Source organism: Capnocytophaga sp. ARDL2 (assembly GCF_041530365.1).
Taxonomy (GTDB): Bacteria; Bacteroidota; Bacteroidia; order Flavobacteriales; family Flavobacteriaceae; genus Flavobacterium.
Window position 1 is genome coordinate 2,300,640 of sequence record NZ_CP168034.1, and the last position, 57,671, is coordinate 2,358,310.

The window sequence follows — 57,671 nt, forward strand, 5'->3', positions numbered from 1 at the left end:
TCTGTATCTTCTAATTTTGCTTTTCTGCTATCAGAAGATTGAAGTAAGTAACCAGAGAAGAAAAGTCCGCCGATAGAAATGATTCCGATTAAAAGAGCTATTGCGGTGTACTTTGCACTTTCTTCACGCATTTTGTACGCACCGTAGAGCTTGTTTCTTCCTTCGAAAACAATGTCTGTCCAGTCTTTACCTAATATATTATAATTTGCCATATCGAAATTTATTTTTTATGCTTATTGCATAATTTTTATTTCCTCGTCTGTTATTTCTTGAATTGCATAAATTCCTACTCCAGTAATTGCCATTTCGTCCAAGATGTCTATCATATCTCTATAGGTAGCATCTTCTGTTGCTTTGATGAGTACTACTACTCCATCTTCAGGTTTTGTAGCACCTTGAGCTTTCAAATTAGCAATCTTTTGTAGAATTACCTGACGGATACCATCTTTACCATAAGTTGTATCTGTAGGCCCAACTCCCATATAAGGATTACTCAACATACCATAATAGTACTTCAATTTTCTATCTTTACCAATTAGGATGTTTAGGGTTTTAGATTCTTTGGCTTCTTGTTTATCAGTATCAAGAGTTTTGTCTTTCTGTTTGTCAGGCATTGTCAATTCCATAGACTGAGGTTTTGACAAGGTAGTTGTAAGCATGAAAAAGGTAATCAATAAGAAAGCTAAATCCACCATTGCGGTCAAATCTACTGCAGGATTCATCTTTTTACTTCTTACTTTTTTACCACCTTTGCTTTCGCCACCGGTATTTAATTCTGCCATTTTGTGTTTTTTAAAAGATTAAAAATCATCATTTCTCAACCCAGTAACCAAATAAAAACGATTTTGACGCTGTTGTTGTAAGATATCAATGATTTCTTTTACATTACCAAATTGTTCGTTTTGATCTCCTTTGATAGCAACTTTTGTAAAACTCTCTTTACGAGTCCATGAAGACTCACGAGCATTTTTTACCCAAGATGCCAATTGGTTATTGGTAGAATCTTTATAAGGAATTCCTTTGTGAAATTCTGGTTTCATTCGTTCATTTGCTGGTTTAGCCAAAAGTGTTTTCAACTCTCTAATATCTAAACCAAAGTTTTCCAATCCTGCAAATGCCTCTACTTCCTCCTCTGAAAAGTTGATATTGTATTCAGCACCCATTCTTGTAAGGATGTCTTTTTTATCTTCTCTTTCAGCAATTCCTACAAATACATTTCCATCTCCAATAGTCAATGTGATGATGTCTTCCGTAGGGATTTTAGTTTCTTTTGTAGAAGCTGGCAAATCTACAGGATGCACCTCTGGCTGTCTTGCCGTAGAGGTAAGAACGAAGAATGTAAGCAACAAGAACGACACGTCACACATTGCGGTCATGTCTATTCTCGTACTCGTTCTTTTCATTTTTGCCATAATTCTTTACTTCTTTTTATTGTCAACGAAACCGTTGACTGTGAGATTAATTACTTTTTTATCGAATACAAAGCCCAAGATTAACGAGATGCTTTGTAAGATTGAGTGATAGCAAAACCTACCTCATCGATAAAGTGAGTCAATTTATCAATTTTTGTTGTAAAGATGTTGTACAATACAATTGCCAAAGTAGATGTACCGATACCTGTAGCCGTACACATCAAAGCCTCAGAGATACCTGTTGCCAATGCTGATGAGTCTGGTGCACCTGAAGTTGATAAAGCCGAGAACGCCTTGATCATACCTGTTACTGTTCCTAAAAGACCTGTCAATGTACCGATAGATACCAAAGTAGCCAATACTACCATGTTTTTCTCCAACATTGGCATTTCTAGTACGGTAGCCTCTTCGATTTCTTTTTGGATAGCTGCCATAGCCTCTTCTGAACTTTCTCCAGATTTTTTTACTGTATCGTATTTGATTAAAGCTGCTTTTACTACATTAGCAACCGAACCTTTTTGTGTATCACACAATTCGATAGCTTCATTTACTTTTCCTACTCTAATCAAAGATTGAACTTCTGCTACAAATGCTTTGATATTTCCTGAACCTGATGCTTTAGAAATTACAATCCAACGCTCGATACCAAACACAACCGTCATTGTAAGTAATCCAATCAACACCCCGATTACATAACCTCCTTTGTACATCATACCTAACAAGTTTCCTGACACTGGATCTTTTGAAGGATCGTTGTCAACGAAGTTAGAAGGATTTCCTAATACGAAATTCCATACTACGAAACCAAATACTATACATAGTACTACTGCAATCGTAGCAAAAATGTTTGATAAACCAGAATTTGTGTTCTTTTGCACTGATTCATTGTTTAAATTTTCCATCTTTTTTTTGTTTAATGTTTACTCTAAATTATATTAAATTTTTAATCTGTGCTTCGTTTTTATACAAAGTCACATGGCAAATTTAGTTTTTTCATTCAAATAAAAAAATTTTTTTTTCATTGGATTTTATTTTTTTTCAATTATTTTTGTTTTCAAAGTTGCTGTTGTAACTGTTTTACACAGATTTAAAGTAGAAAAAGAATTTTTTATCAGTTTACAAAAATTAATTGACATATCAGTAAATACTTATTAAAAATCACAAAAAACATGTCTTTAGAACAATTTAAAGAAACTATTACCAATGGCTATACCATGTCTTCTGAATTCATTACAGTTGGTGGTGCTATGTACGATAAAGAAATCGTTTCCGATTTGCATGTAAATATTCCTCTGAAAACCATCGCCCGTCATGGTCTCATTGCCGGAGCTACGGGTACTGGGAAAACAAAAACCATACAAGTATTGTGCGAACAACTTTCGCAAAAAGGAATTCCTGTATTGATGATGGATATAAAAGGAGATTTTAGTGGTATCGCTCAAGAAGGTACGCTCAACTCTTTTATAGAAAATCGCCTTGGAAAAATGAATCTACCTTTCAACGCTAAAGGTTTTCCTGTAGAATTATTGACCATCTCTAAACAAAACGGGGTAAAGCTTCGTGCGACGATTTCCGAATTTGGTCCTGTACTTTTGAGTCGTATTTTGGATGTAAACGAAACTCAATCGGGCGTACTTTCTATTGTTTTCAAATATTGCGACGACAACAAATTGCCTTTGATTGATATTAAAGACTTGAAAAAAGTGCTTCACGCTTTGACCAACGAATTGAGCAGTGAAATCGAAACCGAATATGGAAAAATCGCCAAAGCCTCAACCAGTGCTATTCTTCGAAAAATTGTAGAATTAGAACAACAAGGTGCAGATCTTTTCTTCGGCGAACCTTCGTTTGACATTCACGATTTGATGAGAATTGACGAAAACGGAAAAGGATATATAAACATTCTACGATTAACTGATATTCAAGACAAACCTAAATTGTTTTCTACATTTATGTTGTGTCTTTTGGCGGAAATATACAATGAAATGCCCGAACAAGGCGATAGAGGACGACCTGAATTAGTACTTTTTATTGACGAGGCTCACTTGATTTTCAAAGAAGCTTCAAAAACTTTATTAGAACAAATCGAAACCATCGTAAAATTGATTCGTTCAAAAGGTGTGGGTGTATATTTCATCACTCAAAATCCAACGGATATTCCAAATGGTGTATTGGCTCAATTGGGATTAAAAATTCAACATGCCTTGAAAGCTTTTACCGAAAAAGACAGAAAAGCTATCAAAACAGCATCTGAAAACTTCCCTTCTACCCCATTTTTCACGACCAACGAAGTGATTACACAAATGGGGATCGGAGAAGCCTTGGTTACAGCACTCAACGAAAAAGGAATTCCTACTCCCTTGGTTGTAACTGCTTTGAGAGCACCTGAAAGCCGTATGGATGTATTACAAAATTTTGAAATAGAAGATATTATAAACAAATCGTTTTTAGCTAAAAAATACAATCAAAACATCGATAGTTATAGTGCGCACGAAATGCTCACCGATCGTTTTGCTCAGTTACAAACTCAACAATCTCAAAAACAGCAATCTACTATCAATCCGCCAATAAATGATGGTAGTAGCGGACAGCAAACGAGTCGTCAGCGTACAAATAGCAGACAATCCAACAATGATGTAGGAAAACAAATCACCAAAGTATTGACAAGTGCTACCTTTATCAGAGGTGCTTTTGGTGTGTTGAACAAAATTTTCTCTAAAAAATAATCGACAATGCTTACAGTTTTACTTATTGCCTTATTTATTTTGGCAATCGTTTATATTTTAGCCATAATCAGAATGGCGAAACAAAGACAATTTTACCGAGTAATTTTGGTTCACTTGATTATTTTTGCCGCATATTTGTATATTGCCTTGCATTTTGAACGCATTTTTAACATTACAGAAGGCTTTGGCTATCAAAAATTGGAATTTTTAGTAGGCTGTATGCTTTTACAAATTGTTGTGGGTTATTATTTAGTTAAAAATACCGACTTGCGTAGAAAAACATTGGAAAAATTGAAATTAATCAAGAAAAAAGAGGAAAATCCTTCAACTGAAGAAAATTCAACAGTGGAAAGTTCAACATCTAAGGAAATTTTGACAACAAAGGAAAAATAAATATACCATGAAAAAAATTCTAATTACCTTATGTATAGGATTGGGTATTTCAATTAATTCAAATGCTCAATGCTTAAAAAAAGTAGTCAACGACGAAAACACACTTTTAGTAGATGTGCGTACACCTGAGGAATTTGAAGAAGAAACCGCAAAAAATGCCATCAATATTCCTGTTGACGAATTGGAAAACCGTGTAAGCGAATTGGTTGATGCAAAAAGAATCGTTGTTTTTTGCAAAAGTGGCAAAAGAGCCAAACAAGCAAAAAAGATTTTGAAACGCCAAAAAGGCATTCGAAAAGTTTACAATGGAAAGACTTACGAAAAAGTGAGAAATTTACAATAACAAAAAATCCTACCAAATATAGAAATGGTAGGATTTTTTTATAGTGAATTGTGTATTACAAAATCAACATAGCATCACCGTACGAGTAAAATTTATATCCTTCTTTTACTGCTTCTTCATACGCTTTCATTGTTAAATCATATCCCGCAAATGCAGAAATCATCATCAACAAAGTGGATTTTGGCATGTGAAAATTTGTTACCATACAATCTGCGATACTAAAATCATAAGGAGGAAAAATAAACTTATTTGTCCATCCTACAAACGGATTTAATGTTTTGGCAGATGAAACCGAACTTTCCATTGCTCTCATAGAAGTTGTACCGATAGCACACACTTTTTTCTTATTCAAAATAGCTTTGTTTACAATTTCGCATGCTTCTTGTGAAATAAACAACTCTTCTGAATCCATTTTGTGCTTTGACAAATCTTCAACTTCCACAGGATTGAACGTTCCTAATCCGATATGTAAAGTTACCTTTGCAAAATCTACTCCTTTAATTTCCAAACGTTTCAACAAATGTTTCGAAAAATGCAGACCTGCCGTTGGAGCTGCTACTGCCCCTTCTTCTGTTGCATAAATGGTTTGGTATCTTTCTTCATCTTCTGGTACCACATCTCTACTAATGTATTTTGGAATTGGAGTTTCTCCCAATTCTTTCAATTTGATTCGGAACTCTTCATACGAACCATCAAACAAAAATCTCAAAGTTCTCCCTCTTGAAGTGGTATTGTCGATCACCTCAGCAACCAACGATTCGTCTTCACCAAAATACAATTTGTTTCCGATACGAATTTTTCGAGCTGGATCTACCAATACATCCCACAAACGTTGCTCTGCATTCAACTCTCTCAACAAAAATACTTCAATTCTTGCTCCGGTTTTTTCTTTGTTTCCGTACAATCTCGCAGGAAACACTTTTGTGTTATTCAACACCATTACATCTCCTTCGTCGAAATAATCCAATATATCTTTGAATAACTTGTGTTCTATCTCTCCAGTTTTTCTGTGTACAACCATCAAGCGTGATTCATCACGATTTTCTGCTGGAAATTCTGCTAACAACTCTTCTGGTAAGTTGAAATTAAAATTTGATAATCTCATATTGTTTCAAATAATTAATTAAGTCTGCAAAGATACAACATCAATTAGGGCGTTGTCAACTATTTTTTCAGTTATTTTATCCCATAATGTTTTTTCAACATATTTTCGTATATTCTATCAGGTAAAATTCGCTTCAAAACGATGGAAAATACTTGCAAAAAACTACCTACTTTGTAATGCAATTTTGGTTGATTGGTTTCCAATATTTTGTGAATTACCAATGCCATTTTTATTGGATCTTCGCCCTCGTTTACATGTGTATCCATCGTATCTAATTGATGTTTGTAAATCTCGGCATACGGCGATTTTTCATCAAAGGGTGCGTGGTATCTTCTTGAAGCAATATCGGTTGCAAAATCTCCAGGTGCTACGGTACATACCTTGATTCCAAAGGGTGCAACTTCCATACTCAAGGTCTCGGAAATGATTTCAAAAGCAGCCTTTGACGATGAATAAGCTCCGCGATACGGCAATCCCATATATCCTGCAATCGAAGTGATATTGACTATCATTCCTGATTTTTTTTCACGCATATAGGGCAAAACTGTTTGAATCAATTCCAAAGGGCAAAAACATTGGTGTGAAAATTATTCTGAATTTCATCAATAGGTGTTTCTTCCAAAGGTCCTGTGATTCCAACCCCTGCATTATTAATGAGTACATCGATTTTTCCTTCTTTTTCGATGAGAGTTTTTACCGCTTGATTAATGCTTTCTCTACTGCGAACATCTAAGGCTATCAGAGGAATTTTGGTTTGCTCTACCGATTGCGGATTTCGACTAGTACCATATACGGTATAGCCTTTATCATGTAGGTATTCGCATAAGGTTTTTCCAATACCCGACGAACCACCTGTAATAAGTACTACTTTTTTCATCTACTGATTTTGTCTAATATACACTTCCGTTGCTCCAAATCCGTATTTGCGATAATTTCCCTCTACAAAATACACTTCACGGTATCTACCCAATAAAAATTCTAATTCTGTTTTTAGTACGCCCTCGCCTTCTCCATGTATCAATACCAATTTCGGTATTTTCTTTTCAATAGCGTATTCTATCTGCATACGAGCAGTATCGACTTGCAAGTTGAGCATATCGTATTTACTCATTCCTTTAGTAGATTTCACCAATTTTTCGATATGCAAATCTATTTCTACGGCATATTCCTCTTTTTTGGATTTTTTTTCGGTGTTTACTCTATGATGATTTTTTACAATTTTGGTTTGTTTTGCTTCTTCAATAGCCGAAATCGAACTCGCCTTGGTAATATCATTCGATTCCTCTACAAGAATCAGCTCCGAACTGTGGTAAGACAATTCGAAGCCGTCTGCTGTTTCTATGGTTACTTCCTCGCCTTTTACTCGTACCACCGTTCCGATAAAAGCATCATCGAGGACTTCTACTTTATTACCTTTTTCAAATTTCATCGGTTAAACTTTTTATTTCTTATAAGGTCCTAAAAATTTATCTCCATTAAAATGGCACTAAATGATCAGGTTTACCTGCTATCCAAACCTCTGTTTCCTAAGCTATATCAGCAATAAATTGCCTAAATTTTTGACGATTTTGAAAAGCGGTAACGAACACAATTTCAGCTTTGCGATTTTTTGTTAATTTCTGTAATTGTAATAATCTAATTTCCAATATTGGTCCAGAAGTATGAACAGCTTCAATCAAATATACCCAATTCTTTTCCTTAGAATAGGCGATAACATCAGGTAATTCTTCGTGCGACATTTTGAAAAAACTTAGATTTTCTAATTTATCTTTTTCCAAGTACAAAAATTTATTTGCTGTGCCTCCAACATATAAAACTTCTGCCCCAAAACCATATCTTCGTAAAAATTCTTCTATGATGGCTTTTTGTAAATCGTTATGTTCTCCTGTTGAAAAAGATAATTGACCACCTGTCGGAATCAATGGTTAGTTTTTTAGTAAAACATTCTCCAAAAAGATCTTTATTATAAGTATCTGAAACCTTTTCGTCCATTTCAAACCCTATGGGTCTTGAATCCATTTGATTCAAATCCAAGAGACAAACCACCACAACCCGCAAAAAGATCTACCACCGTCTTATCTATGTCGGTGTGTATCCAGGGTTTCAGTTTGTTGTTTATCTCTTCCCAATATTTCATATGGTAAAATTAATGTTTTTTTATTAAAACAATACTCTTTTTCCTAACTTCTAATATCTAACTCCTAAATCCCAGCAATTTCCTTTATATTCTTAATTATCGTTTCCGCCAAATCATCAGCTTCACTTTGCGATGGTGCTTCAGTATAAATACGAATGATTGGTTCTGTATTGGATTTTCTCAAATGAGCCCACGAATTAGCAAAATCGATTTTCACTCCGTCTATAGTAGAAACTTCTTCGTTTAAATATTTTTCTGTCATCGCTTTCAAAATCGCATCTACATCTAAAGTTGGCGTCAATTCGATTTTGTTTTTACTCATATAGTATTGTGGAAACGACGCTTTCAATTCAGCAACCGTACCTCCTATTTCTGCCAAATGTGTCAAAAACAAGGCTACTCCAACCAAAGCATCTCTACCATAGTGAATTTCTGGATAAATAATGCCTCCGTTTCCTTCGCCTCCGATAATGGCATTGGTAGCTTTCATCAATTCTACAACATTTACCTCACCTACAGCCGACGCTTGATAAGACCCCTTTCTGTTTACCGTAACATCTCTCAACGCACGAGAAGACGACATATTTGACACGGTATTTCCTGGAGTTTTGCTCAAAACATAGTCAGCAACTGCTACCAAAGTATATTCTTCGCCAAAGATTTCGCCATCGTTGGAAACAAATGCCAAACGATCTACATCTGGGTCAACTACAATACCAAAATCCGCTTTTTCTGCTACTACTTTTTCACAAATATCTGTCAAATGTTCTTTCAACGGCTCTGGGTTGTGTGGAAAATGTCCGTTGGGTGTACAATACAATTCTACAACCTCTACCCCCATTTTTTTCAACAAGGCAGGAATGGCTATTCCCCCTGTCGAATTTACACCGTCAACCACAACTTTAAAGCCTTTTTGTTTTACTTTTTCAGCATCGACCAATGGCAAATCCAATACTTTCTGAATGTGAATATCGATTCCGTCATTTCTTACTTCATAACTTCCCAAATCGTCAACTTCGGCATACGAAAAATCTTCATTTGCAGCAATTTCCAACATTTCTTCGCCGTCTTTTCCACTGATAAATTCTCCTTTTTCGTTGAGCAATTTCAAGGCATTCCACTGTTTTGGGTTGTGCGAAGCCGTAAGGATTATTCCTCCGTCGGCTTTCAATTCAGGTACCATTACTTCCACAGTTGGCGTAGTCGAAAGTCCCAAATCGATCACATGAATTCCCAACCCTTGCAAAGTAGCCGTTACCAAAGACGACACCATTTGCCCAGAAATACGAGCATCACGACCAATTACTAAAATTAAATCTTTTTTATTTTTATTGTTTTGAAGCCAAGTTCCAAAGGCTGAAGTAAATTTTACTACATCTAAAGGCGTTAAATTTTCATCAACTTTTCCGCCAATTGTTCCGCGGATTCCCGAAATAGATTTTATTAATGTCATAGTTATTTTCTATTTTTTTTTCAAAGGTAGTTTTTTTATTTAATTTAACATACTACCCAATCGTTTTATTGATTAAATTTGACTACTAAATTTTATTTTTTGATGAAAAAACATCTTCTATTTTTCACATTTGTGCTTTATAGCTTTTTGTCCTGTCAAAAAAACATCAAACACGAGCATAGTTATTACTATTGGAGGACAAATTTCTCTATTGATTCGGTAGAAAAACAGGCATTACAACAAGCAGAACATTCTTTTTTGTACACACGTTTTTTTGACATTGATAAAATTAAAGGAATGTATCAACCGGTGGGAATTATTCAGAAAAATGATTCGATTCAATTTTCAACTAAAACCATTGTACCTGTGGTATTTATCACTAATCGAACGTTTATAAATAGTACGGAAAACGAACGAAAACAATTGGCTCAATTTGTTTGGGATGGAGTAAGGGAAATAGGTGAAAATTTCAATTTAAAAAAAATTACAGAAATACAATTAGACTGTGATTGGACAGTGGGTACACGAGATGATTTTTTTCATTTTATCGACGAGTTAAAAAATATTTCCAAAATTGACATTACGTCAACTCTGAGATTGCATCAAGTAAAAGATAAAAAAACGATGGGAATTCCTCCCGTTTCAAAGGTGTATTTGATGTGTTATTCAACGACTTCGCCTATGGAAAATTCGGATAAAAATTCGATTTTAGACGTACAATTATTAAAAAATTATTTACATAAAATAAATGATTATCCTATTAAAAATATTACAATTGCTTTGCCCAATTATAGTTGGGGAATTGTAACTAATATTTTTGGTAAAAAACGTTTAATTCATGCATTAAACACTAAAGATTTAAACAATAATAATTTTAGAAAAATCAATGAAAATGAAATCGAAGTCATAGAAAATGGATTTTATTTTGGGCATTATTTAAACAAAGGATTTCGGATAAAAGTAGAAGAAATAGAAGAAAAACAAAGACAAGAAGTAATTGAATTTTTGGATAAAAAACTCCAAACCAATTATCCAATCATATATTATCATTTAGACAGTAAATTTATAAAAAATTAGGGCAACTTTTCAATTGCCCTAATTTTATTTCTGTTTTAAAGCTTCTCCTAAAAACTCAATTCCTGTCCAACCAAATCACATAAAATTTCTGATATTTTGATGATCGGTTCCTGAAGGATTTTGTAAAACCTCTATTCTGTAAAAATCTCCAAACAATTGCAAAGTTTGCTCTTGAGTTAATTAATTTTTTAATACAAACGAAAATATTTTACACGAACCATTATTTTGATTTTCTTCATTAGATATCAACCCATTTTTAAATGATGTAGGTTGAAAATCATAGTGTTCGTCGGTATAATTGATTACCTCTCGAAAAGTAATCGATTGTGGTTGCTGTTTGATTTTTTCTAGAAGATTCATTTGACTATCTTTAAATGGAAAAGAGCAAAATCTCGCCCTCATAATACTTTGTACTTCAACATTAAAACACTGGCTTTCTCTTTTCCAAAAACGCTGTTGTACCTTCGATGAAATCCGCTGTTTGGAAGCAATCTCCAAAACGTTTAATTTCTACTTCAAAACCGTTTACACCTTCTTTGAAACCTGCGTTGATACACGCAATTGCTTCTTTGATAGCATTTGGTGAATTTTTCACAATTTTCTCTGCTAAACCTATAGCAAAATCAATTAATTCAGCTTGAGAAACCACATAATTTACCAATCCCAATTGCAGTGCTGTAGCCGCATCAATCATTTGAGCCGTCATAATGAGTTCCATTGCTTTTCCTTTGCCAATCAATTGAGCCAAACGCTGTGTACCTCCATATCCAGGGATTAATCCCAAAGTTACTTCTGGCAATCCCATTTTTGCATTGTCAGATGCTACTCTAAAATGAGTCGCCATTGCCAATTCCAATCCACCTCCTAATGCAAAACCATTGACAGCAGCGATAACTGGTTTTGACATATTTTCTATAAAATCAAACAAAGTTTCTTGACCTTTTCTTGCCAATTCAGCTCCTTGTTCTGGTTTGAATGACGCAAATTCAGAAATATCTGCTCCTGCAACAAACGACTTTTCTCCACTTCCAGTGATGATAATTACTCTTGTTCCTTTATCGTTGTTCAATGTAGAAAATACAGTATGCAGTTCAGCAATGGTTTCTTTATTCAATGCGTTTAACTTTGTTGGACGGTTGATTGTTACGACTGCAATTGCTTGATTTTTTTCCACTAAAATGTTGTTGTATTCCATGATATTTTGTTCTATTTACTATATAATTATATTTGTCAAAGTTACAGTATTTTCAGATGAATTACAAGGACTAAAAATGAATGTTTTTTTCATCATATTTCGCCCATTCTCTGCAAAAACCCCGCTAAGCTGATTTCTTTGGGCAGTGCAAATTTTTGCTTGAGCCGGTATTTGAACATGCGGACGCTCGAAGGTTCTACTTTGAGTTGCTGTGCGATTTGTTTGGCACTCATTTTTAGAAAAATGTACGCACAATATTTCAAATCCAATGCTGACAACTTCTGTACTGCGTGTTCCTGTACTTGAGCAAAAAAATGAGGGTGCAATTTCTGAATTTCGGTTTTCATTTCTTCAAAATCCGCATCCAAAATAGCTTCTTCTTTGATAATCTGACCGATGTTTTGGGTATTTCCTTCGCTGATTTTCTGCTTGATTTCTTTGAGAACTTCGTTTTTGTATTGAATCTGAAGTGCCGTAGCCATTGCCTCCTGCTGAAGTTTTTCTTTCTGAATTTCAAGCAATTCCTGCTCGGCTTTGAGCCTTTGTTTTTCCTCTTGCTCTAAACGAATTTGCATTTGAGCTTCGTTTTTCTCTAATTCGGCTTTCTTTTCTTTTTCTAATGAATACCTCAATTTGAAATGATACGACACAAATAAAAACACCAATCCTAACAGGGAAATCACCGCCAATCCAATATACAAATAATTTTGCTTTTTCTTAAGCTCAATTTCCGTTGCCAAAAACGCCAATTCTCGATTTTTCTTTTCTACTTCGAACTGAACCTCAATTTTTTGAGTATTGTAATGTTGATTCTCGTCAAAAAGAAGATTTTGATACTGATTGAGCAACTCCAAATGTTGACTTAATTCTTTGAAATTCCCTTGCTCTTTGGCAATATACGCCAGAGATTGATGCACCTGAATTTTTGTCAACCAATTATTGGCTGGACTGTTATCCAAAACTTGCTGAGCTTTTTGTAGATAACTTTTTGCTGATTCCCATTGTTTTTCTCTGAGAGCAAAAGCACTTTTGATACCATTGATACTCGCCAAAACATAAGCATCAATAGGCATTTTTTCTATAATGTCAAGATATTCAAAAGCTTTGGTTTTGGATTCGGAAGCACTCAAATTGGAATACGACAAATAGTGATTGGCGATGTTGTTACAAGTTACCGAAAGCGTGGTTGCTGCAATGTCTTTTGGATGTTTTCGAAACAATTCAAACGAACGATTGAGATACACTTTTGCACTATCCGTCAACGCCTGATTTTTGGATTGGTCAAATTCCACCAAAAAAGTACTGGATACTCCATTATACACATTTGCCATAAGGTTGTAATCTCCAGATTTTAGAGCAATTTTAAGAGCTTCGTCTATGTAAAAACGCATTTTATCCACTTCGTCCCAATCGCTGTACAAAGCATACAATTTATAATTAAGTAAAGTTTGGGTGAAAAAATCAACGGTTTCTGTACTTAATTTCAATCCGTTCTTACCACATTCTACTACTGTATTTTTTTCGCCAATGACTGAAAATATATAAACTTGAGCGAGATGAGCCGCCGCTTTCGCTGTAGGATTTTCGGTTTTCTCTGCCAATTCCAATGCATAATCGGATTCTTTTTTAGCTAAAATCAAACTATCGCGAAGGGTGTAAAACCTACTTTTATAGGCATGTAGATACGCTAAATCTGAAGTCTTGCCTTTTTTCTCCCGAATTTTCTTATCAAATAGTTGTTCAATTTTCTCAAAAGATTCATTGTTCTTTTGAAATTTTTCACTTTCCTGTACAAAACGATAAAGCGAAGTATCAAATGCTTGCCCGAAAAGTAAAAAAGGACAAAAGATAACAAACAATATAGTAAGCCGATTTTTCATATTTACGAATTCATTTTTCTTTCAAAATCATCCATTTTTGGAAAGCCCGAACGAATATGAATATCTCTTTGAGGAAAAGGTACTTCGATATTATGTTTTTCAAATTCTTTAAAAATCAAATAGTACAAATGACTTTTTAATACTACAGGTTTGTGAATATAGGTAGATGTCCAAAGTACCAATTCAAAATTTAATGAATTGTCTCCATACTCCACAAACCAAAAATCAGGAGCTGGATCGTCTAAAACATCGGGATGATTTTTCGCAATATTCAACACGATTTCCTTTACCTTTTCCGGGTCTTCTTTATAAGAAACTGAAACGGGATAATGTACACGCACACTCCTATCATTATGCGACCAATTGATGACATTATCGTTAATAAATTTAGAATTGGGTACGATAATAGAAATATTGTCGTTGGTCACGATGGTAGTAGAACGCATAGAAATTGAAGTAACATCTCCATAAATGGTACCCACTTGTATCCTATCGCCTATTTTGATGGGTCTTTCAAAAAGGATGATAATACCCGAAATAAAATTACTCGTAATATTCTGCAAACCAAAACCTAAACCTACACCTAAGGCACCAAGCATCCAAGAAAAAGCACCTAACTCAAACCCTGCTGTTTTGAAAATAAACAAAAAACCAAAGAATAAAATCAAATATCTGATGATGGCCACGATGGCAGAACGAGTACCTTTTTCTGCAATTGCACGAGCCAATAGTTTAGTCTCCAACAACCGAGTGATTCTTTTAGATAAAAATATTAAAATAGCTGTTGCAACTACTATATAAACTAATGTAATGAGTGTAAACTTGCTCCCTTGTACATCAAATAGCACAAAATTCATTATTTCATGCAGCCTATCCATAAAATTTTGATGATTTTCTGTTTTCATAAAAATACTTTTTTTATTGATAATTCAAATATAAACAATTTTATTTCTAAAGTTGGAAATCTATCTCCATTTTTCGAAAACTCAAAGTTCACAATTACACATAATCGTCTATTATTCTACATTTTACAAAAACATGTAGATAAAATGTATATACACATTTTTGACTATGTAGATAGTTTGTAAACTCTGTTTTTTTGGATAAAAATCGAACAGTATGGAAATTTGTTCATGAAAAAAAACAGAAATTTTAACACTAAAAAAATTAAATCATGACAAGTAAAACAGTTTCTATTTTATCATATTGCACATTTATTGGATGGTTGATTGCTTACTTTGGAGGTAAAAGTCAGCATGATACAAACAGTAAGTATCACCTTAAGCAAGGATTTGGTTTGTTTGTGATTTCTTTATGCTACGGAATTGCAACCAACATAATTTCATCAATCAGTTTGAGGATTGGTGGCTTCATGAGTCTAGTAAGTTTTATATTCTTAGCCATAATGATTTTGGGGATCATCAATGCCACAAATGATACAAAAAAACCATTGCCAATTATTGGAAAATGGATTGAGGGAAAATTTAATTTTATCAATTAAACTGTAATTTTCATCTTAATTCTGAAACTTTTAAGATTAATAACAAAATTATTTAATTGAAAAAGAAAAATTACTCTAAATGAACTTTGTCAAGTTGATTAACTGTATTTCGACTTGGCAAAGTTTTACAATCAACTAAAAAAATATAAATTTCATGAAATATTGGACAAAAGAAGGGCATATTTACACCTTGAAAAAAAACAATGCTCAAATAGTAAAACTTGTCATCATTGGTGTAATCGTGGCAGGATTAGCAATTTATATGAAAGACAATAAACCCACATTTCGGATAGCGAGTGTTTTTTCTGTACTATGCTTACTTGGATCGATTGCTAAAAACAAAGAAACGACTATCATTGATACTAAAAAGAAACAGCTAACTATCGTACGAACGATTTTTAGTAGAAAATTTCACTACGACTTCAATCAATTTACAGGTTTTGAAGTGGAAAAGGTAACTTATGCTTTTCTTCGTGTAAGTACTGCTGTTTATGGTTATTTTTTAAATGAAAATGGTAATGAAAAAAAGGCTCAAATACGAGTGAGTGCCTTGAATTACGCCAACAAATGGACGCAAGAACTCATTGAGGAAATGGAAATTATGATGAAAGAAATGAAACCCAACGAATAGCAAATGGCAATTGTAAAAAACACTCCAAAAGAACTTATCCTAAGACCTTACATCAAAGGTTTGAAATCTTATCTACAATTTCTTGTATTAGGCATCATTGCGTTGGGAATTTTTTATTTGATTTCAGACAATAGAGAATGGCATTTAATAGCTGCGTCATTAGTGGGATTTTGGGCGTTGAATTCACTGTACTTTGTGGTAGTTTATTACCCTATGGAAATCATTTTTGACAAAACCGACAAAATCATCTATCGCAAACATAGTTTTCTTTTCAAAATGAAACTATTGCCTTTTTCCAATGCTACATTGCTCCTCACTCAAGATAATTTTAGAAGTCAATATTACAGTATCGTACATAAAGAAAATAGATTCAAACCTTTGCAAAAAATCAGCTATTATCTTTCTGAAAAAGAAAAGATAACATTTGACAAAGAGATTTTAGGGGAAGTAGGAAAAGTGCTTGAATTATAAAAAGTAGTTAGATAACTCAATAATAAAATTAATTATCATTTCGACAAAAGGAGAAATCTCTAATATTCAACTATATTAAAGATTCTTCCTTCGTCAGAATGACAGAAACCTTCTTTTTCTACAATCTAAAATTTATAACCAACACCTACGATAAAAAGCGAAGCTCTATTGTCGTATCTTACATTTTCCGTTGGTAACTGATTATTGATAAAATCTCTTTCGTCATTGGAGAACTTTCCTTCATAACGAGCATTTACAATTAATTTTCCGAGTAAAACATGAGCACCCAATTGGTATCCAACTGTAAAATTGGAAGTAGCATTTTCTTTAAAATCGCCAAATTGATTGTCTTTACTCAAATTGTAACTCGCCACAGGACCCACAAAAATTCCAAAATTCTCTCCAAATAAATTAGCTCCTAACAAAACAGGCATATCTACTCGATTGCTAATTGCCTTGAGTGTTGTACCAATCGGTGTCGTAAATTTATTTTCTAAGGAAGTGTAATAGATTTCGGGCATTAAATATAGGTTAGACAAAAGATTAGTTTTTACCGACAAACCTACATTATAGCCAATTTTTCCTTCTTCTTTAGTGTCATAAGCATTGATTGCAGATTCTGAAATACTTTTCCAACTAGCAGTTTCTGTTGGATATAACATATTTGCTTTTACAGACACAGAAACTTGAGCCGATGCAATGGCAGATGTCACTAAGATAATCGAACAAATTACTTTCTTCATACTTTACATATTTATTATATATACTTGCTAATATATAAAAAAGTCAATCTTCATTAAAAAGATTGATTCATTTTTTCTACAACACCAACGCTTGCTTTTTCAAATAATCAACTCCGTAGCGACCTTCGTTGAAAAGCAAATCCAAGATGCTTAAATTATTGATAAAACCGTGTTTTTTGTCAAACACTTGAGGATAAGATTTAAATTTATTTTTGTCTTTTTTCCCATTGATTAATCCTCTCGCATCGAATATTCCTTCTTCAACCTCCTTGAAATATTCGGTTGTTTTGCTGTAAGGCAATTCAATTCCCAAACATTCAATAAGAATTTCGTGAATTTGTAGATTCAAATCCAGGAGAAAATCGTGTTTTTTCTCAAAAACGGGTCGAATATCATCTTCAAAAAACTCAAAATATGGCGAAGTACGATAAGCCGCTTCCAAAGACTTGAAATGTTGTTTTTGCCAGTCAAACGCATATTCGATTTTTACATCACGGTATTTTTGATGTGCTTCTTTGCTGTGCTTTATCGGAATATTCAACAACTGTAAGCCATTTGCACTGTAAATATACATACGGTTACGGTTGGTTTGCTTCTGAAAATTGTCATCTACTTCGTAAATCAATTCCGGTGTTTGTACCATCGCCACAAAATGACTAATCGACGGAAAATACGAAGGGTGAATAAGCAGTTTGTTTTGTTCCATTAGTTGTAATATTCTTTTTTACCTTTTCTCCATTTTACAACCGAATATCCTGCCCAAGCAACCAATGCAATCAACACGATAAATCCGTAACTTCTCGGTTGTCCACTACCGTGAACCGTGGTAAAGATACGCTCCCAACGAATTTTGTCGAACAATTTTTCTTTTTGTCCGTCCCAACTCATCCAAATTAAAACAGGCGTACCTACTATATGGTCTTCCGGAACAAATCCCCAATATCTACTATCTTCTGAAGCATGTCGGTTGTCTCCCATCATGTAGTAATAATCCTGTTGGATTTCGTATTGCGTAGTCAGATGACCGTTGATAAAAATTTTTCCGTCTTCAACTTTTAAATCATTTCCTTCGTAAATTTCAATAATTCTCTTGTACAAAGGCAATGTTTCGGTAGTAAGGGTTACCACTTCACCTTTTGCAGGGATGTGAATAGGACCTAAATTGTCTGCACTCCAATTTTGATTGTGTGGGAAAATGGCTTTTTTGTAATCTCTTGTATATTCAATTCCTACATTATTAGCCTTTTCAATATTTTTCACACCAGGCATCTTAGAAATCAACGCTGCATTTTCATCTGTTAATGATTGGAAAATCAAACGGTTTTCTGAAACTTGACCTACCGAATTTTGATCAATATCCATTTCAAAAAACAATTTTTGACCGTCTAAACGAGTACCTGGCTCAATGTCCACATAATATGCATATTGAATTTTTGCACGATCGCCCAAACCTAAAACCTTTCCATTTACATACACCACTCCGTTTTTAATAGAAAAATCATCACCTGGTTTTCCTACCAATCGTTTTACATAATTGGAGCGTTTGTCCAATGGTTTGTTTACATGGCGTTTCGATTTATCAAAAAATTGATAAACCGTATCCGTAGGCCAATTAAATACCACAATATCATTGTATTCAGGTTTTTGAAAACCTGGAAATCTAAATTTTGGCAATTGAGGTTTAGACAAATACGATTTTGTTTTAATCACAGGAATCGTATCATGTACCATTGGAAAAGCAATAGGTGTTTGTGGAGTTTTTGCACCGTAGTTCAACTTACTTACAAACAAGAAATCTCCCACCAACAAAGTTTTTTCCAAGGAAGAAGTTGGAATTGTAAACGGCTGTATCGCATACGAATGAATAATCGTTGCTATGATCACACCAAACACAACCGAGCTTATCGTTTCTCCTGCTTCGTTCGGAGCTTTGGTACTGCGGTCTGGTCTGTGTTTTACATCTTGTGTATAATTGACATACGCTACATACAATCCCAAAGTAAAGATTCCCAACAATGTATCGGCAGTTGAAGTTTTTCCAAAACTACGAAGAGTTTCTACCCAAACGACAGGAAACATTATCAAATTTACCACAGGTATAAACAACAAAATCACCCACCATTTTGGTCGGTTGATGATGTCCATCAATTGTATTCCGTTGTAAACAGGAATAAAAGCATCGATTGCTTTTTTATTTGCCTTTACATACAAGTTCCAAGTTCCCAATCCGTGAATAAGATTGATCAATAGTATGAAAAGTAATAACTGAAACCAAGTCATAAAAATATTTATTTAAAAATTAAAATAATTTGAAAATGAGTTAATTTGGAAATTTGAAAATGTGATGATTTGAAGATTAATTATCTCACACCATTCACTAATCACTAAACAACACATCTTTCATTGAAAAAACTCCTTTTTTTCCAACCATCCATTCGGCTGCTAAAACAGCACCTAATGCAAATCCTTTTCTATTATGGGCAGTGTGTTTGATTTCAATCGTATCAATTTCCGATTCGTAAAAAATGGTGTGTGTACCTGGTACATCGGGAATTCTTTTGGCTACAATTGGTAAAATATTTTCTTCTTTTGCGTCCAATCCCCAATTTGTGTAATTGGTTTGAGCAATGATGTCGTTTGCTAAAGAAATTGCCGTACCACTCGGAGCATCGAGTTTTTGTGTATGGTGAATTTCTTCCATTGCAATATTGTATTGTTTTAAAGGTGCCATCAATTGAGCTAAATATTTATTTAATTCAAAAAAGATATTTACTCCAATACTAAAATTTGATGCATAGAGAAATCCTCCGTTTTTTTCTTTTACAAAATCTACTACTTCGTCGTATTGTTCCAACCATCCTGTAGTTCCACAAACCACGGGAATATTGTGAGCAATGGTTGTTGTAATATTTTCTTTTGCCGACGACGGTATGCTAAAATCAATCGCTACATCTGCTTGTTCCAATCCGTCGAACGAATCATTTTCGTTTTTTTTCAATACAATGCTATGACCTCTTTCTTGGGCTATTTTTTCGATTTCCTTGCCCATTTTGCCATAACCGAGTAAGGCTATTTTCATATTTTATTTTTTTTTAAAATCACATAGACACAATAGATTTTTTATCACTGAGAAACAGAGAAACTTCGCTTTAAGAGAAAACATAGATCTTTTTTAAAATAAATATATATAATAATTCTCTCGTAGATTTCACAAATTTAACTCCATTAAGACAAATATTTTGCCCTCATTTCCTCTACTGTCGTTATCCTTCCTTCTTCTTGTCTTGCTCTTTCAATTTTAGCAAAAAAATTCCTCTTTCGTCATTTCGGTATCGTCTTTTTCAACTGCACGAACTTTTTTTGCTTTAAATTTTTGAATGAATTCTTCCAAAAATGAAAGATATTCATTTTGTACTTCTAAGGTTACTACTGTTGTTGCCATAATAAATTGATTTTTTGTAAATATAAACTTTATCAAAACCTAAAATTCAACACCACCCCAAATTGATACGAATCGTTTAAATGATTGTATTCCATTGCGGGATACAAAGATAAATCCTCGCTGATGTCGAATTGTTTTAAATGGGCGTCAATATTGGCATCGAGTATATTCAAGGCGTAAATCCCAATCGTTACCACCAATGCTAAATCTCTATTTCTCTGATAAATACGTTGCCCTCGAATCAAACGGTCGTTGTCCAATCGTCCGAAATAAGGGTCGGTAGTATCGTGTATGCCTTGCAATCTGCGTTTGTATTCGTTTCGCCAACGGTTATAATTTCTGTGATTGTTAAAATACAAATAGGTAGAAAAACCCAAACCTCCGTAAGCAATGGGCAATTTCCAATAACTCTTGTTATAAATCTGCCCCAAACCTGGCACTACTGCAGAATAAAACGCTGCTTTTGAAGGTGCTTGATGATCAAACCCTAAATCGGAATATTCTTTTTCTATTGTATTCACCTCCTGAAATTCAATTTCATTCGGTTCGTTTTCCTGAGAAAAAACTGTCAATATCCCTACAAAAAAGCACACTATAATTGAAAGATATTTCACTATTTTTCCAACAATTTTAATATTCTTTCTAAATCCTCTGCCGAATGGAAAGGAATATTGATTTTTCCTTTTCCGTTTGCCGCAATTTTCACCTCTACTTTAGCACCGAAAAAGTCGGTAAAAACTTTCTTTTGATTGTCTGAAATAGTATATAAAACTTTGGCCTTTGTAGCAGGTTTGTTTTCTGTTTTATTAGCTCCTTCTTGATATTCTCTCACCAAATTTTCGGTTTCTCTTACCGATAGATTTTCCATAATGATTTTGTGATAAATATCTAATTGAGCCTCTTTATTTTCGATAGAAATAATCGCTCTACCGTGCCCCATTGAAATAAATCCATCACGGATTCCCGTTTGAATAATTGGGTCTAATTTCAACAATCTCAAATAATTGGTAATTGTAGAACGCTTTTTTCCTACTCTTTCGCTCATTTGTTCTTGCGTCAATTGGATTTCGTCTATCAATCGCTGATACGACAAAGCAATTTCGATTGGGTCGAGGTCGTGTCTTTGGATATTTTCTACCAACGCCATTACCAAAGACTCGTTGTCATCGGCGATACGCACATACGCAGGAATGGTTTGCAATCCAGCCATCTTCGATGCTCGTAAACGACGCTCCCCAGAAATTAACTGAAATTTGTTAAAACCTATCTTTCTTACTGTAATAGGCTGAATCACACCCAATTCTTTGATAGAAACAGACAGTTCTTTCAAAGTTTCTTCGTTGAAATTGGTTCTCGGCTGAAACGGGTTGATTTCAATCGCTTCGATATCCAATTCGATAATATTTCCTACAATTTTATCTGCATGAGTATCTTTTACAGATTGAACATCTGTTTCGGGTTGTTTCAAAATAGACCCCAATCCTCTACCCATTGCTTGTCTTTTTATAGCTTTTGCCATAATTTATTGTTAACTATTTTTCTTAATAATCTCTTCTGCTAAACTCAAATAATTAGTTGCTCCTTTGCTAGCTGCGTCGTAATTGATAATGCTTTCGCCAAAAGAAGGAGCCTCACTCAATTTCACATTTCGTTGGATAATAGTTTCAAACACCATATCTGAGAAGTGTTTTTGCACTTCTTCTACCACTTGATTTGACAATCTCAAACGCGAATCGTACATCGTCAATAGCAATCCTTCGATGTCTAAATTAGCATTGTGAATTTTTTGCACGCTCTTGATGGTATTTAGCAATTTGCCTAATCCTTCCAATGCAAAATATTCACATTGAATAGGAATAATCACAGAATCTGCCGCCGTAAGAGCATTTAGGGTAAGTAAGCCCAAAGACGGAGCACAATCGATGATGATATAATCATAATTGTCTTTGATAGGAACCAACGCTTCTTTCAACATGTATTCACGATTTTCTACATCGACCAATTCGATTTCAATGGCAACCAAATCGATATGAGCAGGCATCAAATCTACATTCGGAGCTGTACATTCCAATAGGGTTTCTTGTGGAGTAACCGAATGCTCCAATACTTGATAAGTACCAATTTCTACCGTTTCAATATCGATACCCAATCCCGAGGTGGCATTTGCCTGTGGATCTGCATCAATCAACAAAACTTTTTTCTCAAGTGCTCCCAAAGAAGCCGCTAAATTTACAGAAGTAGTGGTTTTTCCTACCCCTCCTTTTTGATTGGCGATTGCTATTATTTTACCCATATTTTATATTCGTTTTGATTGCCTGTTTTTGATTGTTTATTTATTATCATATATCCCGATAGTTATCGGTAGCATAGATTTTTACGTTTGAGTTTTGATAGCTATAGGAGCAGAGATACTACGCTTTTGAGTTTACCCTGTGGAATAAATTCATATTAAACAGGGAAATCATAGACTGTTGCTGTCATTTCAATTCCTATCCTGCTGGAGAAATTTTCTTTCCAGTTTCAGGGTCTATCACATAAGGTCTTCCAGTTTCTTTATCTATCAATACCTTATTTATGTATTTTTTTTCTTTAATTGTTTCCATGGTTCTAAATGAAAAAATTAAAAATCACTTTTCATTATATTCTTTCACAGTATTCATAAAAAGAGCTTCAATAAAAACACTATTCACATTATTTTTATGATAAATAAAAGATGTATAATAATTATATTCTTTTTTTATTATTCCATCCATTTTTATCAAACACTTATTAAAGTCATCATTAATAAACCATCTACTAAACTTGTGAAACCTTTGAATCTCCTTTTGATCTTCGAAAGAACACCTATAAATTATACTCTTCTTTTCATCTTTAAAGAAAAACTTTACAATCTCTCTTACTGTATATTGAACATTTATATCAAAAGGTGGAAATTTATTATTAAATGCTTATAAAAAAATACTATATAAATTTTCTATTGGCAAATAATCAACTATACCGAAAACTACTCGATATTAAATTTCATTTTTTTCAAGAAAACACAAGCAGATGATTCTGCATTATAAATCACATTATATGGGCTTTGCAAGTTTAACTCCTGCTCCATTTAATTGCTCTTTAGTAATTTATCCTTGTAAATATTTTTTGATTAACTGTTGATTTTTTATAAATCGGTCAATCATTTCTTTTGCAATTTTTTATTTCCATAGTTTTATTTTAAAAAGATAGAATTAATCACTCGACACTTTGATTCTCATTTAATTCTATATTTTCCGAACAAAAATAAGATAATTCGCTTGTAAAATTACAAATTTTAGACAAATTATAAAATTTTCATCTACAAACCTTTTAGTACCAGCGTTAAACAGCAAAGCTCTAAACTCACAAAGTGTTTAAAACGCCAATCCGTCGTCTTCATCATTTGTTGTTGGTGGTGTTCCAAAAATATCTTCTCCTTTTGGTAAGCTATTAACTGAAAACTCGTTGATACTCGATGAAAATTCTTGTGTAAAATCCATTTCAAGATTGTCAAATTTACCGTATTTCCCAAGGAATCTCAAGCGGATATTATCCAGACCTCCGTTACGGTGTTTTGCAACGATAAATTCGGCTTCACCTTCAGTTGGAGACTCCATTTCATCGTCCCAAGTGGTAATTTTGTAATATTCTGGTCGATAGATAAATGATACAATATCAGCATCTTGCTCAATAGCTCCCGATTCTCTCAAATCTGACAATTGTGGGCGTTTGTGTCCAGGTCTCGACTCTACATTTCGCGACAACTGTGACAAGGCAATCACCGGAATATCTAACTCTTTTGCCAAAGCTTTTAGGTTTCGTGAAATAGTCGAAATTTCCTGCTCACGGTTTCCTCCTCCTTTGCTATTTCCTCCTGCGGTCATCAATTGCAAATAATCGATGATTATCAATTGTATGTCGTGCTGTTGTTTCAATCTTCGGGCTTTTGCTCTCAAATCGAAAATCGACAACGACGGCGTATCATCAATGTATAAAGGTGCTTCTTGTAAATCCTTTACTTTAGTACTAAGTTGCTGCCATTCATGCTTTTCCAATTTTCCCGTACGCAATTTCTCTGACGAAAGTGCCGTTTCTGACGAAATCAAACGGGTAATCAACTGTACCGATGACATCTCCAACGAAAATACCGCCACGGCTTTTTGAGCTCCGACTGCAATATTTCGAGCCATCGATAAGACAAATGCTGTCTTACCCATACCCGGACGAGCCGCAATGACAATCATATCCGACGGTTGCCAACCCGATGTCAAGGCGTCTAATTTGTGAAAACCAGTTGGCAAACCAGACAATCCGTCTCTACGTCCGATTTCTTGGATACGATTGATGGCTTGTGCTACCAACGACTGAGCTGTTTCTGTACTCTTTTTAGCATTGTTTTGCGTGATTTCAAAAAACTTGGATTCGGCAGAATCTATCAAATCAAATACATCGGTCGATTCGTCATACGCCTCTTCGATAATTTCACTCGACACACGAATCAAACTTCTCTGAATGTATTTTTGAATGATGATACGAGCATGAAATTCGATATGTGCCGAAGACGATATTTTTTGCGTAAGCGTAACCAAATAATAATCGCCACCAGCCAATTCTAATTTTCCATCTTTTTTCAACTGAGTGGAAACCGTAAGCAAATCAATAGGTTGCGAATCTCTAAACAATTTGAAAATCGCCTCGTAAATATACTTATGAGCTTCTTTATAAAACGCATCGGGTGTGAGTATGTCTATCACATCGTTCACACCTTTTTTGTCTATCATCATCGCTCCCAAAACCGCTTCTTCCAAATCTACAGCTTGAGGAGGTAATTTTCCTCGCTCCATCTGTATCATTTTTCTAAACTCCTCGTTTTCAGAAGGATGAATTTGATTATTTTGCAAATTTGTTTCCATTTTACCAATTAAAGATGAAAAAGCTGTTCAAAAAGTATCATTTTGACAATGCTTTTTGAACAGCTGATTGTTGTTGTATTTTTTTCTTCAACACATTGACAGATAGCTTTTTAACGGCAGTGAATCATAGAATTATTTAAGTTATCAAAGACGCTACGCTTTAAAAAGAAAACATAGACGATTTATTATAAAACAACTACTCCTAATTAAAAAAAACTATTGTCTTTGCCCATATAAAAAAGGGAAACGCGTGAAAATCACACAAAATTTACTATTATTCTGTGTAAGCACCCATTTTTGAATATTTATCAATACGGTTGCTGATTAATTGATTTGGCTTTTTCAATGACAATTCAGCAAACGCATTGACAATATATTTTTTCACAGTTTCAAAAGTGGTTTCTCTATCGTAATGAGCTCCTCCAAGTGGTTCTGGGATGATATCGTCGATCAATTCGTTTTTCTTCATGTCGTACGATGTCAATTTCAAGGCTTCAGCTGCTTGTGCTTTGTTTTCCCACGAACGCCACAAGATAGACGAACAAGACTCTGGAGAAATTACTGAATACCAAGTATTTTCCAACATAAACACCTTATCTCCAACACCGATTCCCAAAGCACCTCCCGATGCTCCTTCTCCTACAATCACTACAATAATAGGTACTTTGATACGGAACATTTCGTAAATATTTCTTGCAATAGCCTCTCCTTGTCCTCTTTCTTCTGCTTCCAGTCCTGGATATGCACCTGGTGTATCTACAAAAGTTACAATCGGAATATTGAATTTTTCTGCCATACGCATCAAACGCAAAGCCTTTCTATATCCTTCTGGATTTGCCATACCAAAGTTGCGGTACTGACGCGTTTTGGTATTGTATCCTTTTTGCTGTCCGATAAACATAAACGACTGGTTTCCAATTTTTCCAAGACCACCTACCATCGCTTTGTCGTCTTTTACTCCACGATCTCCAAACAATTCTAAGAATGAATCACCACACAACGCCTTGATATAATCTACTGTATAAGGTCTGTTTGGATGTCTTGACAACTGTACGCGTTGCCAAGCCGAAAGATTTCCGTAGATTTCTTTCTTTATTTCTTCTAATTTTTGCTGAATATTTTCGCAAGTAGCTGATACATCAATATTTGACTCTTCACCTATTTCCTTGCATTTATCCAATTGTTCGTATAGTTCTTTTATCGGTTGTTCAAAATCTAAATATTCCATTTTGTAGTATTTTTGAAAGTACAAATATAAAACAAATTTGGAGATTGAAAAATTTAGAGATTGAGAAAATTGTATAAAATCGAAATTATAAACATCATTTTACAATCAACTTGCAACCGTTGTTTTTTTTACCTAATTCTTAATAAAATTGTATTAAAATTTACAGTTAATTTTATCCTTTTCAACCATTTTTATTATTATTTTTGCTTTTTAACTTATAATAAACATAATATAAGTACATATGAAAAAACAATTTGTCTTTTTATTATCTCTTTTGATATTGTCAAGTTTTTCAACCGTTTTTGCTCAGTACGCAACTACACACCACATAGCACCTGCTCCATGGAAATATTGGAGTAATGCTAATGAAATTGTAATAGGAACCATGTCAACTGAGCAAGTACAGGTTAATTTGAGAAAAAGCGATGGAACTTTAGTAACCAATCTTACTCTTACAAACTTACAACCTGTATCTTATCGATTTGAGGGACAGCCTTCCAATAATTTTTACAATATTATTGGGGATATTTATAATGATATCGGATTGATTGTAGAGGCATCGGCTCCTGTGATGGTAAATTTGCGAAATATTGCATCAGATTCTTGGGGAACTTCGGCTAATAATATCAAAGGAAATGCCTCTTTGGTTAGTTTTGGTAACGAAGGATTGGGGACAGATTTTTTGGTAGGTTACTATCGTACTTCTACTCAAGGTTTGTTTATCCCAGATACCGGAAATCAAAGTGCTGTCTATTCTGTAATGGCTACAGAAGATGATACAACTGTTGCACTTTTGACTCAAGATATAACACTAAATGCTGGGCAAAGTTATTTATTTACCGCTCCCATTGGTACAAAAATCACTGCTGATAAATTGGTGGTTATGAATGTAGGAAGTTACGGAGATACTCCTCAATTGTGCGGACCAGGTGGTGGACACGGACAAGATGGTACGTTTGACCAAATTGCTCCTATTCCTGTATTGGGAACGAAATATTTGGTGGTAAGAGGAAATGGTACTGCACCAAATACCAATCAAGCAAACTTACAGTATGGTTCGGAACAAACGGTAGTCATTGCCAGTCAACCAAATACTACTCTGACTATTTCTCATTATACAGCTGCGGGTGCTTTGATAAATACTGTAACTGAAGTACTCCCAAACGAAGGTAGTTTTTATACTTTTTACCATGGTAACAACGCTGCTTTTTCCTCTTCATTAATTGAATCTACAGCTCCAGTAGTCGTTTATTCGGGTACTGCTGTTGATTGTGAAACCGATATTTCTACCGTGCTACCTATCGGAAATTGCTCGGGAGCCTTTAATATCCAAACAAAAAAGTTTATCAACTACAATTCGCAAAATCTTCCTTATACAGGTTTTGTCATCATCGAACACGAAACCGAACCTGTATTGATGAACAATCAAAATATCGAAACACTGACAGGAAACACGCGTATTCCATTGGGAGATTCTGGATTGTTTTTGATTAATTTCAATAATTTAAACATTGGAAATCCTAACGATATTGTTTTGACCTCTAATCTACCTCTGACCTCAGCCTTAGTTCAGCAAGGATTAGGTTTTTCAATGAGTGCCTTCTTCTCATCTTTTGGAGCTTTGGCTGATACTCCTACTATGACAGTAAACGAAGATTGTTCTGTCACATTGACTGCTGCTGCTGGATTTGAAGAGTATCAATGGTATTTAAACAACGAATTGATTGCTACAACTACAAACAATCAAACTATTGTAAACCAAAGTGGAAACTATACTGTAAGAGTGATGAGAATTTGCGGATGGTCTAAAAAATCACTACCTTTACAAGTCTCTATCGATCCATGTGCGGATTTGAAAATAGAAAAAACCGTTTTGAGTAATGAAGGACTACAAGTTACCTTTAGAATAGTTGTAGAAAACCTCAACTCTCATTACAATGCAAACAATGTCATCGTTACTGATGCTTTACCTGCAGGTTATACATTTGTTTCTGCAACTGCAAGTGTTGGCACTTACAATCCTGCAAATGGACAATGGAATGTAGGTACGTTAATACCAAACGCCAATGCAACTTTGGATATCAATTGTACCATCACTTCTACTGCTGAATACCTCAACACAGCAACAGTAACGAGTTCTACTACAGATCCAAATACAGCAAACAACAGTTCGACTGCGGGTATAAACAAACCAATTGCTGATGTAGATGCAATCAAAGACGACGGTTCGGATTTTTACAAAAAAGAACAACCTATTGTTTATACAATTACTATAACCAATCACGGCCCTGCTGATGCATTTGGCATAGTCGTTTCTGACCCTGTACCCAATGGATTGGAAAATGTTAGTTGGGAAAGTACTCAAAACACAAGTGGAACAGGAAATTTAGTGGACACAATCGAACAGTTGAAAGTAAATGAAAACGTCATTTACACAGTCAATGCTACTGTTTCAAACAATCACTCTGGTGCATTGACCAACGTTGTCAGCTATACCTCAGACTATTACGTTGACCCAGTATCAGAATGCACCAAATGTACAGACACCAATTACGAATTTCCAAAAATTCCTAAGGGAATCAGTCCTAATAGAGATGGCAAAAACGATATATTAGATTTGAGCGATTTCTTCATAGCAGAACTCTCAATTTTCAACAGATACGGCACTAAAGTATATTCAAAAACAGCCTATACAAACGAATGGAAAGGTCAGTCTGATACAGGAGAAATACTCCCTACCGGAACTTATTTTTATTCTCTTTTATTGGTTGACGGTCAGGTGCTCAGCGGATATATTCAATTGAATTATTAATCGTAAAAAGCATTAACTATTGATTGATTGCTTTCGTTATAGGTGAATTCTCTCACTGTTTTACTATCCGAAAAAGTAGTGGTAATTTTAGTAGGCTAATATTTAGCGGATGAACCATTTGTACCGTTATCATTTTTACATCCAACTAAAAATGTTGATGCAATAATTCCTAATGCTAAAGATATTTTTTTTATGATTTTAAAAATTTAAATGTTTATTTACAAAAATAAGATTTTTTAGCTTTTTGCAAATATAAAAAAAGCGAAGTCTAAATCGACTTCGCTTTTGCTGTATTAAAACTGAATTCTGGTTCTTATTGTTGTAGAATGTCCTGTGCTTTCTGATTGAGAAACTTCGTTTACCTCTGGAGTATTTTCTGTGAAAGATCTCGTTGGTTCGGATCTTTCCTCTGCCATTGGTACATCAAATTTCATCAACATAGACACTACATCTTTATTGATAGACTGAATGGTCTTTTTAAACAACTCAAAGGCTTCGAATTTGTAAATCAACAATGGGTCTTTTTGTTCGTGTACTGCCAATTGTACCGATTGTTTCAATTCATCCATTTTGCGTAAATGTTTTTTCCAAGCCTCATCTACAATATTGAGCGTAATGTTTTTCTCAAATTCGTCAATCAGTGTTTTTCCTTGAGTTTCGTAGGCTTTTTCCAACGAAACTACCACATTTACCACTCTGTGTCCGTCTGTAAATGGCACAACCATACGCTCGTATTGATTTTCTGGATTTTCAAATACTCGCTTGATTTGTACCATAGCAATGTCTGCATTTTTTTGACATTTTTCTTGATAGTGCTTGTAAATCGCTTCATAGAAATTGTCTGTCAAATCTGCTTCTGTTTTTTTTGCAAATTCTTCTTCTGTAAACGGAGGATTGATTCCAAAAATCTTAATCGTATCAAATGTCAAGTTTTTGTAGTCATTTCCTACTTTGTTTCCAGAAATCAAGAAATCACAAACTTCAAACAACATATTGGCGATATCTACTTTCAAACGATCTCCGTGCAGTGCGTGTCTTCTGCGTTTGTAAACCACTTCACGTTGTGCATTCATCACATCGTCGTACTCCAACAAGCGTTTACGTACTCCAAAGTTATTTTCTTCTACTCGTTTCTGAGCTCTTTCGATAGATTTTGTCATCCAAGAGTGTTGGATTACTTCTCCTTCTTTCAAGCCCATTCCGTCCATGATACGAGCGACTCTGTCTGAACCAAACAAACGCATCAAGTTGTCCTCCAATGACACATAGAATTGTGATGAACCTACATCTCCTTGACGACCCGAACGACCTCTTAACTGGCGGTCAACGCGTCGTGAATCGTGTCTTTCTGTTCCAATAATTGCCAAACCTCCAGCGGCTTTTACCTCATCTGTCAATTTGATATCGGTACCCCTTCCTGCCATATTGGTTGCAATCGTTACCACACCTGGTTTACCAGCTTCGGCTACAATTTCTGCTTCTTTTTTGTGCAATTTGGCATTCAATACATTGTGCTGAATACCACGCATTTTCAACATACGACTCAACAATTCTGAGTTTTCTACCGAAGTAGTACCAATCAATACTGGTCTTCCTGCGTTCGACAATTCTACTACATCTTCGATTACTGCATTGAATTTTTCACGAATCGAACGATAAATCAAATCGTGTTTGTCAATTCGTTGGATAGGTCTGTTGGTTGGAATTTCTACTACATCCAATTTGTATATTTCCCAAAACTCTCCTGCTTCTGTTGTTGCTGTACCTGTCATTCCTGACAATTTGTTATACATACGGAAGTAGTTTTGTAGGGTAATTGTTGCAAAAGTTTGCGTTGCCGCTTCGATTTTTACATTTTCTTTTGCCTCAATCGCTTGATGCAATCCGTCCGAGTAACGACGACCGTCCATAATACGCCCCGTTTGCTCATCTACAATCATTACTTTGTTATCCACCACTACATATTCCGAATCTTTTTCAAACAATGCGTAGGCTTTCAACAATTGTGTAATGGTGTGAATTCTTTCTGATTTTACCCCAAAGTCTTGGAACAATTGCTCTTTCAAAGCAGTAGTTTCTTCTACTGAAAGATTTTTCTTTTCGATAGCTGCGATTTCTGTTCCGATATCCGGCAATACAAAGAAATGTTCGTCTACACCTTGTGATAAATATTTGATACCGTTGTCAGTCAATTCTACTTGGTTGTTCTTCTCATTGATAACAAACAACAAAGCCTCGTCAACTTTTTTCATTTCACGGCTGTTGTCTTGCATGAAATGATTTTCGGTTTTTTGTAAGATTTGTTTGATTCCTTCTTCCGACAAGAATTTGATCAACGCTTTGTTTTTTGGCAACGCACGATATGCTCTCAACAAGTTGAATCCTCCTTGTTTGGCTTCACCAGCTTTCAACAAGCGTTTTGCTTCGGTAAGGAATCCGTTTGCCAATTGGCGTTGGTTCATCACCAAGCTTTCTACTTTTGGTTTTAATTCCAAAAACTCGTGGCGATCTCCTTGGGGTACGGCGAGAAATAATCAATGGTGTACGCGCATCGTCAATCAATACAGAATCGACCTCATCGACAATTGCGTAATTGTGTTTCCTTTGTACCAATTCCTCAGGCGAATGCACCATGTTGTCTCTCAAATAATCGAAACCAAATTCGTTGTTGGTACCGTAGGTAATATCTGCTTTGTAGGCATTTCTACGAGCTTCTGTACTTGGTTGGTGGTTGTCGATACAATCTACAGTCAATCCGTGGAATTCAAAAATAGGAGCATTCCATTGGCAGTCGCGTTTTGCCAAATAGTCGTTTACGGTAACTACATGCACTCCGTTTCCTGTCAAGGCGTTCAAATAGATTGGCGAAGTCGAAACCAAAGTTTTACCCTCACCCGTTTGCATTTCGGCGATTTTTCCTTGGTGAATTACCGTACCACCGATCATTTGCACATCGTAGTGTACCATATTCCAAGTAGTAGGATTTCCTGCTACTTCCCAAGTATTTGAGTAAATGGCTTGATCTCCTTCTATGCGAACATTTGATTTGTATGAAGCCAATCGGCGGTCGTTTTCAGTAGCTGTAACTGCAATTTCTGAGTTTGTGCTAAATCTACGAGCCGTCTCTTTTACTACAGCAAAAGCCTCTGGAAGAATTTCCATCAAAGTTTTTTCAGACAATTCGTAGGCTTCTTTTTCTAAAGAATCGATGTTTGCATACAAATTTTCTCTCTTGTCAATATCGGTAATTTTTGACAATTCTTCTCTGTACGAAGCAATCTTTTCGTCTTGTGAACTACGAGATTTTTTAATTTTATCTTGGAAATAAATCGTTTTAGCTCTCAATTCGTCATTTGAAAGACTTTCGTAGCTGGTTTGCAACGATTTGATTTTTTCGATATAAGGTTTGATTGCCTTAATATCTTTTTGAGATTTGTCTCCGAGGAGTACTTTCAAGATGTTATTTATGACACTCATAAATAGTATATTTAGGTTTGTTTATTTACAACGAAAAGGGTTATTAGAAACCCTCTTTTCATTTTTTAGTATTCGTCTTCGTTCCAAAGGTAATCTTCATCCGTTGGATAGTCAGACCAAATTTCTTCCATAGATTCGTACATTTCTCCTTCATCTTCAATAGATTGAAGATTTTCAACTACTTCTAAAGGTGCTCCTGTACGAATTGCATAGTCGATTAATTCGTCTTTTGTAGCAGGCCACGGTGCATCACTCAAATACGATGCTAATTCTAAAGTCCAATACATAGTTAATTTTTTATTGCAAAAATAATTTTATTCCTTGTAAATGCAAGTTTTTTTTAATAAAATTTATTTTCCAATAGTCAATTGTTGTGCCAAGTGGAATTTTGTGACATTTTGACAGGGGTGTTTTTTTTTCTTTTTAAACCACAAAGAAACATAGACGCTTTTCTTTTTTTTAGCCACGACCCGAAGGCTTGTCCGGAACTGTACGAAGTAAATTTCACGACCCTAGGCAACGCCGAATCGTAGGCAGTAAATTAACACAAATTAAATACACCTGCGATAGTTTGTATTTAAACAAATAGATTTTTTATACTCCCAATCTGTTATGCTGTCAAGCATCTCAACACAGATTTTTTCTTTCCACAAACGAACTTCTCAGAAGTTGATGAAGGGCGTAGTATGAACTTCTGAGAAGTTGAAAACTGTCCGTATCACTATTCACAACAAAGAAACAAAGAAACGAAAACACTACACTTGCAGAGTTTATCCAGTTGAATATGAAATCATTCAACAAGGAAAACATAAACAGAAAGAGTTAGAAAAACTACTCCTTTTGAAAATAATGAACAGAGGGGAATGCGTGAAATAAAACTAAAATATAAAAGTCGAGATGACTTCATAGCAATTTATGGTAAAAACATAAAAAACCTGTCTTTCGACAGGTTTACAAGTTATTTTCTTGCTCTTCGTTCACGAGCGATTAATGTATTTTTCATCAACATAGCGATAGTCATTGGACCTACACCTCCTGGTACTGGAGTAATCCATGATGCCTTTTCTGCTACTTCGTCAAAGGCTACATCTCCTTTGATTACATATCCTTTTGGGTGGTTGGCGTCTGCTACGCGTGTAATTCCCACATCTACAATCACCGCTCCGTCTTTTACCATCGATGCTTTCAAAAATTCTGGCACTCCCAATGCTGTGATAATAATATCGGCTTCTTTTGTGATTTCTTCGATGTTTTGCGTCGCTGAGTGCGTCATTGTTACTGTCGCATTTCCTGGATAGGCTTTTCTGCTCATCAACAAGCTGATTGGTTTTCCTACAATGTTTGAACGACCGATTACCACTACATTTTTTCCTTTGGTTTCGATGCTGTTTCTTTCCAACAATTGCAAAATTCCAAAAGGTGTTGCGGGGATAAACGATTCTAATTCCAACGCCATACGACCGAAGTTTTCTGGGTGAAATCCGTCCACATCTTTGTCTGGATCAACGGCGTTTAGTACTTTTTGCTCGTCAATGTGTTTTGGCAAAGGCAATTGTACGATAAATCCGTCGATGTCGTCATTTTTGTTCAATTCATTGATTTTTGCCAACAATTCTTCTTCTGTAGTTTCTTCTGGCAATGATACCAAAGTAGAGTCGAATCCGATTTTTTCACAAGCTTTTACTTTGCTTCCTACATAAGTCAAACTCGCTCCGTTGCTTCCAACCAAAACCGCTGCCAAATGTGGTACTTTTTCTCCTCTTTCTTTGATTTGTGCTACTTCGATAGCTATTTCGTTTTTAATATCCTCAGATATTTTTTTTCCGTCTAATAATTGCATTGTTTTCTTTGTATATTGTATTTTGTAGTATTGTATAATGTATTTTTTTACATTCCCATACCCATTCCTTTCATTTGTCCCATCATACGCATTAGGTTTTTACCTTTCGAGCCTTGCAACATTTTCATCATTTTGCTCATTTGGTCAAATTGTTTAAGCAACTGATTTACTTGTTGAATATCCGTACCCGAACCTTTAGCAATGCGTTGTTTTCTCTTGGCATCCAAAATCGATGGTTTTTGACGCTCTTTTGGAGTCATCGAGTGGATTATGGCCTCGATGTGCTTGAACGCATCGTCTTCGATTTCTATGCCTTTCAAGGCTTTGCCCATACCTGGAATCATTCCTACCAAGTCTTTCATCGAACCCATTTTTTTGATTTGCTGGATTTGATTCAAGAAATCATCGAAACCAAATTCGTTTTTAGCAATTTTCTTTTGGATTTTTCTCGCCTCTTCCTCATCATACTGTGCTTGAGCTCTTTCTACCAAGGAAATAACATCTCCCATTCCCAAAATACGATCTGCCATACGGTCTGGATAAAAAATGTCTATAGCGTCCATTTTTTCTCCTGTACCGATAAATTTGATAGGCTTGTTTACAATCGATTTGATAGAAAGTGCCGCTCCTCCTCGTGTATCACCGTCTAATTTGGTCAATACTACTCCGTCGAAATTCAAACGGTCATTGAAAGCTTTGGCTGTGTTTACCGCATCTTGTCCCGTCATCGAATCCACTACGAATAAGGTCTCGTGTGGTGTAATCGCTGCGTGTACATTGGCAATCTCGTTCATCATTTCTTCGTCCACCGCCAAACGTCCAGCAGTATCCACGATTACGACATTGTATCCGTTGGCTTTTGCGTGATTGATGGCGTTGGTTGCAATAGAAACTGCATTTTTGTTTTCTGGTTCGGAATAAACATCAACGCCAATTTGCTCTCCTACTACATTCAACTGATTGATTGCCGCCGGACGGTAAATATCACAGGCTACCAATAAAGGTTTTTTATTTTTTTTCGTTTTTAGGAAGTTGGCCAATTTTCCCGAAAAAGTCGTCTTTCCCGAACCTTGCAATCCAGACATCAACACCACAGTAGGATTTCCAGACAAATTGATACCAGCTGCATCTCCTCCCATCAATTCGGTCAATTCATCTTTGACGATTTTTACCATCAATTGTCCTGGTTGCAAAGTAGTCAATACCTCTTGTCCAAGAGCTTTTTCCTTTACACGATTGGTAAATTCTTTGGCTATTTTAAAGTTTACATCGGCATCTAAAAGGGCTCTACGGATTTCTTTTAGTGTCTCAGCAACATTTACTTCGGTAATTTTTCCATGACCTTTTAATACATGAAAGGCCTTATCTAATTTATCACTTAAATTATTAAACATCTCGTTTGTGTTTTTAATGTGCAAATATACTACATTCTATATGTATAGACAAATAAATATTTAGGAGTCAAATTATTGTTTTTTTACTTGGTTCCAATATTCGTCCATTTGAGCCAAATCCAAATCGTATATTTGTTTTCCATCAGCTTTGATTAACTCTTCCATTTTTTGAAATCGATGGATAAATTTGTTGTTGGTCATTTGCAAGGATTCTTCTGGATGTACATGTACAAATCGAGAATAATTGATCAATGAAAACAATACATCCCCAAATTCTTGTTTAGCAGCTTCTGTATTACCTGCTTTTACTTCTTCTTGAAATTCATTGAGTTCTTCCAGTACTTTTTTCCATACATCATCGGCATTGTCCCAATCAAATCCTACACCACTGGCTTTTTCTTGTATGCGTTGAGCTTTTACCAAAGCAGGCAATCCTCTCGGAACACCTCCCAGCACGGAATCATTTCCTTTTTTTAATTTTATTTTTTCCCAATTGGCTTTTACATCTTCTTCGTTTTCCACTTGTACATCTCCGTAAATATGCGGATGACGCTCGATGAGTTTGGCATTGACACTTTCGATGGCATCAGCAATATCAAAGGTGTTTTGTTCGCTTGCTATTTTTCCATAAAACACCAAATGCATCATCAAATCGCCCAATTCTTTCTTGATTTCCTCAGTGTTTTCATTGAGGATTGCATCGTTTAATTCATATACTTCTTCGATAGAAAGCGGTGCCAACGATTGAAAGGTTTGTTTTTTGTCCCATGGGCATTTTTCTCTCAAATCGTCCATAATATCGAGCAATTGAGAAAAGGCGTTGAGGGGTTTTTGTTTGTCAATTTTCATATTTTTTATTGTTCTTTTTGTCAGTTAACTACAATGTTATTACCACCGAGTTTTTTTTTACCACCGAGAAACAGAGATGCTTCGCTTTTAGAGTTTACCCTGTTGTATTTGAATTTTTCTACAGAGAAAACAAAGATTCTTATGTGTAGAAAAAATCACAAAAACCAAAAAAAATATTCAACTCATGACAAGTTGAATATTTTTCTATCTATTGATTATTCTTCTTTTTTAGTAGCTTTTTTAGTAGTTTTCTTTTTTTCTACTACTTCCTCTTCTTTTGCTTCTGCTGATTTTTTTGAAGATTTTTTCTCTTCTTTTACTTCTGCATTTACTTCTTCAAATTGGAATCTCAATCCCGCGTTGTTCAAGATATTGTACCAGTTCAACACTTTTTTGATATCAGAAACATATACTCTATCTGTATCGTAGTCTGGTAAGATTTCTGTGAAATAGTTTACCAATTCATCGTTTTCTGATTTATGAGAAATTGCTTGTCCGTTATCTTCTTTTTTAGCAATTCTTGCAAAAACCTCAAACAATTTTACTTCTCCTGTATTTGTATAGATTGAAATTTCAGACAACAAACTTACGTTTGAAGTTAGTCCGATTGTGATTTTTTTTCCATCTACTAATGATTGTGCTACAAATCCAGTTCTTGTTTGTAACTTTAAATCATACAAACCTGGTTTCCCAGAAATTGCTAATACTTTGTCTAAACTCATTGTTATATAATTATATTTTTATCAAATTAGAAATGCAAATATCAAAAATTGTACTAAAAGTACAAAATTATCTTCCTTTTTTATTCATCAATTTCATTTTGTAATCGGGTCTTACTTTGGCATCGATGATATTTTGTAATTTTTTGTTATTTAGTTTTTTCTTTAAAGACGATATTCTATCTGTAAACAACACTCCTTCTATATGGTCGTATTCATGCTGAATCACACGTGCTGCAAACCCTGTAAATGTATCGGTGTGTTTTTGAAAATTTTCATCCAAATATTCGATGGTCACATTTGGCTTGCGAGAGACATCCTCTCTTACCCCTGGTATAGAAAGGCATCCTTCATTAAACAACCACTCCTCTCCTCCTTCTTTCAATATTTTGGCATTAATAAATACTTTTTTAAAGTCTTTCAAAAAATCTTGCTCTTCTTTTGTCAAATCTTCGTCTTCTGCAAAAGGGCTACAATCTACCACAAACAATCGAATAGGCAAATCTACCTGTGGTGCCGCCAACCCCACTCCATGAGCATTGTTCATCGTTTCAAACATATTCTCGATCACCTCATTGATATTTGGGTAATCTTTCGTTATTTCTTCGCATTGCTTTCTCAATACGGGATCTCCATATCCTACAATTGGTAATATCATTTTCTATTAATTTTAGTGCAAAATTACAAAATTCTATTCTTTATTCACCACAATAGAGTTTTTTTCACAACGGAGTATCTGAGTTTTTTATTTTTTTATAATGGAAATTCTGTGTTAAAAACCAAGTTATAGCAAAACTTCTAAGAAGTTAAAAACCTCTCAATTATCACAATCACTGTACTATTGGAGTAAATAAAAACTTCGCCAAAGTTCTAACCACAACGATAAAACTTTGGCAAAGATCACACCAGTAGCTCTTTATAAAAGAAACAATAAAAAAAACATTTTTTATTTCAATAACTTAAATAAAGTATAAAAATTTGTATCTTTGTATTAGATAAAAGTTAAATAGAAAAAAAATGCTATCATTTCCTACATATTGTTTGAGTAATAGCATAGAAAAAAGGATTGAAAGAACCGTCTATCTATCTATTCATCTATCGTAGATAATCTATCATATTTTATCATAAAAAATCATAGCGAAGTCGCTGTCTGCTAAAGACAATGGCTTCGCTTTTTTATTTGATCAATGTAACTAATTTTAAACCATAATATACATGAAAAAAATTTTATTTTTGGTTGCGGCTATGGGATTTGCAACGACATCTTCTGCACAAATCGTAAACATTCCTGATTTTGCTTTTAAGCAACGATTGCTTGATCATAATCCGGTAATTGACACTAATGGCGATGGTGAAATACAAGTGAGTGAAGCCGAAGCGTACTAATGGTGTCAAAAATATATCGAGTAACGACATTACCTCATTGGAAGGTATTGAGGCGTTTACCAATATTACAAAACTTATCTACACAAATCACTCTATTTCGACCACTGTTGTTCTGGGAAACAAACCTCATTTAAAAGAAGTAATTTTGAACAGATATTATTCACCTACAGATGGAATTACTTCTTTTTTTGCAATAGCACCTCAACTTGAATTTCTAGTGTTGAGTAAAAACAAACATACTCAATTGGATGTTTCCAACAATACCAATTTAATATACTTGGAGTATAATAATAATCAACTTACTCAATTGAATATGGCAAATGGCAATAATAATGCATTAAATTTTACGATAGTTGATAACAATCCCAATCTCACTTGTATTCAGATAGATAGCACACTAAATTCTTACTGGGTAAAGGATGCTCACGCTTATTGGAGTACAGACTATAACTATCCCTCGCTTTCTACAGATGCTAAAAACCTGTTAATGTGTTGATTGCAAATCCTGTACAAGATGTGTTGCATATAAAATTGGAGGCAAGCATCGAGCGAATAGAAATTTACAATATGGCTGGGCAACGTATAAAAGTGTTGGAGACACAAGAACGCACTGTATCTGACCTCGCAAAAGGGATGTATCTGATGACGCCCACTACCGACAAAGGTACTGTAACAGAGAAAATCATCAAGGAATAATTTACTTTTTATAGTTTCAATAAAGGCTGTTTAATCGTTTTCAAACAGCCTTTTTTTAATAAATCAAAAAACTCTAAAAAAATAACCTCATTAAACAGCAAACTATTCAATGAGGTAAACTTTATTTTATTGTATATCGAAACAGTATTTTTTAAATAAAAAAATGTTCGCTTTCGTTATAATTTTTCAAATAAGATTGAACATCTTCTTTTCCGTACATCAAATCTTTTACAAAATCGATAAAATCCAACACAATTTCTTTTACACGTTTTATCATTTCTACCAAATGACCAAACATTTTCAAAAACCATTCGTAAACCGTTTGAATTCTGTCTATTATGCTAATTAAAATTTCAGTTGTTTTCATTTCTTTTATTTTTTTGACGAATTTACAAAGAAAAATTGATATTCTTACGTGTTTTATAGAAATTTAATGTATTTTTCACTTTATTTAGAATCAATTACTTGAAAAACAGCGTTTTTTACAATTGTTTTAACGTATCTACTTAGTTCTTTTTTCTTTTATTAACTCATTCATCTTACTATTACAATTATTTTTGCAGTAAAATAAAAACTAAAATAACTACAATGAATTTTAAACAATCACTTTTTAGCGTAGTTACTTTGTTGGCTACATCGCAATCTTTTGCTCAAACCAACGAGGTAAAGGTACGAGGCACAATCATTGATGCCAATACCAATCTACCTGTAGAGTATGCTACCGTGTCGTTTTTTGATGCAAACGATCCGAGCGTAACTTATGGTGAGCTAACTGACGGAAAAGGTACTTTCAACATTCCGGTAAAAAGAGGTGTGTACAACATTCGCATTGATTTTTTTGGTTATACTACTCATGAGATTAAAAACAGAGAAATTAGTAGCAACACCGATTTAGGGGCTATTCGTCTAAAAGTAAATGCGGAAGAATTAGAAAACATTGTAATTAATGTAGAACGTTCTCCTGTAGAAATTTACTTGGACAAAAAAGTGTATAATGTAGGAAACGACCTTGTTGTACGCGGGGGAAATGCTGGTGATGTATTGGACAATATTCCTTCGGTAGAAGTGGACTCCGACGGAAATGTGAGCTTGAGAGGTAATGAATCTGTACGTGTACTCATCGACGGTCGTCCTATGGGAATGGCTGCAAGTATTTCGGATGCTCTGAAAATGCTTTCGGCTGATGCCATCGACCAAGTAGAAGTAATCACCAACCCATCTGCTCGTTATGAAGCCGAGGGGGGGAGCGGTATCATCAACATCAAATTGAAAAAAGGGAGCAATACTGGTTTTAACGGCAGTACTACGCTTACAGTGAGCGACCCTTGGGGATACGGTGGTTCTGCCAATATAAACTACAAAGGAAAGGGATATAATATCTATTCAAATTTAGGTTATAGAGACAACAAATCGTTTGGAAATTCATTAAACGAATTGGAATATTTCGACAACAATGGTACGACAACCAAATTTGTAAACGAATACGGAAAAAACACCAATCGACACAAAGGTTTTAACGGAAATATTGGATTTGACGTTGACCTTACACCTCAATTGAACTGGAGCAACAACATTGATTTCAGACAAGGTATGGGAGACAATACTCGAAAAGTGGATTATGACAATTTGTACGCAGACCGCTCGTTGAACTATTCGAATGTGAGAAATTCGACAGAATTAGGCGATAGAAAATCTTTTGATTATACAACTGAGTTTTTGTACAAATTCAAACAAAAAGGACACGAATTATCAGTTTCGGCAAATATTTCTAAAAACGATTCAAATGGAGATGCTGATATCGGTACTTCTGACAGAAATACAGCGGTTATCCATTTCAACGACAAAACCTACTCTACTAATGATGAGGCTCGCAATCAAATCAAAGCCGATTATGTATTGCCTATCGGAACAGGTAGATTTGAGGTTGGATATATGGGGAATTTCAACAATCTGAAATCTTCGTTCAATGTATTGTCTTTGCAAGGTGGCGTTTTTGTAGATAGAGATATTTACAAAAGTAATTTGGAATACATCGAAAACATTCAAGCGGTTTATACCCAATATGGAAATAAATTTGGAAAATGGAACTATATGCTCGGTTTGAGATACGAAGATTCGAGAATCGATATCAACCAAAGAGCAACCAATGATTTTAATGTAAAAATATATTCAAATTTATTCCCAAGTGTTTTTGTAAATTACGAATTAGCTCAAAACGAAACTGTATCGTTTAATTACAGCCGTCGTATCCGCAGACCAAGAGGATTTTTCATCAACCCAATTTCAAGTTATTCGAGTTCGATCAATTTCTTTAAAGGAAATCCAAACCTCGATCCTGCGTTTACTAATGCGTTTGAATTGAGTTATATGAAAAAGTGGAATTATTTTACAATAAACACCACGGCATATTTAAACTATACAACCAATGCCTATACGGTAGTTCGTACAGTTGACGGAGTAAACGAAGAAGGTATCCCAATTACCTACGCAAATCCTATCAACTTGGCTACAGAATACCGACCAGGTTTGGAAATCAATGTAAATTATACTCCTTATAGATGGTGGAGAATCAATGGTAATATAAATATGTATCTGTTGTCTCGCAGAGGAGACTATACATTCAAAGAAGAAAGTACGGGAAACCTAGTAACACAAAACTTTGATGTAGACACCTTTACAATGACTGCACGATTAAACAACCGTGTAACATTGCCTTACGGTATCGAATGGCAAACCAATGGTTCGTTTAGAGCAGGAGAAAAAACCGCTCAAGGGCGTACATTGAGTACATTTGATGTAAATTTAGCATTTGCAAAAGATATAATCAAAGACAAAGCATCCTTGTCATTGAATGTTTCGGACTTGTTCAACTCTCGTAAGCGTATGCTCGAAACCAATATGGATTTGGCAAAAGGATACTCTGAAATGCAATGGAGAGAGCGTACCATCAACTTGTCGTTTACTTATCGTTTCAACCAAAAGAAACAAGACCAAAGACAAAGACGCAGAACGCAAAATCCTAATGAGTCATTCTCTGATGAAGACATGATGATGTAACATTTAGTAAGTAGTACATCACAACACTATAAAACAGGCAAACTTTTTCGTTTGTCTGTTTTTTTGTGCTAAAAATACAGGAATATGAATATATTTTAATTTCACAGAGAAAATCATTACATTTGCCAATAAAAACATTCGAAAATATGATTATCAAACCACGAACTCGCGGATTTATATGCCTAACTTCACACCCAGATGGAACGGCTCAAAACATTAAAAATCAAATAGACTATGTAAAAAAACAAGGAACATTCCAAGGGCCTAAAAAAGTATTGGTTATTGGTGCTTCTACAGGTTTTGGTATTTCTTCTCGTATCACTGCGGCTTTTGGTGCAGGTGCTGCAACGATTGGTGTGTTTTTTGAAAAACCTACAGCTCCAGGAAAACCAGGTACTGCAGGATGGTACAACAGTGCGGCTTTTGAAAAAGAAGCTCAAGCAGCTGGTCTGTATGCAAAATCTATCAACGGAGATGCGTTTTCTGACGAAGTAAAACAGCAAACCATCGATTTGATAAAAAAAGATTTAGGTCAAATAGATTTAGTAGTATATAGTTTAGCGTCTCCTCGTCGTACGCATCCAAAAACAGGTGTAGCATATTCTTCGGTTTTAAAACCTATCGGACAACCATTTACCAACAAAACAGTTGATTTTCACTCAGGTGTAGTTTCAGACATTTCGATCGCTCCTATCGAGTCTCAAGAAGACATCGACAATACCATCGCTGTAATGGGTGGTGAAGATTGGAAATTCTGGATGGAAGACTTGCACAAAGCAGGTGTTTTGGCTCCAAACGTTCAGACAGTAGCGTATTCGTACATTGGGCCAGAATTGACTTTCCCTATTTATAGAAACGGTACCATCGGTCAGGCGAAAAACGATTTAGAGGCTACTGCAACTACCATTGACCAAATTTTATCAAACATCAACGGTAAAGCTTATGTTTCTGTAAACAAAGCCTTAGTTACTCAGTCGAGTTCGGCAATTCCAGTAGTACCGTTGTACATTTCGTTGTTGTACAAAGTGATGAAAGACAAAAACATTCACGAAGGAACTATCGAGCAAATGTACCGCTTGTTCAACGAAAGATTGTACACAACAGACGGTCAAGTACCTGTTGATGAACAAGGAAGAATCCGCATCGACGATTGGGAAATGCGTGACGATGTACAAGCCGAAGTTTCTAAATTGTGGAACGAAGCAACTACAGAAAACTTGGAAGAAATTTCAGACATCAAAGGTTACAGAGATGATTTCTTCAACTTGTTTGGATTCAATTTCGACAACATAGATTACGATGCAGAAACCAACGAAGTAATAGAAATCCCAAGTATTCAATAAATATAATAAAAACTGTCCGATTGGGCAGTTTTTTTGGTTTTGTATGATTTTTCTTTGTAATTTTATCAGAATATAACCACATTTCAATATGAAAAAAATAGTTTTCAGTATAGGATTGATACTATTTAATTACACAGTATCCAACGCATGTGCCTATTACGACATGGATGGCGATTATTTCAATCTTTTCACACAAGATCTCATCAAAGACAAATCGTTGACTCCTTTTTTATTGACCTATGAAAGTAGATTTTATGGTGAGGAAAATAATACTGTTCAAAATGAAAACATTTTGCAATGGCAGCAATTTTTCAATGGAAAATTGACTTATAATGAGACTTTACACTTGATTTTCAAAATGCCTGTTGAAAAATTGATTGACTATAGAAATGGTTTTTCCACTGAAAATTTACTAAAAAAATTGGGCAACTATTATTCCAACAAAGAAGCTATAGAATACCTTATCATTGCTAAAAAAATCGAACCTTTTATGAATATTCTTCCTCACGAAGAGGGACAAAATTGGTATTTTTCTTCTTACTACAAAAAAGAAAAAAGTATAAAAAATATCAATTTTAACAAAACGCTCAATACCCTTGAAAAAAATTTGTCTGAGGTAAAAAACAAAGAAATAAAACTAAGATATGCCTACCAAATTGTACGTTTGTTTCACTACAAGAAAATGTACAAAGAGGCAGTTGCCGCATTTAACCTGTATGTAAAACCATTAGAAAACGATTCGGCTATCTACTATATGGCAGTCGATCAGTACGGTGGTGCATTGAATGGATTGAAAAGATATGACGATGCAAATCAGGCGTTTTTACAAGCGTTTATAAATTTGCCCAGTTTGAGAGAACAAATTTTTCTTTCGTTTAAGCTAAAAGAAGACACACGATTTTTTACCCTTGTGAAAAACGCTAAAACCAAAGAAGAAAAAGCATTTGCTCATTTCCTTCTAGGATATGATAGTTTCTCAAATCCAATGGGTCAGATAGAAAACATCTACAATATTGACCCAAATTCCGAATTATTGAAAGTTATGATAGCCCGTGCTGTCAATGGTTTAGAACGTTCCTATCTACCTATTACCTACCGTTTTGCAACATACAATCAGAGTTATTATGTAACAAATTCAAACACAGACAACACAGCTTTGTACGCCAATCCATTGCGATTACCGTTGGCTACTAACAATTTTTACGATTACTATGCAGAAGATTACAATTATTTGAAAGACCTACATCAAACCGTAGTAAAAATCAAAAAACAATCGTCAGATGCCTATTGGAAGATGGTAGATGCTTATTTGCATTTTTTGCTGAAAGATTATAAAAAAAGTGAATCGTTATTAGCAACCATCACTACAGACAATGAGGAATATTTGGCTCAAATAGAATCACTCAACATCTTGATTGATATCGTTTCGCAACCTGTGATTGATCCAGTTTTTGAAGAAAAAATGTATGCAAAATACAGGTCTAAATTTATTTCTGTGAGCGAACCACCTCATTATTTGCCTGATAACAAAACCAATAGTTTTGTAAGGGACATCATTGCCAATCGCTACTTTTTGCAAAAAGAGTATGGAAAATCGTTTTTGATGACCAACAAACTTTCGGCTTTGGGCGAATACCTCGATTTGGATTTGGTAAAATCGGTAAAAGCTTTTTATGATAAAAAAGAAAAAAATAATTTTGAAAAACACATCATTAGTAAAAATATTGAAGATTTGAAAGATGCGGAATCCTTTTTTGAATTGATTTTTGGAAATTTAGAAATGAAAAAAGGAAATTTTGCTCAGGCTAAACAGCATTTTGAAAAAGTAAAAAATTTCAAAGGTCTGAAATACGCAGATGCTGTTTATATTCCAGAAAAAGATGAATACATCTCCAAACCAAGAGAATACAAACAAAACGAATACAATGGTTTTAGCGGAATACCTTCTTTAGTTTTTGGTTACAATAAATTTGTCAGCTACGAAAGTGTGGACACCTTTACCATGAGAAAAGAACCGTTTAGCTTTCCGTTTATCAAACCCTATATGAACAAGTTGGAATTGGTCGAGGCTGCCTTGCAGTTGCAAAAAATTGGTCAAGGAAAAGGAGTCGAAGCAGCCAATGCCAATCAGTTATTGGCAAATATGATGTACAATACCTCTATTTTGGGATATTACAGACACCTGTTTGTCAATGATATAAACAATAGAAATGGAGGGAAATTCAATTTTGTAAATCCTGACCATGTTGCCAAAAATATGTTTTTGTACTATGATAGTTGGCTTTCGATTCCGCAAGAAGATTTTGACCAAATCATCAGCTATTATCAAAAAGCATTGAATCACGCAAAAGACGATGAGCAAAAAGCTAGAATATTGTTTCAAATGGCAAGTGCCGAACAAGGAACATACTATCAATGGGAAGCTAATCAAACGTTTAACGAACAATATGATAGCAAAGATTGGACGAGAAAAATCAATGAATACGAAAACAAATTACTCAAACACAAAAGAGCAAATTACAAAAAATATTTTGCCCAACTCAAAAAGTATGCTCATACCCATACCTATCAAGATTTGAGAGCAACTTGTTCGTACTTTTACTATTACGTAAGATAAAATAAAAAACCAAGACAATTGTCTTGGTTTTTGTTGTAAATACATCACTTATTCTATGATATGCAAAAACTTTTCTTTAGGTTGACGAACTTTTTTCAAGCCAACCAACCAATCTCCTCCTTCGGCTCTATGACCAATAGCAAGCATCGTTTGAGATTTCAATCCTCTTTCGTCCAATTTTAAAAATTTATCCAAATCCTCATTTACAAAACCTTCCATCGGAGTAGCATCTACCCCCAACAAAGCACATTGAGCTATTGCCAATCCAAAGCTGATGTACGATTGCTTTCCTGCATGAGCCGCCTGTTGCTCTTTAGTCAAAGCAAACAATGTTTCTTTCAATCCTTTCACATAAGCTTCCGTTTCAGAATTTGGTAAATTTCGCTCCTTATTCATATGATTAAAAATATGATCGATACGCTCGTCAGTATATTGATCCCATGAAGCAAATACCAACAAATGCGAACATTCTACAATTTGCGGTTGATTGTAAGCTATCGGTTGAATTTGTTTTTTGATTTCAGGGTTACTAATGACAAAAATTTCGTACGGTTGTAAACCCGAAGAAGACGGAGCCAAATGAGCCACCTCTATGATTTGATTAATTTTTTCGTCTGCAACACTCGTTCCATTCATTTTTTTCGTTGCATAACGCCAATTTAACGCTTTTATTAATTCCATTGTTTTACTTTTATGATCAAATGCAAAGTTCCATATTTTTTTTTAGAAATTAATCAGCAAAACAAAATGATTTTTAAAAGATCAAAAGATTTTCAAATAAAAGATTTGTTGTTGACCGAAAGTTTGACATTATTTTTCCCATCTAAAAAAAGAGAAAAATTTAAACTGAAATTAGTAACAATCAGTGTAAAAAATTCGTACTTTTGCAGACAAATTTTAGAACAGTATCAGTTATGATGTTAGAAAGATTACAGTTTGTAAAACAGCGTTTTGACGAAATTTCGGATTTGATTATCCAACCAGATATTATTGCCGACCAAAAACGTTATGTACAGCTCAACAAAGAATATAAAGACCTAAAAGCGTTGGTAGAAAAACGCGAAGAATATATCAATACCGTTGGAAACATCGACGAAGCTAAAGAAATTTTAGCCGATGGTAGCGATGCCGAGATGGTAGAAATGGCAAAAATACAATTGGAAGAAGCTCAGGAGCGTTTGCCACAGTTGGAAGAGGAAATCAAATTTATGTTGATTCCAAAAGACCCGGAAGATGCGAAAAATGTAATGGTAGAGATCCGTGCAGGTACAGGTGGAGACGAAGCGAGTATCTTTGCAGGTGATTTATTCCGTATGTATACCAAATATTGCGAATCGAAAGGTTGGCGTACTTCTGTGGTGGATTTAAACGAGGGGACGTCGGGTGGATACAAAGAAATCATTTTTGAGGTAACAGGTGAAGATGTATACGGTACATTGAAATTTGAAGCAGGCGTACACCGAGTGCAACGCGTACCGCAAACCGAAACGCAAGGTCGTGTGCATACATCCGCCGCTACGGTAATGGTATTACCAGAAGCGGAAGAATTTGATGTACAAATCGACATGAACGATGTGCGTATTGATTTGTTCTGTTCGTCAGGACCTGGAGGTCAGTCAGTAAACACTACCAAATCAGCAGTGCGTATGACACACATCCCTACGGGATTGGTAGCTCAATGTCAGGACGAAAAATCACAACACAAAAACAAAGACAAAGCCTTGGCAGTATTACGTTCGCGTTTGTACGAAATGGAATTGGCAAAAAAACAAGAAGAAGATGCAAAAAAGAGAAATTCGCAAGTATCTTCAGGTGATCGTTCAGCAAAAATCCGTACTTACAACTATCCACAAGGGCGTGTGACTGACCACAGAATTGGCTTAACGATTTATGATTTGGATGGTGTGATGAACGGAAACATTCAAAAAGTAATCGATGAATTGCAATTAGTTGCAAATACAGAAAAACTGAAAGAATCTGAGGTGTTTTAATTAATAAAATATGAAACAAACCATCAAAGCAAAAAAAGGAATATTTGCTGGTGTAATCATCTCATTAGCTTTTGCAATAGCAACAATCCCTGTTTGGTTACTATTGGACGAAAACGAACCTAAAGATTATTTAGGTTTTACAGCGATATTACCTTTGTTTTTGATTATTTGGGCTTTCTTTTCTACAAAATACGCTGTTGATGATAAATATTTGTACTATCAATCGGCATTTTTGAAAGGAAAAATAGATATAGCATCTATCACCGAAATAGAGAAAAATAAAACGAGTTGGGTAGGTACAAAACCTGCGTTGGCAACAGGCGGATTGATTATCAAACAAAAATATAACGAAATCTATATCGCACCTGAAAACAACGACAAACTGGTTGAAATGCTGTTAAAAATCAACCCAGAGATTGTAGTGAAGTAACTGATTTTTTTACAACATTACTTTTTAAACTCATAGAAACATAGGAGATATATAGTTTTTTAACACAAAAAAATTAATATCTCTCGGTGGCTAAAAAATACAAAATAAATACATGACAACACAACAATTATACGAGCAAATACAAAAAAAACAATCCTTTCTTTGTATAGGATTGGATGTGGATTTAAACAAAATCCCACAACATTTATTAGCAACCGAAGACCCCATCTTTGAGTTCAACAAAGCAATCATCGATGCCACACACGATTTGTGCGTATCGTACAAACCCAACACCGCTTTTTACGAAGCCTACGGTTTGAAAGGTTGGCAATCGTTGGACAAAACCATTCGTTACATCAACGAAAACTATCCAGAGATTTTCACCATTGCCGATGCCAAACGAGGAGATATAGGCAACACTTCGGCTATGTATGCCAAAGCCTTTTTTAAAAATATGGCATTTGATAGTGTAACGGTAGCACCCTATATGGGAAAAGATTCAGTAGAGCCGTTTTTGGCTTTTGAAAACAAGCATACGATTTTGTTGGCATTGACTTCCAACCAAGGTGCTTTTGATTTTCAAACACAAAACATAGGCGAAAAACCTGTATATCAGCAAGTATTAGAGACTTCAACTACATGGACAAATTCAGAAAAATTGATGTATGTAGTAGGAGCCACTAAAGCAGAATATTTCACAGAAATCAGAAAAATTGTTCCTAATGCGTTTTTATTAGTACCAGGAGTGGGAGCTCAAGGCGGAAGTTTGGTTGAAGTTTGTAAATACGGATTAAACGACCAAGTAGGGTTACTTATCAACTCATCACGAGGGATTATTTACGCATCAAACGGAGTAGATTTTGCCGAAAAAGCTCGAGAAGAAGCCTTGAAATTACAAACCGAGATGAAGGAGATATTGAAATGAGCTATGACAACAATATATCAAATTTCATTTCCTTTCTTTACTAAAAAATAAAAATGAAATCAAAAACACAGTAAAAAATTAGGTAATACACCATTAAATAAGTAACTTTGTCGAGTTTAAAAAATATCATATAAAAATGAATTTACACGAATATCAAGGAAAACAAATACTTTCGAGCTACGGAGTACGCGTTCAGAGAGGACATGTGGCAAACACAGCTGACGAAGCAGTGGATGCAGCTAAACAATTAACAGAAGAAACAGGAACCGGTTGGCATGTAATCAAAGCTCAAATCCACGCAGGTGGTAGAGGAAAAGGTGGTGGTGTAAAATTGGCCAAAAACCTTGACCAAGTAAAAGAAATAGCAGAACAAATCATCGGAATGGATTTGATTACTCCGCAAACACCTCCTACTGGAAAAAAAGTACATAAAGTATTGGTAGCAGAGGATGTATATTATCCAGGTGATAACGAAACTTCAGAGTTTTATATGTCTGTACTTTTAAACAGAGCTACGGGTAGAAATATGATTATGTATTCTACAGAAGGTGGTATGGATATCGAAGAGGTTGCAGAAAAGACGCCTCACTTGATTTTTACTGAAGAAATTGACCCAGCCGTAGGATTGCAAGGTTTCCAAGCAAGAAAAATCGCTTTCAACTTAGGATTGTCAGGTCAAGCGTTTAAAGAAATGGTAAAATTCGTTGACAAATTGTACAACGCTTATGTAGGATGTGACGCTTCTATGTTTGAAATCAACCCAGTATTGAAAGCTTCTGATGACCAAATCATCGCGGTTGACGCTAAAGTAACATTGGATGACAACGCTTTATACCGTCATGCAGACTACGCAGAAATGAGAGATATTACTGAAGAAAGACCAATCGAGGTAGAAGCAAAAGCAGCTGGATTAAACTATGTAGATCTTGACGGAACTGTAGGATGTATGGTAAACGGAGCAGGTTTGGCAATGGCTACTATGGACTTAATTAAATATGCTGGATTCGAACCAGCGAATTTCCTAGATGTAGGGGGTACAGCAGATGCAAAGCGTGTAGAAATCGCCTTCCGTATCATTTTGAGAGATCCAAATGTAAAAGCTATTTTGATTAACATCTTTGGAGGTATCGTTCGTTGCGACCGCGTTGCTCAAGGTATCGTTGACGCTTACAAAAATATGGGAGATGACATTAAAGTACCAATCATCGTTCGTTTGCAAGGAACAAACGCAGATTTGGCAAAACAAATCATAGACGAATCAGGTATGCCAATCTTATCGGCTATCGAATTCCAAGAGGCATCTGATAGAGTTAAAGAAGCATTATCATAATATCAGTTTTTAATAGTTATTAAAAAAACTATCCAAATGAAAATTTGGGTAGTTTTTTTTTTAAAACTTCTCTCAATGAACGAAAAATAAATAAAAATAGAGTTTTGTTTTTATTTAAGTTTATAATGATGAATATAACTAATAAAAAAACAAAAATCATTAAAGATTACTCTTAAATATTAAAATCTTTTTACTGTTAAAACATTATTTAAGAAGGCTTTACATTTGACAATTTACCACCAATATAAAAAAACTAATATGAATTTAAAAGAAAAACAACACATTGCTTTTTTATAATATCCTAAAGCAATGGATTTTAATATATTCAAGAAGTATAAAAAAAAACTGCTCGAAAATTCGAGCAGTTTTTTTTTATATCAATAATAATTATTTTTTAATAGATTTCAAATAAGCATCAAGATTTTTCATTTCTTTAGCCTTTTGAGCTTGAGATTTAATAGTAACTTTTCCTTTTGATTGAAAACTTTGGAAATCATTCAGAATCTGCCCACTGTAATTAACTACGTAATCTACACTACCTGTAATATTAGCTACTGTATTTACAGTCAAAATAGACGTTCCTACACCGTCAAATGTATTATATGTTACTGTTCCACTTGAAGGTTGACCTCCTTTGTTTTCATCGTTGATAAATAACGCTCTAGTAGAATACAATCTATTTTGATTTTCACCTGGGAAAGTAAGCGAAGTTATATTACCAGCTATTACTCTGCCTTGTTCATTCACTTCTGCGTTTTCAATCACAACATCAGTATCGAATGTGTAAAGCACTAAATTACTAGATTCATTAGGATTATTTCCTTCAAAGAAAAATTGCCACCACCATGCTTCGTAACCTGTTTCACTATCTGGATTTTGATAATACCCAGCAATTCTAATAAGTCCATTAGAAATATTTGCAGTTACACCATCATGTGTAATTGTACCTGAACCTGAAATATCTTCAAATGGATTTACAAAAAACTCAACTTCTACGTATTCACTATCCAAAGCTCCTTCTCTTTTAGCTTTTACAGTAACTTTTCCAGCTGTAGCAGATGTAAATGTATTTCCTGAGATTGGTTCATCATTTACCAAGAAAGTTGTAGATGAAGTAACATCGACTCCTTCTAAAGTAGCTGTAACTGTAACATTTGTATTTACTTGAGCTTCTGTAGCACTTACTTCTATTTTTAATTTATGTTTTGATGGTTGTGGTGTATCATCAACTTTAACTGGCTTATCATCTTTACCACAAGAAACTGTCAATGCACTGGTCGACACTAATGTCAACGCAAATAACGAATAAATTACTTTTTTCATATTCTTAAATTATTTTTTAATTGATTTATGGGCAAAAGATATATATATTTTCTTAACTAGCAAAACATTTCCCATAAAAAAATCACAATTTAACATTTAAAGATTTAAATCAACAAAAACAATCACTGATTATCAACATGTTAAACTATAAACTATCAAATTATTTAATCTACAAACAAAAAATCGCTTTTTGAATCTTTTCAAAAAGCGATTTTCATTATGTATTAAGCTAACATAGTTACTGGATTTTCGATGTAGGATTTCAATGTTTGTAAGAAATCTGCTCCCATTGCTCCATCTACGGTACGGTGGTCGCATGCTAATGTTACTTTCATAGTGTTTCCTACTACAATTTGTCCGTTTTTCACCACTGGTTTTTCAATAATAGCTCCTACAGACAAAATAGCTGAATTGGGTTGATTGATAATCGAAGTGAATTCTTCAATACCAAACATTCCTAAATTTGAAACAGTAAATGTTGACCCTTCCATTTCTTTTGGCTGTAATTTTTTGTTTCTTGCTTTTCCTGCCAAATCTTTGATTGCTGCTCCGATTTGAGACAACGAAAGCATATCTGTATGATTTACCACTGGTACTACCAATCCGTCTTCCACAGCTACAGCCACACCAATATTTATATGATGATTGATGATGGTAGCGTTTTCTGTCCAAGATGAATTTACTTGTGGATGCTTTTTCAACGCCATTGCACATGCTTTTACTACCATATCGTTGAACGATACTTTAGTATCAGGCAAGTTGTTGATGTTTTTACGAGCTTCGATAGCATTGTCCATATCCAACTCTACAGTCAAATAATAATGTGGAGCTGTGAATTTTGATTCAGACAATCTTCTTGCAATCGTTTTACGCATTTGAGAGTTTTTCACTTCTTCTACTTGAACGGTTCCTGCTACCGTTGGGGTGGAAACTACCACTTTTGGAGTTTCTTCTGCTTTGGTGATTGGAGCTGTCGATTGAGATGTGTTGAAATTATCAACATCACTTTTTACAATTCTTCCATTTTCACCCGAACCTTTTACCAAAGACAAATCAATTCCTTTATCTTGGGCAATTTTTTTAGCCAATGGCGAAGCGAAAATTCTCGAATTTGAAGTATTAGCAACTGCAACCTCCTCTTCTTTTGTCTCTTCAACTTTTGTTTCAGCAGGAGTTGAAGTAGTTTTTGCCGTTGTGATATTTCCGTTTAGCAAAACAGAAACATCTGTTCCTTCTGGACCAATGATTGCCAAAACATTATCAACAGGAGCTGTTTGTCCTTCTTCAATTCCTATGTGTAGCAAAGTTCCTGCATAGAAAGATTCAAATTCCATTGTAGCCTTGTCTGTTTCGATTTCAGCCAAAATATCACCTTCCGAAACTTTATCACCTACTTTTTTCAACCAAGTAGCTACTGTACCTTCTGTCATGGTATCGCTCAAACGAGGCATTGTTACTATCGACACATTTGAAGGGATTTCTACCGTTGGTTGAACAGTTGTTTCTTCTGTTTTTTCAGTTTCTTCTGTTTTTTGTGAAAAAGGAGCACCTCCGTTCAACATCAATTGATAATCTTCGCCTTCATTTCCTATAATAGCCAAAACACTATCCACTGGAGCTGTATCTCCCTCTTGTACTCCTATATATAATAGGGTACCTGAATGGAATGATTCAAACTCCATCGTAGCTTTATCCGTTTCGATTTCTGCAAGAATATCACCTTCAGAAATTTTATCTCCAACTTTTTTCAACCACGCTGCTACAGTACCTTCTGTCATGGTATCGCTCAAACGAGGCATTGTAATGATTTCTGCCATGTCTTATAATTTATGAGGAATAAATGGATAATTTTCTTGTTCGTAAACTACATCATACATTACCGAAGTTTCTGGATATGGAGATTCTTCAGCAAATTTTTCGCATTCGTTTACCAAATCTCTCACTCGGTTGTCAATTACTTCGATTTCTTCGTCAGTAGCCCAATTGTTTTGTTTGATTACCTCCAAAACTTGAGTAATTGGGTCTATTTTTCTGTACTCTTCTACTTCCTCTTTTGTACGATAGTGTTGAGCATCAGACATTGAGTGTCCTCTGTATCGGTAAGTTTTCATTTCGAGGAAAGTTGGACCTTCGCCACGACGAGCTCTTTCAATAGCCTCGTGCATTGCTTCAGCAACTTTTACAGGATTCATACCATCTACTGCGTAAGAAGGCATTTCGTATCCCAATCCCAATTTCCAAATATCAGTATGGTTGGCAGTTCTTTCCACCGAAGTACCCATTGCATATCCGTTGTTTTCACAGATAAACACCACTGGCAATTTCCACAACATAGCCATATTAAAGGCTTCGTGAAGAGAACCCTGTCTTGCAGCACCGTCTCCGAAATAAGTCAATGACACCCCACCAGTTCCTAAATATTTTTCAGCAAATGCCATACCTGCACCCACAGGAATTTGAGCTCCTACAATACCATGTCCACCATAAAATCCGTGTTCTTTAGAAAAAATGTGCATAGAACCACCCAAACCTTGAGAAGTACCTGTTGCTTTTCCTAAAAGTTCAGCCATTACTTTGCGAGGATCTACTCCCATACCGATAGGTTGCACATGGTTTCTGTAGGCAGTAATCATTTTGTCTTTGCTCAAGTCCATAGCGTGTAAAGCCCCAGCTAAAACCGCCTCCTGACCATTGTACAAGTGTAAGAAACCTCTTACTTTTTGCTGAATGTATAATGCAGCTAATTTATCTTCAAACTTTCTCCAAAACAGCATATCTTCATACCATTTCAGATATACTTCTTTTGTAAATTCTTTCATATAAAAGTAGATACTATGATTTAATATTTATAAAGGTTGTCCTTTTTACAACGGACAAAGATACTTTATTTATTGCAAAAGGAAAAAAAAACGCTATTAAAATCCCTTTGAATATTATACTTCTGTTGACAATTCTATGACTTCACCTTCAATAAACTCTTCTTTTACGGTCAATTGTATTGACTCTACAGAGTTACGGTACATTTTTAAAACAGTTCCGTGATAGTGAGTAAAATCTAATAAATCCCCTTCTTGTAAATCTATTTCAGATTCATTATTCATTTCAGAAATCAATCCAGCTAATGTATCATAATGTTCACTTTCTTCAAAAGGAAATGGCAACAATCGATTAATATCTGATATATTTTCATGAGAATTTACAATATATACACCTGTTTGCAAAGATTTTACAACTGGTTCTTCGTTGTCGTATTCATCTTGAATTTCTCCTACCAACTCTTCTAAAATATCTTCCAGAGTAACCAATCCAGAATATTCTCCTACTTCATTGGTTACAATAGCAATTTGAGAGTGTTCGGATTGAAATTTTTTCAAAACGGTTTTTATCAATGTTGTTTCCGACACAAAAATTGGTTCTCTCAAAATAGATTTCAACTCAAAATTTTCACCTTTTTGAGTATATTCTTTAAACAAATCTTTGGTATATAGTAATCCTAATACATTGTCTTTGTTATCGTCATAAACTGGATAACGAGAATATCCTTCAGTTAGAGTAAAATCAATAGCTTCTTTTACTGTAGAATTTACATCAACACTCGAAACATTTTTCTTTAGAGTAAACACATTGGTTACTCGACGGTCGTCAAATTCGAATACATTTTGAATCAATTCTCTTTCTGTTTCTTGAATAGCTCCTCCTTCTTGACTTTCGGTTATAATCATTTTCAACTCTTCTTCAGAGTGTATTTCACTTCCGTGAATTGGAGTAATTCCGACAGCACGTAAAATTACGTTTGCCAGACCATTCATCAACCAAATGACTGGTTTGAAAACAATATAAAATAAACGCAATGGCCATGCAATCGCAAATGTAGTTTTGGTTGGATGTTGGATGGCTAATGATTTTGGTGCTAATTCACCAAATACTATATGCAAAATTGTAATGATAACGAAGGCTATTGGAAAAGATAAATTTTGTGCAATCGTATCGTATTTTTCTCCTACGAAACCAAAGAAATGAAAACATCTCATAACCACTGGAGTCAAAGAGCTTTCTCCTACCCAACCTAATCCTAATGAAGCCAAAGTAATTCCCAACTGCGTGGCAGCTAAATAGGAATCTAACTGAGCGACTATCGTTTTTGCTGCAGAAGCTACACTCGAACGAATATGCTTTTGCACCTCGATTTGTGACGATCTCACTTTTACGATTGCAAATTCGGCTGCTACAAAAAAACCATTTAAAAATACTAAAAAGATAGTCAATATCAGTTTCCAGACCGATATTTCATCTCCTTCTCCTATAGGTAATACCAAGCTACTCAGGGGTATATTATCCATATTGTCTTATTTTATACAATTAAAGTTATCCAACAAAAGTATGATTTTTTTTACAATAACTAAAACTATTTTTTATTATTGAATAAAATAAATTGCATTAAACAAAAAAAGCACCTTGATTTCATTTCAAGACGCCTTTTTCATGTCAAACAAATAAATTATTTTTTCATTTTTGCTTCGTTTAACTTTAACTCAGCTTTTTGTACTTCGATTTTATATTTATTCACTTGGTTTTCTAATTTCAAAATGTTTTGCTTTGCTTTTAATTCTTTTTCTACGCTTAGCTTTCTTCCTAGCATTTTTCTATCAAAATCATTTTTAGCTTTTGCCAATTTATTTTCAGCTTTTGCCAATTTATCTTTTGATTTTTGCAAAGATTTTGAAGCACTATCTATTCTTTTTTGAGCTTTTTCTTCTTTTTTCAAAGCTTTTACTTCAGTTTTTCTTTCTTTTTCAGCTACTTTTGCTGCTTTT

At 34.7% G+C, this 57,671-nt stretch carries 54 protein-coding genes and 3 pseudogenes (2 of these 57 cut by a window edge); 18 read left to right on the forward strand and 39 right to left on the reverse strand.

Going from position 1 to position 57,671, the window contains the following annotated elements; all coding sequences use genetic code 11:
- From AB4865_RS11645 to AB4865_RS11660, 4 genes are all read right to left on the reverse strand, one after another.
- On the reverse strand, window positions 1–212 hold the 5' portion of the coding sequence (locus AB4865_RS11645) for an energy transducer TonB (RefSeq protein WP_372473465.1). 667 nt of this gene lie to the left of the window's left edge; 212 of the gene's 879 nt are visible here — the first part of the coding sequence; its start codon is at window positions 210–212; the stop codon falls past the left edge of the window.
- Window positions 213–233: 21 nt separating this feature from the next.
- Entirely contained in the window at window positions 234–782 is a 549-nt protein-coding gene (locus tag AB4865_RS11650) for an ExbD/TolR family protein (RefSeq protein ID WP_372473466.1), read from the reverse strand.
- Window positions 783–800: 18 nt separating this feature from the next.
- On the reverse strand, window positions 801–1,403 hold the full coding sequence (locus AB4865_RS11655) for an ExbD/TolR family protein (protein ID WP_372473468.1): 603 nt from the start codon (window positions 1,401–1,403) through the stop codon (window positions 801–803).
- An 89-nt stretch (window positions 1,404–1,492) separates the two neighbouring features.
- Window positions 1,493–2,314 (reverse strand): MotA/TolQ/ExbB proton channel family protein, encoded by an 822-nt coding sequence (locus tag AB4865_RS11660; RefSeq protein ID WP_372473469.1) that lies wholly within the window; start codon window positions 2,312–2,314, stop codon window positions 1,493–1,495.
- A gap of 267 nt (window positions 2,315–2,581) precedes the next feature.
- On the opposite strand from AB4865_RS11660, the gene AB4865_RS11665 reads away from it, so the two are divergent.
- The 3 genes from AB4865_RS11665 to AB4865_RS11675 are packed head-to-tail and all read left to right on the forward strand — an operon-like array spanning window position 2,582 to window position 4,874.
- Window positions 2,582–4,138: a helicase HerA-like domain-containing protein gene (locus AB4865_RS11665; RefSeq protein WP_372473470.1), complete on the forward strand. Its 1,557-nt coding sequence runs from the start codon at window positions 2,582–2,584 to the stop codon at window positions 4,136–4,138.
- Between the two features lie 6 nt (window positions 4,139–4,144).
- On the forward strand, window positions 4,145–4,531 hold the full coding sequence (locus AB4865_RS11670; protein ID WP_372473471.1) for a hypothetical protein: 387 nt from the start codon (window positions 4,145–4,147) through the stop codon (window positions 4,529–4,531).
- 7 nt (window positions 4,532–4,538) lie between these two features.
- The gene (locus AB4865_RS11675) at window positions 4,539–4,874 is read left to right on the forward strand and encodes a rhodanese-like domain-containing protein (RefSeq protein WP_372473472.1); all 336 of its coding nucleotides are present in this window, start codon (window positions 4,539–4,541) and stop codon (window positions 4,872–4,874) included.
- A 55-nt stretch (window positions 4,875–4,929) separates the two neighbouring features.
- Here AB4865_RS11675 and queA read toward each other — a convergent pair whose 3' ends face one another.
- From queA to glmM, 6 genes and pseudogenes are all read right to left on the reverse strand, one after another.
- Window positions 4,930–5,979 (reverse strand): tRNA preQ1(34) S-adenosylmethionine ribosyltransferase-isomerase QueA, encoded by a 1,050-nt coding sequence (gene queA / locus AB4865_RS11680; protein ID WP_372473473.1) that lies wholly within the window; start codon window positions 5,977–5,979, stop codon window positions 4,930–4,932.
- A gap of 71 nt (window positions 5,980–6,050) precedes the next feature.
- Window positions 6,051–6,856 (reverse strand): annotated as a pseudogene (locus tag AB4865_RS11685) (SDR family oxidoreductase).
- Window positions 6,857–7,408 carry a Smr/MutS family protein gene (locus tag AB4865_RS11690; protein WP_372473474.1) on the reverse strand — a complete coding sequence of 184 codons (552 nt, stop codon included), beginning with the start codon at window positions 7,406–7,408 and terminating at the stop codon, window positions 6,857–6,859.
- 97 nt (window positions 7,409–7,505) lie between these two features.
- The gene (locus AB4865_RS11695; protein ID WP_372473475.1) at window positions 7,506–7,901 is read right to left on the reverse strand and encodes a BsuBI/PstI family type II restriction endonuclease; all 396 of its coding nucleotides are present in this window, start codon (window positions 7,899–7,901) and stop codon (window positions 7,506–7,508) included.
- Between the two features lie 71 nt (window positions 7,902–7,972).
- The gene (locus AB4865_RS11700) at window positions 7,973–8,116 is read right to left on the reverse strand and encodes a DNA cytosine methyltransferase (protein WP_372473476.1); all 144 of its coding nucleotides are present in this window, start codon (window positions 8,114–8,116) and stop codon (window positions 7,973–7,975) included.
- A 64-nt stretch (window positions 8,117–8,180) separates the two neighbouring features.
- A complete protein-coding gene (gene glmM / locus AB4865_RS11705; RefSeq protein ID WP_372473477.1) occupies window positions 8,181–9,569 on the reverse strand; it encodes a phosphoglucosamine mutase in 1,389 nt (462 codons plus the stop codon).
- Between the two features lie 102 nt (window positions 9,570–9,671).
- Here glmM and AB4865_RS11710 point away from each other — a divergent pair, with 102 nt between their 5' ends.
- Complete coding sequence (locus AB4865_RS11710; RefSeq protein WP_372473478.1) at window positions 9,672–10,646, forward strand: hypothetical protein; 975 nt, start codon at window positions 9,672–9,674, stop codon at window positions 10,644–10,646.
- A 75-nt stretch (window positions 10,647–10,721) separates the two neighbouring features.
- On the opposite strand, the pseudogene AB4865_RS11715 reads toward AB4865_RS11710, so the two are convergent.
- From AB4865_RS11715 to AB4865_RS11730, 4 genes and pseudogenes are all read right to left on the reverse strand, one after another.
- Window positions 10,722–11,048: pseudogene (locus tag AB4865_RS11715) on the reverse strand (HopJ type III effector protein).
- A gap of 19 nt (window positions 11,049–11,067) precedes the next feature.
- The gene (locus AB4865_RS11720) at window positions 11,068–11,841 is read right to left on the reverse strand and encodes an enoyl-CoA hydratase/isomerase family protein (RefSeq protein WP_372473479.1); all 774 of its coding nucleotides are present in this window, start codon (window positions 11,839–11,841) and stop codon (window positions 11,068–11,070) included.
- A 92-nt stretch (window positions 11,842–11,933) separates the two neighbouring features.
- Window positions 11,934–13,721 carry a hypothetical protein gene (locus tag AB4865_RS11725; RefSeq protein WP_372473480.1) on the reverse strand — a complete coding sequence of 596 codons (1,788 nt, stop codon included), beginning with the start codon at window positions 13,719–13,721 and terminating at the stop codon, window positions 11,934–11,936.
- Window positions 13,722–13,723: 2 nt separating this feature from the next.
- Window positions 13,724–14,626: a mechanosensitive ion channel family protein gene (locus AB4865_RS11730; RefSeq protein WP_372473481.1), complete on the reverse strand. Its 903-nt coding sequence runs from the start codon at window positions 14,624–14,626 to the stop codon at window positions 13,724–13,726.
- Between the two features lie 269 nt (window positions 14,627–14,895).
- On the opposite strand from AB4865_RS11730, the gene AB4865_RS11735 reads away from it, so the two are divergent.
- The 3 genes from AB4865_RS11735 (at window position 14,896) to AB4865_RS11745 (ending at window position 16,324) form a co-directional block, all read left to right on the forward strand.
- Window positions 14,896–15,222, forward strand: coding sequence for a DUF4870 domain-containing protein (locus tag AB4865_RS11735; RefSeq protein WP_372473482.1), 327 nt, complete (start codon window positions 14,896–14,898; stop codon window positions 15,220–15,222).
- A 154-nt stretch (window positions 15,223–15,376) separates the two neighbouring features.
- Entirely contained in the window at window positions 15,377–15,853 is a 477-nt protein-coding gene (locus AB4865_RS11740) for a hypothetical protein (protein WP_372473483.1), read from the forward strand.
- Window positions 15,854–15,856: 3 nt separating this feature from the next.
- Window positions 15,857–16,324 (forward strand): hypothetical protein, encoded by a 468-nt coding sequence (locus tag AB4865_RS11745; RefSeq protein WP_372473484.1) that lies wholly within the window; start codon window positions 15,857–15,859, stop codon window positions 16,322–16,324.
- Window positions 16,325–16,449: 125 nt separating this feature from the next.
- Here AB4865_RS11745 and AB4865_RS11750 read toward each other — a convergent pair whose 3' ends face one another.
- From AB4865_RS11750 to AB4865_RS11800, 11 genes are all read right to left on the reverse strand, one after another.
- Complete coding sequence (locus AB4865_RS11750) at window positions 16,450–17,067, reverse strand: outer membrane beta-barrel protein (RefSeq protein WP_372473485.1); 618 nt, start codon at window positions 17,065–17,067, stop codon at window positions 16,450–16,452.
- Window positions 17,068–17,143: 76 nt separating this feature from the next.
- Window positions 17,144–17,773 carry a WbqC family protein gene (locus AB4865_RS11755; RefSeq protein WP_372473486.1) on the reverse strand — a complete coding sequence of 210 codons (630 nt, stop codon included), beginning with the start codon at window positions 17,771–17,773 and terminating at the stop codon, window positions 17,144–17,146.
- On the reverse strand, window positions 17,773–19,347 hold the full coding sequence (gene lepB, locus AB4865_RS11760) for a signal peptidase I (protein ID WP_372473487.1): 1,575 nt from the start codon (window positions 19,345–19,347) through the stop codon (window positions 17,773–17,775). Before lepB ends, AB4865_RS11755 begins: the two co-directional genes overlap by 1 nt.
- A gap of 97 nt (window positions 19,348–19,444) precedes the next feature.
- Window positions 19,445–20,146 carry a 4-hydroxy-tetrahydrodipicolinate reductase gene (gene dapB, locus AB4865_RS11765; protein ID WP_372473488.1) on the reverse strand — a complete coding sequence of 234 codons (702 nt, stop codon included), beginning with the start codon at window positions 20,144–20,146 and terminating at the stop codon, window positions 19,445–19,447.
- A gap of 219 nt (window positions 20,147–20,365) precedes the next feature.
- On the reverse strand, window positions 20,366–20,509 hold the full coding sequence (locus AB4865_RS11770; RefSeq protein ID WP_372473489.1) for a hypothetical protein: 144 nt from the start codon (window positions 20,507–20,509) through the stop codon (window positions 20,366–20,368).
- 32 nt (window positions 20,510–20,541) lie between these two features.
- Window positions 20,542–21,030, reverse strand: coding sequence for a DUF5683 domain-containing protein (locus tag AB4865_RS11775; protein WP_372473491.1), 489 nt, complete (start codon window positions 21,028–21,030; stop codon window positions 20,542–20,544).
- Between the two features lie 92 nt (window positions 21,031–21,122).
- Entirely contained in the window at window positions 21,123–22,028 is a 906-nt protein-coding gene (locus AB4865_RS11780; protein ID WP_372473492.1) for a ParB/RepB/Spo0J family partition protein, read from the reverse strand.
- A 9-nt stretch (window positions 22,029–22,037) separates the two neighbouring features.
- On the reverse strand, window positions 22,038–22,802 hold the full coding sequence (locus AB4865_RS11785; RefSeq protein ID WP_372473493.1) for a ParA family protein: 765 nt from the start codon (window positions 22,800–22,802) through the stop codon (window positions 22,038–22,040).
- 334 nt (window positions 22,803–23,136) lie between these two features.
- Entirely contained in the window at window positions 23,137–23,427 is a 291-nt protein-coding gene (locus AB4865_RS11790; RefSeq protein ID WP_372474912.1) for a DUF6169 family protein, read from the reverse strand.
- 474 nt (window positions 23,428–23,901) lie between these two features.
- A complete protein-coding gene (dnaB, locus tag AB4865_RS11795; protein WP_372474913.1) occupies window positions 23,902–25,380 on the reverse strand; it encodes a replicative DNA helicase in 1,479 nt (492 codons plus the stop codon).
- A 334-nt stretch (window positions 25,381–25,714) separates the two neighbouring features.
- Window positions 25,715–26,668: an acetyl-CoA carboxylase carboxyltransferase subunit alpha gene (locus AB4865_RS11800; RefSeq protein ID WP_372473494.1), complete on the reverse strand. Its 954-nt coding sequence runs from the start codon at window positions 26,666–26,668 to the stop codon at window positions 25,715–25,717.
- A gap of 241 nt (window positions 26,669–26,909) precedes the next feature.
- On the opposite strand from AB4865_RS11800, the gene AB4865_RS11805 reads away from it, so the two are divergent.
- The gene (locus tag AB4865_RS11805; RefSeq protein WP_372473495.1) at window positions 26,910–29,480 is read left to right on the forward strand and encodes a gliding motility-associated C-terminal domain-containing protein; all 2,571 of its coding nucleotides are present in this window, start codon (window positions 26,910–26,912) and stop codon (window positions 29,478–29,480) included.
- A 293-nt stretch (window positions 29,481–29,773) separates the two neighbouring features.
- On the opposite strand, the pseudogene secA reads toward AB4865_RS11805, so the two are convergent.
- The 7 genes and pseudogenes from secA to def form a co-directional block, all read right to left on the reverse strand.
- Window positions 29,774–32,957, reverse strand: a pseudogene (gene secA, locus AB4865_RS11810) (preprotein translocase subunit SecA).
- A gap of 65 nt (window positions 32,958–33,022) precedes the next feature.
- Window positions 33,023–33,244: a DUF2795 domain-containing protein gene (locus AB4865_RS11815; protein WP_372473496.1), complete on the reverse strand. Its 222-nt coding sequence runs from the start codon at window positions 33,242–33,244 to the stop codon at window positions 33,023–33,025.
- Window positions 33,245–33,915: 671 nt separating this feature from the next.
- On the reverse strand, window positions 33,916–34,797 hold the full coding sequence (locus AB4865_RS11820) for a bifunctional 5,10-methylenetetrahydrofolate dehydrogenase/5,10-methenyltetrahydrofolate cyclohydrolase (protein ID WP_372473497.1): 882 nt from the start codon (window positions 34,795–34,797) through the stop codon (window positions 33,916–33,918).
- Between the two features lie 47 nt (window positions 34,798–34,844).
- A complete protein-coding gene (gene ffh, locus AB4865_RS11825; protein ID WP_372473498.1) occupies window positions 34,845–36,191 on the reverse strand; it encodes a signal recognition particle protein in 1,347 nt (448 codons plus the stop codon).
- 72 nt (window positions 36,192–36,263) lie between these two features.
- The gene (gene mazG, locus AB4865_RS11830) at window positions 36,264–37,040 is read right to left on the reverse strand and encodes a nucleoside triphosphate pyrophosphohydrolase (RefSeq protein ID WP_372473500.1); all 777 of its coding nucleotides are present in this window, start codon (window positions 37,038–37,040) and stop codon (window positions 36,264–36,266) included.
- Between the two features lie 215 nt (window positions 37,041–37,255).
- The gene (locus AB4865_RS11835) at window positions 37,256–37,762 is read right to left on the reverse strand and encodes a DUF5606 domain-containing protein (RefSeq protein ID WP_372473501.1); all 507 of its coding nucleotides are present in this window, start codon (window positions 37,760–37,762) and stop codon (window positions 37,256–37,258) included.
- A gap of 67 nt (window positions 37,763–37,829) precedes the next feature.
- A complete protein-coding gene (gene def / locus AB4865_RS11840; RefSeq protein WP_372473502.1) occupies window positions 37,830–38,417 on the reverse strand; it encodes a peptide deformylase in 588 nt (195 codons plus the stop codon).
- A 557-nt stretch (window positions 38,418–38,974) separates the two neighbouring features.
- Here def and AB4865_RS11845 point away from each other — a divergent pair.
- The 3 genes from AB4865_RS11845 to AB4865_RS11855 are packed head-to-tail and all read left to right on the forward strand — an operon-like array spanning window position 38,975 to window position 39,841.
- Entirely contained in the window at window positions 38,975–39,145 is a 171-nt protein-coding gene (locus AB4865_RS11845; RefSeq protein WP_372473503.1) for a hypothetical protein, read from the forward strand.
- On the forward strand, window positions 39,126–39,641 hold the full coding sequence (locus AB4865_RS11850) for a hypothetical protein (RefSeq protein ID WP_372473504.1): 516 nt from the start codon (window positions 39,126–39,128) through the stop codon (window positions 39,639–39,641). The genes AB4865_RS11845 and AB4865_RS11850 overlap by 20 nt, the downstream gene beginning before the upstream one ends.
- Entirely contained in the window at window positions 39,635–39,841 is a 207-nt protein-coding gene (locus AB4865_RS11855) for a T9SS type A sorting domain-containing protein (protein WP_372473505.1), read from the forward strand. The genes AB4865_RS11850 and AB4865_RS11855 overlap by 7 nt, the downstream gene beginning before the upstream one ends.
- A gap of 151 nt (window positions 39,842–39,992) precedes the next feature.
- On the opposite strand, the gene AB4865_RS11860 is transcribed toward AB4865_RS11855, so the two are convergent.
- Complete coding sequence (locus AB4865_RS11860; protein WP_372473506.1) at window positions 39,993–40,208, reverse strand: hypothetical protein; 216 nt, start codon at window positions 40,206–40,208, stop codon at window positions 39,993–39,995.
- A gap of 221 nt (window positions 40,209–40,429) precedes the next feature.
- Between AB4865_RS11860 and AB4865_RS11865 the strand changes: the two genes are divergently transcribed.
- The 3 genes from AB4865_RS11865 (at window position 40,430) to AB4865_RS11875 (ending at window position 46,858) form a co-directional block, all read left to right on the forward strand.
- Window positions 40,430–42,898, forward strand: coding sequence for a TonB-dependent receptor domain-containing protein (locus AB4865_RS11865; protein ID WP_372473508.1), 2,469 nt, complete (start codon window positions 40,430–40,432; stop codon window positions 42,896–42,898).
- Between the two features lie 146 nt (window positions 42,899–43,044).
- Complete coding sequence (gene fabV, locus AB4865_RS11870) at window positions 43,045–44,241, forward strand: enoyl-ACP reductase FabV (protein WP_372473509.1); 1,197 nt, start codon at window positions 43,045–43,047, stop codon at window positions 44,239–44,241.
- 88 nt (window positions 44,242–44,329) lie between these two features.
- The gene (locus AB4865_RS11875; RefSeq protein ID WP_372473510.1) at window positions 44,330–46,858 is read left to right on the forward strand and encodes a hypothetical protein; all 2,529 of its coding nucleotides are present in this window, start codon (window positions 44,330–44,332) and stop codon (window positions 46,856–46,858) included.
- A 48-nt stretch (window positions 46,859–46,906) separates the two neighbouring features.
- On the opposite strand, the gene AB4865_RS11880 is transcribed toward AB4865_RS11875, so the two are convergent.
- Window positions 46,907–47,539: a nitroreductase family protein gene (locus tag AB4865_RS11880; protein WP_372473511.1), complete on the reverse strand. Its 633-nt coding sequence runs from the start codon at window positions 47,537–47,539 to the stop codon at window positions 46,907–46,909.
- Between the two features lie 236 nt (window positions 47,540–47,775).
- Between AB4865_RS11880 and prfA the strand changes: the two genes are divergently transcribed.
- The 4 genes from prfA (at window position 47,776) to sucC (ending at window position 51,534) form a co-directional block, all read left to right on the forward strand.
- Complete coding sequence (gene prfA / locus AB4865_RS11885; protein WP_372474914.1) at window positions 47,776–48,849, forward strand: peptide chain release factor 1; 1,074 nt, start codon at window positions 47,776–47,778, stop codon at window positions 48,847–48,849.
- Window positions 48,850–48,859: 10 nt separating this feature from the next.
- Window positions 48,860–49,279 (forward strand): PH domain-containing protein, encoded by a 420-nt coding sequence (locus AB4865_RS11890; protein WP_372473512.1) that lies wholly within the window; start codon window positions 48,860–48,862, stop codon window positions 49,277–49,279.
- A gap of 112 nt (window positions 49,280–49,391) precedes the next feature.
- Window positions 49,392–50,204 carry an orotidine-5'-phosphate decarboxylase gene (gene pyrF / locus AB4865_RS11895; RefSeq protein WP_372473513.1) on the forward strand — a complete coding sequence of 271 codons (813 nt, stop codon included), beginning with the start codon at window positions 49,392–49,394 and terminating at the stop codon, window positions 50,202–50,204.
- A gap of 136 nt (window positions 50,205–50,340) precedes the next feature.
- The gene (gene sucC / locus AB4865_RS11900) at window positions 50,341–51,534 is read left to right on the forward strand and encodes an ADP-forming succinate--CoA ligase subunit beta (protein ID WP_372473514.1); all 1,194 of its coding nucleotides are present in this window, start codon (window positions 50,341–50,343) and stop codon (window positions 51,532–51,534) included.
- Between the two features lie 387 nt (window positions 51,535–51,921).
- Here sucC and AB4865_RS11905 read toward each other — a convergent pair whose 3' ends face one another.
- From AB4865_RS11905 to AB4865_RS11925, 5 genes are all read right to left on the reverse strand, one after another.
- Window positions 51,922–52,827, reverse strand: a complete 906-nt coding sequence (locus AB4865_RS11905; RefSeq protein WP_372473515.1) for a hypothetical protein — start codon at window positions 52,825–52,827, stop codon at window positions 51,922–51,924.
- 254 nt (window positions 52,828–53,081) lie between these two features.
- Window positions 53,082–54,674 (reverse strand): 2-oxo acid dehydrogenase subunit E2, encoded by a 1,593-nt coding sequence (locus AB4865_RS11910; RefSeq protein ID WP_372473516.1) that lies wholly within the window; start codon window positions 54,672–54,674, stop codon window positions 53,082–53,084.
- A 3-nt stretch (window positions 54,675–54,677) separates the two neighbouring features.
- Window positions 54,678–55,676, reverse strand: coding sequence for a pyruvate dehydrogenase (acetyl-transferring) E1 component subunit alpha (gene pdhA / locus AB4865_RS11915; protein ID WP_372473517.1), 999 nt, complete (start codon window positions 55,674–55,676; stop codon window positions 54,678–54,680).
- 114 nt (window positions 55,677–55,790) lie between these two features.
- Window positions 55,791–57,197 (reverse strand): hemolysin family protein, encoded by a 1,407-nt coding sequence (locus tag AB4865_RS11920; protein WP_372473518.1) that lies wholly within the window; start codon window positions 57,195–57,197, stop codon window positions 55,791–55,793.
- A gap of 158 nt (window positions 57,198–57,355) precedes the next feature.
- Window positions 57,356–57,671 carry the 3' portion of a hypothetical protein gene (locus tag AB4865_RS11925; protein WP_372473519.1) on the reverse strand. 569 nt of this gene lie beyond the right edge of the window, so 316 of the gene's 885 nt are visible here — the last part of the coding sequence; its start codon lies off the right edge, out of view; its stop codon occupies window positions 57,356–57,358.

Excerpts from the sequence above, each read along its gene's own strand:
- AB4865_RS11770 (WP_372473489.1), bottom strand. The coding sequence starts at position 20,509 with ATGGCAACAACAGTAGTAACCTTAGAAGTACAAAATGAATATCTTTCA.
- AB4865_RS11845 (WP_372473503.1), top strand. The coding sequence starts at position 38,975 with ATGAAAAAAATTTTATTTTTGGTTGCGGCTATGGGATTTGCAACGACA.
- prfA (WP_372474914.1), top strand. The coding sequence starts at position 47,776 with ATGTTAGAAAGATTACAGTTTGTAAAACAGCGTTTTGACGAAATTTCG.
- AB4865_RS11730 (WP_372473481.1), bottom strand. The coding sequence starts at position 14,626 with ATGAAAACAGAAAATCATCAAAATTTTATGGATAGGCTGCATGAAATA.
- AB4865_RS11815 (WP_372473496.1), bottom strand. The coding sequence starts at position 33,244 with ATGTATTGGACTTTAGAATTAGCATCGTATTTGAGTGATGCACCGTGG.
- AB4865_RS11875 (WP_372473510.1), top strand. The coding sequence starts at position 44,330 with ATGAAAAAAATAGTTTTCAGTATAGGATTGATACTATTTAATTACACA.
- AB4865_RS11650 (WP_372473466.1), bottom strand. The coding sequence starts at position 782 with ATGGCAGAATTAAATACCGGTGGCGAAAGCAAAGGTGGTAAAAAAGTA.
- AB4865_RS11665 (WP_372473470.1), top strand. The coding sequence starts at position 2,582 with ATGTCTTTAGAACAATTTAAAGAAACTATTACCAATGGCTATACCATG.
- AB4865_RS11675 (WP_372473472.1), top strand. The coding sequence starts at position 4,539 with ATGAAAAAAATTCTAATTACCTTATGTATAGGATTGGGTATTTCAATT.
- AB4865_RS11820 (WP_372473497.1), bottom strand. The coding sequence starts at position 34,797 with ATGCAATTATTAGACGGAAAAAAAATATCTGAGGATATTAAAAACGAA.
- AB4865_RS11690 (WP_372473474.1), bottom strand. The coding sequence starts at position 7,408 with ATGAAATTTGAAAAAGGTAATAAAGTAGAAGTCCTCGATGATGCTTTT.
- AB4865_RS11655 (WP_372473468.1), bottom strand. The coding sequence starts at position 1,403 with ATGAAAAGAACGAGTACGAGAATAGACATGACCGCAATGTGTGACGTG.
- AB4865_RS11670 (WP_372473471.1), top strand. The coding sequence starts at position 4,145 with ATGCTTACAGTTTTACTTATTGCCTTATTTATTTTGGCAATCGTTTAT.
- AB4865_RS11660 (WP_372473469.1), bottom strand. The coding sequence starts at position 2,314 with ATGGAAAATTTAAACAATGAATCAGTGCAAAAGAACACAAATTCTGGT.
- AB4865_RS11745 (WP_372473484.1), top strand. The coding sequence starts at position 15,857 with ATGGCAATTGTAAAAAACACTCCAAAAGAACTTATCCTAAGACCTTAC.
- queA (WP_372473473.1), bottom strand. The coding sequence starts at position 5,979 with ATGAGATTATCAAATTTTAATTTCAACTTACCAGAAGAGTTGTTAGCA.
- pdhA (WP_372473517.1), bottom strand. The coding sequence starts at position 55,676 with ATGAAAGAATTTACAAAAGAAGTATATCTGAAATGGTATGAAGATATG.
- AB4865_RS11740 (WP_372473483.1), top strand. The coding sequence starts at position 15,377 with ATGAAATATTGGACAAAAGAAGGGCATATTTACACCTTGAAAAAAAAC.
- ffh (WP_372473498.1), bottom strand. The coding sequence starts at position 36,191 with ATGTTTAATAATTTAAGTGATAAATTAGATAAGGCCTTTCATGTATTA.
- AB4865_RS11860 (WP_372473506.1), bottom strand. The coding sequence starts at position 40,208 with ATGAAAACAACTGAAATTTTAATTAGCATAATAGACAGAATTCAAACG.
- AB4865_RS11920 (WP_372473518.1), bottom strand. The coding sequence starts at position 57,197 with ATGGATAATATACCCCTGAGTAGCTTGGTATTACCTATAGGAGAAGGA.
- AB4865_RS11700 (WP_372473476.1), bottom strand. The coding sequence starts at position 8,116 with ATGAAATATTGGGAAGAGATAAACAACAAACTGAAACCCTGGATACAC.
- AB4865_RS11780 (WP_372473492.1), bottom strand. The coding sequence starts at position 22,028 with ATGGCAAAAGCTATAAAAAGACAAGCAATGGGTAGAGGATTGGGGTCT.
- sucC (WP_372473514.1), top strand. The coding sequence starts at position 50,341 with ATGAATTTACACGAATATCAAGGAAAACAAATACTTTCGAGCTACGGA.
- lepB (WP_372473487.1), bottom strand. The coding sequence starts at position 19,347 with ATGACTTGGTTTCAGTTATTACTTTTCATACTATTGATCAATCTTATT.
- AB4865_RS11800 (WP_372473494.1), bottom strand. The coding sequence starts at position 26,668 with ATGGAATATTTAGATTTTGAACAACCGATAAAAGAACTATACGAACAA.
- glmM (WP_372473477.1), bottom strand. The coding sequence starts at position 9,569 with ATGACATTAATAAAATCTATTTCGGGAATCCGCGGAACAATTGGCGGA.
- AB4865_RS11835 (WP_372473501.1), bottom strand. The coding sequence starts at position 37,762 with ATGAGTTTAGACAAAGTATTAGCAATTTCTGGGAAACCAGGTTTGTAT.
- AB4865_RS11720 (WP_372473479.1), bottom strand. The coding sequence starts at position 11,841 with ATGGAATACAACAACATTTTAGTGGAAAAAAATCAAGCAATTGCAGTC.
- AB4865_RS11805 (WP_372473495.1), top strand. The coding sequence starts at position 26,910 with ATGAAAAAACAATTTGTCTTTTTATTATCTCTTTTGATATTGTCAAGT.
- dnaB (WP_372474913.1), bottom strand. The coding sequence starts at position 25,380 with ATGATACAGATGGAGCGAGGAAAATTACCTCCTCAAGCTGTAGATTTG.
- AB4865_RS11880 (WP_372473511.1), bottom strand. The coding sequence starts at position 47,539 with ATGGAATTAATAAAAGCGTTAAATTGGCGTTATGCAACGAAAAAAATG.
- AB4865_RS11865 (WP_372473508.1), top strand. The coding sequence starts at position 40,430 with ATGAATTTTAAACAATCACTTTTTAGCGTAGTTACTTTGTTGGCTACA.
- AB4865_RS11910 (WP_372473516.1), bottom strand. The coding sequence starts at position 54,674 with ATGGCAGAAATCATTACAATGCCTCGTTTGAGCGATACCATGACAGAA.
- AB4865_RS11735 (WP_372473482.1), top strand. The coding sequence starts at position 14,896 with ATGACAAGTAAAACAGTTTCTATTTTATCATATTGCACATTTATTGGA.
- AB4865_RS11755 (WP_372473486.1), bottom strand. The coding sequence starts at position 17,773 with ATGGAACAAAACAAACTGCTTATTCACCCTTCGTATTTTCCGTCGATT.
- AB4865_RS11785 (WP_372473493.1), bottom strand. The coding sequence starts at position 22,802 with ATGGGTAAAATAATAGCAATCGCCAATCAAAAAGGAGGGGTAGGAAAA.
- fabV (WP_372473509.1), top strand. The coding sequence starts at position 43,045 with ATGATTATCAAACCACGAACTCGCGGATTTATATGCCTAACTTCACAC.
- AB4865_RS11725 (WP_372473480.1), bottom strand. The coding sequence starts at position 13,721 with ATGAAAAATCGGCTTACTATATTGTTTGTTATCTTTTGTCCTTTTTTA.
- dapB (WP_372473488.1), bottom strand. The coding sequence starts at position 20,146 with ATGAAAATAGCCTTACTCGGTTATGGCAAAATGGGCAAGGAAATCGAA.
- AB4865_RS11890 (WP_372473512.1), top strand. The coding sequence starts at position 48,860 with ATGAAACAAACCATCAAAGCAAAAAAAGGAATATTTGCTGGTGTAATC.
- pyrF (WP_372473513.1), top strand. The coding sequence starts at position 49,392 with ATGACAACACAACAATTATACGAGCAAATACAAAAAAAACAATCCTTT.
- mazG (WP_372473500.1), bottom strand. The coding sequence starts at position 37,040 with ATGAAAATTGACAAACAAAAACCCCTCAACGCCTTTTCTCAATTGCTC.
- def (WP_372473502.1), bottom strand. The coding sequence starts at position 38,417 with ATGATATTACCAATTGTAGGATATGGAGATCCCGTATTGAGAAAGCAA.
- AB4865_RS11710 (WP_372473478.1), top strand. The coding sequence starts at position 9,672 with ATGAAAAAACATCTTCTATTTTTCACATTTGTGCTTTATAGCTTTTTG.
- AB4865_RS11750 (WP_372473485.1), bottom strand. The coding sequence starts at position 17,067 with ATGAAGAAAGTAATTTGTTCGATTATCTTAGTGACATCTGCCATTGCA.